The organism is Moraxella marmotae (assembly GCF_042219885.1).
Lineage (GTDB): Bacteria > Pseudomonadota > Gammaproteobacteria > Pseudomonadales > Moraxellaceae > Moraxella > Moraxella marmotae.
In genome coordinates, this window is record NZ_JBHJHR010000002.1 from 2189188 (window position 1) to 2246858 (window position 57671).

Annotated in this window: 44 protein-coding genes, 1 tRNA gene and 2 pseudogenes (1 of these 47 running past the window's edge); 23 read left to right on the forward strand and 24 right to left on the reverse strand. The window is 43.1% G+C overall.

Translation table 11 applies throughout. The features are described from left to right. The 7 genes and pseudogenes from ACFBZI_RS10115 to ACFBZI_RS10145 all read left to right on the forward strand — a co-directional run. On the forward strand, nt 1-556 hold the 3' portion of the coding sequence (locus tag ACFBZI_RS10115) for an HpcH/HpaI aldolase family protein (protein WP_375716205.1). Its footprint begins 230 nt before the window's first position; only the last 556 of its 786 coding nucleotides appear in the window; the start codon falls outside the window, past its left edge; its stop codon occupies nt 554-556. Nucleotides 557-739: 183 nt separating this feature from the next. Further along, nucleotides 740-1354, forward strand: coding sequence for a glutathione S-transferase family protein (locus ACFBZI_RS10120; protein ID WP_165008473.1), 615 nt, complete (start codon nt 740-742; stop codon nt 1352-1354). Nucleotides 1355-1414: 60 nt separating this feature from the next. Next, the gene (locus ACFBZI_RS10125) at nt 1415-2305 is read left to right on the forward strand and encodes a glutathione S-transferase C-terminal domain-containing protein (protein ID WP_375716206.1); all 891 of its coding nucleotides are present in this window, start codon (nt 1415-1417) and stop codon (nt 2303-2305) included. Between the two features lie 109 nt (nt 2306-2414). Next, the gene (locus tag ACFBZI_RS10130) at nt 2415-3203 is read left to right on the forward strand and encodes an SDR family NAD(P)-dependent oxidoreductase (RefSeq protein WP_375716207.1); all 789 of its coding nucleotides are present in this window, start codon (nt 2415-2417) and stop codon (nt 3201-3203) included. Between the two features lie 240 nt (nt 3204-3443). Then, nucleotides 3444-5249 carry a monovalent cation:proton antiporter-2 (CPA2) family protein gene (locus ACFBZI_RS10135; protein WP_375716208.1) on the forward strand — a complete coding sequence of 602 codons (1806 nt, stop codon included), beginning with the start codon at nt 3444-3446 and terminating at the stop codon, nt 5247-5249. A gap of 209 nt (nt 5250-5458) precedes the next feature. Then, a pseudogene (locus tag ACFBZI_RS10140) lies at nt 5459-5614 on the forward strand (IS1595 family transposase); the annotation flags it as partial. 165 nt (nt 5615-5779) lie between these two features. Beyond that, complete coding sequence (locus tag ACFBZI_RS10145; protein ID WP_375716349.1) at nt 5780-5869, forward strand: DUF3732 domain-containing protein; 90 nt, start codon at nt 5780-5782, stop codon at nt 5867-5869. Nucleotides 5870-5980: 111 nt separating this feature from the next. Here ACFBZI_RS10145 and ACFBZI_RS10150 read toward each other — a convergent pair whose 3' ends face one another. Both ACFBZI_RS10150 and ACFBZI_RS10155 read right to left on the reverse strand, forming a co-directional pair. Next, a complete protein-coding gene (locus tag ACFBZI_RS10150; RefSeq protein WP_375716209.1) occupies nt 5981-7345 on the reverse strand; it encodes a Na+/H+ antiporter family protein in 1365 nt (454 codons plus the stop codon). Nucleotides 7346-7508: 163 nt separating this feature from the next. Next, nucleotides 7509-7724 (reverse strand): hypothetical protein, encoded by a 216-nt coding sequence (locus ACFBZI_RS10155; protein ID WP_375716210.1) that lies wholly within the window; start codon nt 7722-7724, stop codon nt 7509-7511. A 24-nt stretch (nt 7725-7748) separates the two neighbouring features. Here ACFBZI_RS10155 and lon point away from each other — a divergent pair, with 24 nt between their 5' ends. Next, nucleotides 7749-10175 (forward strand): endopeptidase La, encoded by a 2427-nt coding sequence (gene lon / locus ACFBZI_RS10160; RefSeq protein ID WP_375716211.1) that lies wholly within the window; start codon nt 7749-7751, stop codon nt 10173-10175. Nucleotides 10176-10275: 100 nt separating this feature from the next. On the opposite strand, the gene ACFBZI_RS10165 is transcribed toward lon, so the two are convergent. From ACFBZI_RS10165 to ACFBZI_RS10175, 3 genes are all read right to left on the reverse strand, one after another. Further along, nucleotides 10276-11739, reverse strand: coding sequence for a surface lipoprotein assembly modifier (locus tag ACFBZI_RS10165; RefSeq protein WP_375716212.1), 1464 nt, complete (start codon nt 11737-11739; stop codon nt 10276-10278). Between the two features lie 149 nt (nt 11740-11888). Continuing rightward, nucleotides 11889-12758 (reverse strand): Slam-dependent surface lipoprotein, encoded by an 870-nt coding sequence (locus ACFBZI_RS10170; protein WP_375716213.1) that lies wholly within the window; start codon nt 12756-12758, stop codon nt 11889-11891. Nucleotides 12759-12901: 143 nt separating this feature from the next. Continuing rightward, the gene (locus tag ACFBZI_RS10175) at nt 12902-15910 is read right to left on the reverse strand and encodes a TonB-dependent receptor domain-containing protein (protein WP_375716214.1); all 3009 of its coding nucleotides are present in this window, start codon (nt 15908-15910) and stop codon (nt 12902-12904) included. On the opposite strand from ACFBZI_RS10175, the gene ACFBZI_RS10180 reads away from it, so the two are divergent. Further along, on the forward strand, nt 15897-16049 hold the full coding sequence (locus ACFBZI_RS10180) for a hypothetical protein (protein WP_375716215.1): 153 nt from the start codon (nt 15897-15899) through the stop codon (nt 16047-16049). The genes ACFBZI_RS10175 and ACFBZI_RS10180 overlap by 14 nt on opposite strands. 250 nt (nt 16050-16299) lie before the next feature. After that, on the forward strand, nt 16300-16911 hold the full coding sequence (locus ACFBZI_RS10185) for an inner membrane-spanning protein YciB (RefSeq protein ID WP_375716350.1): 612 nt from the start codon (nt 16300-16302) through the stop codon (nt 16909-16911). Nucleotides 16912-17042: 131 nt separating this feature from the next. On the opposite strand, the gene ACFBZI_RS10190 is transcribed toward ACFBZI_RS10185, so the two are convergent. The 4 genes from ACFBZI_RS10190 to prfA all read right to left on the reverse strand — a co-directional run bounded on the left by ACFBZI_RS10190 (nt 17043) and on the right by prfA (nt 20603). Next, a complete protein-coding gene (locus tag ACFBZI_RS10190) occupies nt 17043-17444 on the reverse strand; it encodes an ExbD/TolR family protein (RefSeq protein ID WP_375716216.1) in 402 nt (133 codons plus the stop codon). A 9-nt stretch (nt 17445-17453) separates the two neighbouring features. After that, nucleotides 17454-18002 (reverse strand): MotA/TolQ/ExbB proton channel family protein, encoded by a 549-nt coding sequence (locus ACFBZI_RS10195; protein WP_375716217.1) that lies wholly within the window; start codon nt 18000-18002, stop codon nt 17454-17456. 49 nt (nt 18003-18051) lie between these two features. Continuing rightward, entirely contained in the window at nt 18052-19260 is a 1209-nt protein-coding gene (tolA, locus tag ACFBZI_RS10200) for a cell envelope integrity protein TolA (RefSeq protein ID WP_375716218.1), read from the reverse strand. A 260-nt stretch (nt 19261-19520) separates the two neighbouring features. After that, nucleotides 19521-20603: a peptide chain release factor 1 gene (prfA, locus tag ACFBZI_RS10205; protein WP_375716219.1), complete on the reverse strand. Its 1083-nt coding sequence runs from the start codon at nt 20601-20603 to the stop codon at nt 19521-19523. 442 nt (nt 20604-21045) lie between these two features. Here prfA and ACFBZI_RS10210 point away from each other — a divergent pair, with 442 nt between their 5' ends. After that, nucleotides 21046-22296 carry an NRAMP family divalent metal transporter gene (locus tag ACFBZI_RS10210; RefSeq protein ID WP_375716220.1) on the forward strand — a complete coding sequence of 417 codons (1251 nt, stop codon included), beginning with the start codon at nt 21046-21048 and terminating at the stop codon, nt 22294-22296. A gap of 156 nt (nt 22297-22452) precedes the next feature. Here ACFBZI_RS10210 and ACFBZI_RS10215 read toward each other — a convergent pair whose 3' ends face one another. From ACFBZI_RS10215 to ACFBZI_RS10270, 12 genes are all read right to left on the reverse strand, one after another. Beyond that, nucleotides 22453-23751 (reverse strand): S1C family serine protease, encoded by a 1299-nt coding sequence (locus ACFBZI_RS10215; RefSeq protein WP_375716221.1) that lies wholly within the window; start codon nt 23749-23751, stop codon nt 22453-22455. Between the two features lie 297 nt (nt 23752-24048). Then, on the reverse strand, nt 24049-25131 hold the full coding sequence (argC, locus tag ACFBZI_RS10220) for an N-acetyl-gamma-glutamyl-phosphate reductase (RefSeq protein WP_375716222.1): 1083 nt from the start codon (nt 25129-25131) through the stop codon (nt 24049-24051). A gap of 376 nt (nt 25132-25507) precedes the next feature. Then, a complete protein-coding gene (hemE, locus tag ACFBZI_RS10225; RefSeq protein ID WP_375716223.1) occupies nt 25508-26581 on the reverse strand; it encodes a uroporphyrinogen decarboxylase in 1074 nt (357 codons plus the stop codon). Nucleotides 26582-26720: 139 nt separating this feature from the next. Further along, entirely contained in the window at nt 26721-27857 is a 1137-nt protein-coding gene (proB, locus tag ACFBZI_RS10230; RefSeq protein ID WP_375716224.1) for a glutamate 5-kinase, read from the reverse strand. Between the two features lie 7 nt (nt 27858-27864). Further along, entirely contained in the window at nt 27865-29148 is a 1284-nt protein-coding gene (locus tag ACFBZI_RS10235) for a DNA cytosine methyltransferase (protein WP_375716225.1), read from the reverse strand. 8 nt (nt 29149-29156) lie between these two features. Beyond that, nucleotides 29157-30290, reverse strand: coding sequence for a hypothetical protein (locus ACFBZI_RS10240; RefSeq protein ID WP_375716226.1), 1134 nt, complete (start codon nt 30288-30290; stop codon nt 29157-29159). A gap of 15 nt (nt 30291-30305) precedes the next feature. Next, a complete protein-coding gene (gene cgtA / locus ACFBZI_RS10245; protein WP_375716227.1) occupies nt 30306-31520 on the reverse strand; it encodes an Obg family GTPase CgtA in 1215 nt (404 codons plus the stop codon). A 294-nt stretch (nt 31521-31814) separates the two neighbouring features. After that, nucleotides 31815-32711: a mechanosensitive ion channel family protein gene (locus tag ACFBZI_RS10250; RefSeq protein WP_375716351.1), complete on the reverse strand. Its 897-nt coding sequence runs from the start codon at nt 32709-32711 to the stop codon at nt 31815-31817. Between the two features lie 431 nt (nt 32712-33142). Continuing rightward, nucleotides 33143-33997 carry an SDR family oxidoreductase gene (locus tag ACFBZI_RS10255; protein WP_375716228.1) on the reverse strand — a complete coding sequence of 285 codons (855 nt, stop codon included), beginning with the start codon at nt 33995-33997 and terminating at the stop codon, nt 33143-33145. Between the two features lie 130 nt (nt 33998-34127). Then, entirely contained in the window at nt 34128-35108 is a 981-nt protein-coding gene (gene sohB, locus ACFBZI_RS10260; RefSeq protein WP_375716229.1) for a protease SohB, read from the reverse strand. A gap of 76 nt (nt 35109-35184) precedes the next feature. After that, on the reverse strand, nt 35185-37056 hold the full coding sequence (locus ACFBZI_RS10265; RefSeq protein ID WP_375716230.1) for a potassium/proton antiporter: 1872 nt from the start codon (nt 37054-37056) through the stop codon (nt 35185-35187). A 439-nt stretch (nt 37057-37495) separates the two neighbouring features. Then, complete coding sequence (locus ACFBZI_RS10270; RefSeq protein ID WP_375716231.1) at nt 37496-37768, reverse strand: hypothetical protein; 273 nt, start codon at nt 37766-37768, stop codon at nt 37496-37498. A gap of 96 nt (nt 37769-37864) precedes the next feature. Between ACFBZI_RS10270 and aspS the strand changes: the two genes are divergently transcribed. The 5 genes from aspS (at nt 37865) to ACFBZI_RS10295 (ending at nt 42871) form a co-directional block, all read left to right on the forward strand. Next, entirely contained in the window at nt 37865-39661 is a 1797-nt protein-coding gene (gene aspS, locus ACFBZI_RS10275; RefSeq protein ID WP_375716232.1) for an aspartate--tRNA ligase, read from the forward strand. Between the two features lie 6 nt (nt 39662-39667). Then, complete coding sequence (locus ACFBZI_RS10280) at nt 39668-40600, forward strand: lysophospholipid acyltransferase family protein (RefSeq protein ID WP_375716233.1); 933 nt, start codon at nt 39668-39670, stop codon at nt 40598-40600. Then, complete coding sequence (locus ACFBZI_RS10285; RefSeq protein ID WP_375716234.1) at nt 40593-41339, forward strand: glycosyltransferase; 747 nt, start codon at nt 40593-40595, stop codon at nt 41337-41339. The genes ACFBZI_RS10280 and ACFBZI_RS10285 overlap by 8 nt, the downstream gene beginning before the upstream one ends. A 243-nt stretch (nt 41340-41582) precedes the next feature. After that, nucleotides 41583-42494 carry a glutaminase gene (locus ACFBZI_RS10290; RefSeq protein WP_375716235.1) on the forward strand — a complete coding sequence of 304 codons (912 nt, stop codon included), beginning with the start codon at nt 41583-41585 and terminating at the stop codon, nt 42492-42494. A 290-nt stretch (nt 42495-42784) separates the two neighbouring features. Further along, a tRNA-Leu gene (locus ACFBZI_RS10295) sits at nt 42785-42871 on the forward strand. 221 nt (nt 42872-43092) lie between these two features. Here the strand turns inward: ACFBZI_RS10295 and ACFBZI_RS10300 are convergent. After that, a complete protein-coding gene (locus ACFBZI_RS10300) occupies nt 43093-43440 on the reverse strand; it encodes a helix-turn-helix domain-containing protein (protein WP_375716236.1) in 348 nt (115 codons plus the stop codon). Between the two features lie 242 nt (nt 43441-43682). Here ACFBZI_RS10300 and ACFBZI_RS10305 point away from each other — a divergent pair, with 242 nt between their 5' ends. The 7 genes from ACFBZI_RS10305 to nfsB all read left to right on the forward strand — a co-directional run bounded on the left by ACFBZI_RS10305 (nt 43683) and on the right by nfsB (nt 53151). Then, nucleotides 43683-44357, forward strand: coding sequence for a hypothetical protein (locus ACFBZI_RS10305; RefSeq protein ID WP_375716237.1), 675 nt, complete (start codon nt 43683-43685; stop codon nt 44355-44357). Nucleotides 44358-44544: 187 nt separating this feature from the next. Then, a complete protein-coding gene (locus ACFBZI_RS10310; RefSeq protein WP_375716238.1) occupies nt 44545-45099 on the forward strand; it encodes a lecithin retinol acyltransferase family protein in 555 nt (184 codons plus the stop codon). Between the two features lie 12 nt (nt 45100-45111). Further along, nucleotides 45112-47310, forward strand: coding sequence for a hypothetical protein (locus tag ACFBZI_RS10315; RefSeq protein WP_375716239.1), 2199 nt, complete (start codon nt 45112-45114; stop codon nt 47308-47310). A 22-nt stretch (nt 47311-47332) separates the two neighbouring features. Further along, nucleotides 47333-49024: a LeoA/HP0731 family dynamin-like GTPase gene (locus ACFBZI_RS10320; RefSeq protein WP_375716240.1), complete on the forward strand. Its 1692-nt coding sequence runs from the start codon at nt 47333-47335 to the stop codon at nt 49022-49024. 314 nt (nt 49025-49338) lie between these two features. Beyond that, a complete protein-coding gene (gene ppk2 / locus ACFBZI_RS10325) occupies nt 49339-50478 on the forward strand; it encodes a polyphosphate kinase 2 (protein ID WP_375716241.1) in 1140 nt (379 codons plus the stop codon). A gap of 376 nt (nt 50479-50854) precedes the next feature. Continuing rightward, on the forward strand, nt 50855-52408 hold the full coding sequence (gene xseA, locus ACFBZI_RS10330) for an exodeoxyribonuclease VII large subunit (RefSeq protein WP_375716242.1): 1554 nt from the start codon (nt 50855-50857) through the stop codon (nt 52406-52408). 86 nt (nt 52409-52494) lie between these two features. Then, a complete protein-coding gene (nfsB, locus tag ACFBZI_RS10335) occupies nt 52495-53151 on the forward strand; it encodes an oxygen-insensitive NAD(P)H nitroreductase (protein ID WP_375716243.1) in 657 nt (218 codons plus the stop codon). A gap of 241 nt (nt 53152-53392) precedes the next feature. Here the strand turns inward: nfsB and dusB are convergent, their stop codons facing one another. Further along, nucleotides 53393-54424 (reverse strand): tRNA dihydrouridine synthase DusB, encoded by a 1032-nt coding sequence (dusB, locus tag ACFBZI_RS10340; RefSeq protein ID WP_375716244.1) that lies wholly within the window; start codon nt 54422-54424, stop codon nt 53393-53395. Nucleotides 54425-54860: 436 nt separating this feature from the next. Next, nucleotides 54861-54971 (reverse strand): annotated as a pseudogene (locus ACFBZI_RS10345) (IS1595 family transposase); the annotation flags it as partial. Between the last annotated feature and the right edge of the window lie 2700 nt (nt 54972-57671).

Consider the following 57671-nt stretch of genomic DNA (forward strand, 5'->3'; position numbering starts at 1 on the left):
TGTTGCCGAAGCGGGCACTGGCATTTTCAAGCAGTTAATGGATGCTGGCATTCAAAACATTATTGTGCCGAAAGTGGAAAGTGGCGAAGAAGCCGAGCAAATTATGTATTGGGCGAGCTATCCGTCGCGTGGTAGTCGTGGTATGGGAGCTGGTGCGGTGCGTGCTTCACGCTTTGGGCGTTATCCTGATTATCAGCAACGCATTGAAAATGAATCCATGATTATGTTGCAAATTGAAAGCAAAAAAGGCATGGAAAATCTGGATGCGATTGTCAAAACACCAGACGTGGGCGCGATTTTTCTCGGTCCAGTGGATTTAGCCGTAGATATGGGACACGGTTTAAACATTTTTCACCCTGATGTGGTAGAAAAAATGGAATATGCGATTAAACGCATTCAAGAACTCGGCGTCCCTGTCGGCACTATCGCGGTTACGCCAGAGCAAGCCAAACATTATGCCGATATGGGCGTTAGTTTCCTTGCTGTCGGTGCTGATACCGCCTTTTTAACCGCAATGGCGGATAATACTTTGGCAAGCTATAAAGCGGTTTTATAAAACAGTTTTATAAAATAATGCCGTCTGAAAACCCAATTTTCAGACGGCATTATCATTTGCAAATCCCCTTCCCATCCCAAACCCATTTATCAAATTAGGCAATAATCTACGTATTTTAGGCAAAAATTGACTGCTTGTTTTGCCTATAATATCGCCATTAACCCAAACCAAAAGGACAAAACTATGATTACGATTTACTCTCTAAAACAATCTCGCTCACAGCGTATCGTGTGGCTGCTTGAAGAGTTGGGCGTGCCGTATGAAGTGAAAAACTTTGAGCGTGAGCCGATTACTCGTGCTGCACCAGCGATTTTTAAAACCTTGCACCCATTGGGCAAGTCGCCGATTTTGACCGATGGCGATTTGGTGCTGGCGGAAAGCGGTGCGATCGTGGAATACCTGATCAAACGCTACGGCAACGGCAGATTTTTGCCTGCCGAGAATTATGCCGATTACGCCCAGTATAAACAGTGGATACACTACGCCGAAGGCTCAATTATGCCGAATTTTACGCTCAAACTGGTCGCAGGCGACAGCAACAAAGCCGACTATATCAACGGTCAGGTTGCCTTGCACCTTGATTATATTGAGCAATATCTTGCCGATAAAAAATGGTTCTGCGGCGAGCAGCTCACAGGGGCTGATATTATGATGAGTTTTCCGCTACAAGTGGCGATTTTTATGTTGCCAGAGCAAGCCTATCCGAACATCGCTCGTTTTGTCAGCCAAGTGGAACAAAGCGACACTTATCAACGAGCAGAAAGCCGAGTCGGTGCATTAGAGTTGCATAAATTATAACCGTTTCACCGTGATACGGCATTGCTGAAGTTGGCGATGCCGTCCATATAAGGAGAAAAAATGGGTGTTTTGAATAAAGGTCAATGGCAAGGCGACGATGTGCAGTTGGAGCAGGTTGATCAAATCGCACAGCCGTTAATCGCCGAAAAAGACCGCTATCATTTTTATTTTGCCTACGGTTGTCCTTTTGCACACCGTGCGAATTTGGTTCGCCATTATTTGGGGCTGACCGATGTGATTTTGGCGTCCAGCACCGCCCCAATAATGACCGCAGACGGCTTGGCGTTTAACACGGATTTTTACGATACCGCCAACCATTTGCCCTTTTTGCGTGATGTTTATTTAAAAGGCAAAGCCAATTTTTCAGGGCGAGCCAGCGTGCCGTTATTGTGGGATAAGCAAACCCAAAGCATTGCCAGCCATAATTCAGGGGAAATGGCGTGGGAGATTGCCGAGAAATTTGCCAAATTGGGCAATAATCCAGCGGATTTAATTCCGTCTCATTTACGCAATGAGATTGCCAAATTAAACGACTGGCTGGATGTGAAAATTAACCGCAAAGTCTATCAAGTGGGCTATGCCGACACGCCAGAAAAATACCAAAAACAGTTGCAAGAATTGTTCCAAAGCCTAAGCAAGCTGGATCAACGCCTAGCCGAACAACGCTATTTATTTGGCGAGCAGATTACGCTGTCGGATTTTTGGCTGTTCCCAACCTTGATCCGCTTTGAAGCGGTATATGCTGATTTGTTCCGCACAAACTTAAAACCGCTTGCCGAGTTTCAACATCTGTATCGCTATATGTTGGCGTTATACGCCGACCCACGCATTCGTGCAACAGTAGATATAGATTTTACAATGCAATTTTATTATGTGAACAGTGGCGGACTAAGCCCTGACAATGTGCCAAAACCTGTATTGCCTTGGCTAAATACAAACTTATCAAATTAGGCAAGAATTTGCGTGTTTTAGGCAAACAACGGCGAACAATGCTCACTATAATAAGCACACTTAACGCACTTAAGCGTATTGATTAACCATAGCAAACAGAAGGTAAAAAATGAAAGCATTTGAACAACATAAATTACTCGTGGTCGGTGGCTCAAGCGGTATCGGTTTTGAGACTGCCAAAATGGTTGCCGAACAAGGTGGCTCGGTGGTGATTGTCGGCAGCAACCCTGCCAAAGCCGAAACCGCTCGTCAAGACTTGGCAAAAATCGCAGGCGATGACAAAGCCTTTGCTCTAACCGCCGATTTGACCGATTTTGCCAGCGTGGAAAATTTGATCGCCGAGTTAAACCAAAACCACAGCGATATTGATTTGCTGGTCAATTCCGCTGGCGTGTATTTTCCGATCACCTTTTTGGAACACAGCCGTGCCGATTACGATAAATTCTTGGACTTAAACCGTGCAACCTTTTTCATCACTCAAGCGGTGGCGAAAAACTTGGTGGCGAAAAAGCGTGGCGGATCTTTTGTCAATGTAACCGCCGTGCCAGCTCGCCTGCCGATTGATACCGTGCCAGCGTCCGCCTACTCAATGGCGAAAATCGGCTTGGATACTTTGACTAAACACGCTGCCGCCGAACTTGCCGCCCATAATATCCGTGTCAATTCGGTCGCCCCTGCGATGATTGAAACCAAAATTTTTGAAAAATTCGCCAGTGCCGAACAGGTGAACGACACTTTAGAGAGTTTCAAAAATTTCCATCCGCTCGGTCGCAACGGCACGCCACAAGATGTCGCCGAAACCATTGTGTTCTTGTTATCGGACAAAACATCGTGGGTAACAGGGGCAATCTGGGACGTGGACGGCGGTGTAATGGCACAGCGTAAACAAGGGAATTAAGTTCATCGCATAAAATAACGCCGTTTGAAAGTCAGTTTTCAGACGGCGTTTTTGTAGAAGTTTGCAGAAAATTGGCGATTTTTGACCGCTTGCACAAAAAGAGCGGACGGTTTTTTGAAAGTTTTTTAAGCCACAAAACAAGCAAGTTCGTCATTGAAATCCTTTCATAATTTAGGCAAAATGAGCCGTTTTAATCAATCATTTTAGGCAATTTTTGCCTTTATTTTATCGGAGAAAATTATGGCTGCAGAAGGTGCAAGTCAATTAGTCAGCGTGGTAACGCTGTTGGGGGCGGCGGTGGTTGCCGTGCCGATTTTTAAACGCTTAGGCTTGGGGGCTGTGCTGGGCTATTTTGCCGCAGGGCTTGCCATTGGGCCTTTTGGTTTGGGACTGTTTAACGATGCCGAAGCCATTATCCATTTGGCGGAGCTTGGCGTGGTGATGTTCCTGTTTTTGGTTGGACTGGAAATGCAGCCGAAACACTTATGGGGCTTGCGTAAATACATTTTCGGTATGGGCAGTATGCAGATTCTCACCGCCATTGCCGGTTTGACGGCGGTGTCTATGTTGTACGGCTTTTCGTTGCAATTTTCCTTTATCGCTGCGTCAGGCTTTGTGCTGACATCCACGGCGATTGTGATGCAGACCTTGGCGGAACGTGGCGAGATGACCAGCGAGCGGGGACGGCGGATTATTGCGGTGCTGTTGTTTGAAGATTTGCTGATTGTACCGTTGCTGGCGTTGGTGGCGTTTTTAGCCCCTGAAACTGGGCGAGCAAGCGATACCCCGATGTGGCAACATATCGGCACGGCTTTAGGTGCGGTGGCAGCATTGGTGGCAGCTGGCGTTTGGTTGCTCAATCCGCTGTTTCGCATTATCGCCAACACCAAAATCCGTGAGCTGATGACCGCTGTCGCCCTGTTTGTGGTGCTGGGGTCGGCATTGTTAATGGAAGCCAGCGGTTTGTCTATGGCGATGGGGGCGTTTTTGGCTGGCGTGTTGCTGTCTAATTCCAGTTTCCGCCATCAGTTGGAAGTGGATATTGATCCGTTTAAGGGCTTGTTATTGGGCTTGTTTTTCCTTGGCGTGGGTATGAGCCTAAACCTTGCCCACGTTATCAGCAACTGGGTGGTGATTGTGTCCGCCGTGTTTGCGATGATGTTAGTGAAAGGCTTGGTGATTTTCGCCGTGGCTCGTCTGACAGGCTCAAACAATGCCGATGCCCTTGATCGTGCCGTGGTGATGGCTCAAGGGGGCGAGTTCGCCTTTGTGCTGTTCGCCGCTGCCACCGCACAAGGCGTAATCAGTCAAGAAGTCCACGCCAATATGACGGCGATTGTGGTGCTGTCTATGGCATTAACACCGCTGTTTATGATTATCCACAACAAATTTATCGCCCCACGCTTTGCCAACACCAGCGAGCGTGCCGCCGATACCATTGACGAACAAAATGCGATTTTGCTGATTGGCATTGGGCGTTTCGGACAGATTGTCAGCAAACTGCTACGAGCGGCAGGCTTTAACGCCACGATTATTGACAAAAATCCGACCTTGGTGGACGGACTGAAAAAAATCGGACTAAAAAGCTATTATGGCGACGCTTCCCACCCTGATTTGCTCAAAACCGCAGGCGTGCAAAATGCCAAACTGGTGATTATCGCCATTGACGACGTGGCAAAAGCCACCAAAATCGCCCATCACGTCAGAATGGTCAATCCGCACACCAAAATCATCGCCAGAGCCCACGACCGCCACCACGTCTTTGAATTGGCTCAAGCTGGGACGGACGTGCAAGTGCGAGAAACCTTTGATTCCGCCCTACGCACTGGCAAACAAGCCTTGCAGGCACTGGGCATAGAGCGAGATAAAGTCCACGAAATCGGCGATATGTTCTTCGGCATTGACCGCCACAACGTCAAACTGATGGCAGATGTGTACGACCCAAACATCGCCGCCTACCAAAATGACGCAATGAACAAACTCGCCATAGAGCAAGACGAACAAATCGCCCTTGCCGTCCAGCAGATTTTGGCAGAAGAGAAGTAGAAGTAGGTTAAATGGGTAATGCCGTTTGGAAGTGGTTTTCAGACGGCATTTTTTTGTAGAAAATCTGAAAAATCAGACAGCTTGCACAAAAGAGCGGACGGTTTTTTGAAAGTTTTTGTAGATTGGGCTGGCAAGATACCAGCCTAACCCAACATTCATTTAGACACTTAAAATGTTGGGTTACGGCTTTTAGGATCAAGCAAACGACTTTGCACAAATTTGACAGCGTACCCAAAGAGCATTTTGAACTGTATTTAAGGGAGTATAAATGGCGTTTTAGCAATAGCAAGATAAAAGCTCAGATTCCCATTTTAAACCAATTGACAAAAGAGAGTTTGCCCCAGTTATCTAGGACAGCCCCTTAAATAATTATAAGATTTATCATAAATTGGATCAAGCTGATGCCAGAATCAGTAGTATTATGAATAATATTGGCAATACTTTGGGGTTTGAATCAAATTATAAGCCAATTAACTTCAGTTTTCTTTAAAAAACTTTGATTTATATCATCAGTCTGAAAATGAAAAAAAATTTACTTATGTTCAATGGGAAGTGGAGCAAATTGGTTATATTGCCATATTACATTATTTTGGTATTGCACCAATATTTTATTGAATTAGAAAATAATGGATATAACTACTGTACCATACCATCTATATTAACCCAAAATTCATGCTCAAATCCCATTCAAAGCGTGCGACATACAGCTTTGAATGGGATTGAGTATAAAATCACAACACCATCGCCGCAATCCAGCCAAAAATAATCAGCGGAATGTTATAGTGGATAAAAGTGGGAATCACCGAATCACGGATATGGTCGTGCTGACCGTCAGCGTCCAGTCCCATCGTTGGGCCCAAAGTCGAGTCAGATGCTGGCGAACCTGCATCACCCAACACGCCTGCCGTGGCAATCAGTGCCACAGTCGCTGGCACACTAAAGCCCATCGCCATGCACAGCGGCACATAGATGGTAGCAATAATCGGCACGGTCGAAAATGACGAACCGATGCCCAAAGTTACCACCAAACCAACAAGCAACATCAAAAATGCCGCCAGCATCTTATTGTCGCCAAATAACGCCACCGTGCTATCAACCAAGGCATTGACTTGCCCTGTGGCTTTCATCACTTCAGCAAAACCCTGAGCGCAAATCATCACAAAGCCAATCATCGCCATCATTTTGATGCCGTCATTGAATACATCATTGGCATCACGCCACTTGACCACACCAGTTGCCATAAACACCGCAAAGCCCACCAATGAACCAATAAGCAGCGAATCCGTGCTTAGCTGTGCCACAAACGCCAGCACAATCGCCAAAATGGCAATCACAATGTTAATGCTCTTAGGCGGCGTGGTGCTGGCAGCTGCCGAAACGCCTTGGGTATTTAGACTATTTTGTGCATTTAGAGCATTTTGGGCATTGTGATAACTGTCTTGATAATCTCTTGGCTTACGATAGCTGACAAATAATGCCGTCAAAAGCCCCACCAACATACCTGCCGCAGGAATCAGCATCGTTTGCATCATCGAGATATCGCCTGTTACCATGCCGGCGTCGTTGATATTTTTTAGGATAATTTGATTAAGAAAAATATCACCAAAGCCATAAGGCACAAACATATAAGTATTGACCAAACCAAAGGTCAAAATACAAGCAATCGCACGGCGGTCAATCCGCAAGCGATTCATCACCAGTAGCAGCGGCGGCACAATCAGCGGAATAAAGGCAATATGAATCGGCACAATATTTTGCGACATCATTGCCATCACTACCAGCATCACAAACAGCAAATATTTGACTTTGCCCGCCCCTGTGGCACTGTTAATCTTGACAATCAGTTTATCTGCCAGCATCTGCGGCAAGCCAGAATGGGCAATCGCCATCGCAAACGCCCCAAGCATCGCATAAGACAGAGCAATCTGCGCACCATTTTTGATGCCGTCTTGAAACGCATTTAAAGTATCAGTTACAGGCAAACCTGCTGCAATACCGCCCACCAACGCACCAATGACAAGGCTTAGCACCACATGCACACGCATAAGCGATAAGCCCACCATAATCACCACCGCCAATAAAACCGCATTTATCATAAACACCCCAAAAAATCAGTAAACAGACAGACGCCACCAAACCCCAAGCGTCCGCACCTTTTCAATCGCTAAAAAAACCTTGGTATTATACCTTAAAATACTTGGATTTTTTATAAAAATGGTGTAAAAATTTTATAAAAATACTGTAAAAATGAATGATAAATCAATGTATTAACCCCAATATTAATCTAGACAATTCGGCAAAATTTCTCAAATTTCTCATTTCATCAAAATTTAACCACTGCTTGATGGCGGTTGGTAATTGACTTCTATTTGCCAAGTGTTTAACTGAGCATTTTTTTAAAGTTTTAAAGTTTTTTTGGTTTAAAATTAATCCAAAACTTGTAATTTGCCACCGCCGCCACCATAAAATCTGCATCACAAAACCTAAGGAATTATAACGATGAGTACATCTAAGTCCAACACCCTGCCACTGCTTGCGGTGCGTGATGTGGTGGTTTATCCGCACATGCAAATCGCCCTATTTGTCGGCCGTGAGCAGTCAATCAGTGCCATTGAGCTGTCCCAAGAGCATCACGATGGCGATTTGATTGTCGTCTCCCAAAAAGACTCACTCGCCGAAGAAATCGACATCGAAGATTTGTACCAATACGGCACACGCTGCCGCATCGTCAGCACCATGCCGCACGATTCGGACGAAAAATGCCTAAAGGTGCTCATCGAAGGCGTTGAGCGAGTCAAAGTCGGTAGCATCAGCAGTGCTGGCGGTGCAAATGATAGCTTGATGGCAAAATTTACCCCAAGTGCTATCGAGCTTGAGCTTGACCAAGCTGCCATCGAAGCCCAAAAAGCTATCCTACTGGAGATGTTTGGCGAATATGCCGAAGGTGCGTTACGCAATTTCCGTGAAATCATGCGTGTGGCAAGCGATATTGAAAATCTGCTGGAGCTGATGTATTTTGTGGCGACACGCACGCAGCTGCCAATTGAGAAAAAACAAAGTCTGCTGGAGTCTGGCGATGCTGCGGAATATTTCACCACTTTGACCGAATATTTCACACAAACCAAAACCGAACGCAGCATCGAAAACGAGCTACAAGACACCGTGCGTAAGCAGATGGAAAACAATCAGCGAGAGTATTTTCTCAATGAAAAAATGAAAGCCATCAAATCCGAGCTGTCAGACCTAAATAACGGCATCGATGACGAAGACACCGAACTTGAAAATCGCCTAAAAGATGCCGATTTGCCTGATGATGTCCGCAAAAAAGCCGAAAGCGAATTTAAAAAACTCAAAATGATGCCAGCCAGCTCATCAGAAGCGTCTGTGGTGCGTGGCTATGTTGAGTGGATTTTGGACACGCCTTGGAATAAAGCCAGCAAAGTCAGCATCAATCTGGACAAAGCCAAAGAAACTTTAGATAAAGATCATTACGGCTTGGACGACATCAAAGATCGCATCTTAGAATATCTGGCGGTACAATCTCGTGTTAAGCAAATCCGTGGCCCTATCTTGTGCTTGGTTGGCCCACCGGGGGTAGGTAAGACTTCGCTGGGCGAGAGTATCGCTCGTGCCACTGGGCGTAAATTTGTGCGTATGGCATTGGGCGGTGTGCGAGATGAAGCTGAAATCCGTGGCCATCGCCGCACTTATATCGGTGCGATGCCCGGCAAAATCGTGCAATCGCTATCCAAGGTCAAGGTCAAAAATCCGCTGTTTTTGCTTGATGAAATTGACAAAATGGCACAGGATTTCCGTGGCGATCCTGCATCGGCATTATTAGAAGTGCTTGATCCATCACAAAACAAAGCCTTTAATGATCATTATTTGGATCTTGATTTGGATTTGTCGCAAGTGATGTTTATCTGCACCGCCAACAGCATGAACATTCCGCCTGCCTTGCTTGATCGCATGGAAGTAATCCGCTTACCGGGCTATACCGAAGACGAAAAATTGGCGATTGCCAAAAATTATCTGACACCAAAAGCTCTGGAACAAAATGGCCTGCAAACCGATGAATTGCAAATCAGCGATGAAGCAGTAACCAGCATTATCCGCCACTACACTCGTGAAGCAGGCGTGCGTAATTTGGAGCGTGAGATTAATAAAATCAGCCGTAAAGCGGTACGCTCGCAAGTACAAACCTACGGTATCAAACCCAAAAAAGGCGTCAAAGTTGAGCCGCTGCACATTGATGACGCCAATATCGCCGATTATTTGGGCGTTAAGCCGTACGACTACGGACTTGCCGAAAAAGAGCCAGAAATCGGACGCATCACAGGACTGGCGTGGACTTCTGTCGGTGGTGAGCTTTTGACCATCGAGTCGGCAACCATGCAGGGCAAAGGCGAGTTGGTGTTCACTGGCTCACTGGGCGATGTCATGAAAGAGTCTATCCGTGCGGCGATGAGTGTCGTGCGTGCCAATGGCGAACGCTTTGGCATCGATTATGAGAAATTCAAAAACACCGATTTACACATTCATATGCCCGAAGGTGCAACGCCCAAAGACGGCCCATCGGCTGGTATCGCTCTGACCACCGCCATCGTCTCGGCGATGACTGGCATCGCTATCCGTGCTGATGTGGCGATGACTGGCGAAGTAACCTTGCGTGGTAAGGTGCTGCGTATCGGCGGACTCAAAGAAAAACTGCTGGCAGCACATCGTGGCGGCATCAAGCATGTCTTGATTCCAAAATCCAACGAGCGAGATTTGGCAGAAATCCCAGACAATGTCAAAGAAGGCTTAACCATTCAGCCAGTTGAAAATATTGATGAAGTCTTGGCGGTGGCGTTGGTTTCGCCCATCATGCCACTATCGCCCACTGTCAAAGCCAATACAAGCCAAGATAGTGTTGCTATGAGCTGATTGACATTAGTAAAATCTTATTGGTAATACAAACAAAGACCCAATATCGTGATGATGCTGGGTCTTTGTTTTGTTTTTTAAAAGGGGTAGATATTAGAAATTAGAAATGTTTTTGTAGTTTTAATGACACTTCTTGGGCGGAATAATCATAAAACCAGCCAATGTTGGCAGCTTGCTTTTGGTATTTATATCCCAAGACAGGGTGCCAGCCTGCCACCTGATAATTCGGCATGGCATATTGAACCGATAAGCCATATTCTTTGTAATTGGCAATTTTTTCATCGATAAATAAGTTGCTTTGTTGATGCTTGGTTTTTTTGTAATGAGCCAATGCCGTGAGATTGGATTGATTGGCAAAAACATGATACAACCCCAAGCGGCCGCCCCACTGCCGATACGAACTGGATTTATCACGGATATTTTTATGATGATGATTTAACCCATAAAAAACCCAAGTGCCATCGCCAATCTGCTGATTGATGGTTATATATTGACTAAGCAAACTGCCATCATTAAATAATTTGACTCTGTTATCGCTAAAGTGGTTTTTTTGATAATCTTGCTGCAAATTGACAGACATTTTGTCTGTTAAATTGTAACGATATTCAGCACTAAACCCATAACCTTGATACAGTTTATGACTTGCTAGACGGTACTGTTCATAAAATGGTAACAAACTCAAAGTTTGCTTGGCATTTTGGTATTTATATCCGATGCCTATGTATAGCGTCTGCTGACTGTCGGATTTTTCGGTATCATAAGCCGTGCCATACAGCAAGCCTTTGGTGTATATCGCATGATGCCTTGTTGTCCATATATCTTGGCTGATGCTGGCTTGATAATGATAGCCCAAATCCTGCCTTGGTGATTCGGCGGTACGCCGATGCGTGCAAATTGACTCACCGTGGTACATCACACTCTGGTAGCATTCACTTTTGCCTTGTTGATGATTGATGTTGGTATTATATACCATGCCAACAGACGCATAGCCTGACGACTGTCGCTGCTCAATGGCCTGTAAATACACATCCACCACCTGTGCCGTCTGCGGTGGTAGCTGTGGTTTTATCTCATTAAATAATTGCTTTGCTTGTTTGTACTGCTTATCATCAAATAATAAGCGAGCCAATTCCAATTTGCCTCGCAAAAAATCAGCATCCAATGCCAGCATTTGGGAAAAATATGCTTGAGCATCGGCATACCTTTTGGCCTGTTTTGCCAACACGCCTTTGGCAAAAAGCACCACCACTTCACTGTACTCATCTAACTGTTGATATTGATCCAAATAAGTGGCCAGCGATTGCCAATCTCGTTGATTGATGCTAATAAAAATCAGCTGAGTCAGCTGCGCCTCATCAAAAGCTGTCTTGCTGTCTTGTACTGATGACGCTTCATCAAAAAATCTTGCCGATTGCTCTTGGGGCAGTACGGTTTTTTCTTTTGTGTTTTCATCTTGTTGATATTGATTGTTTTTTTGTTGAAATTGCAAATAAAATCGCCCCTCATCATCTTGCGCCAATACAAGATGACTACAAAACAACAGCAACAAACAAGCATATTTCATACCAATCCATCCATCATTATCATCATTAACAAAACAAAAGATTGTTAATACCAATTAACAATCTTTTGTTTTGTTATTATATTTATAATACACCTGTGATTCATAATTTAGCCACAATCAAGCCCAAACAAACCCAAATCGAGCAAAAATTATTTTTTTGAACCACCAAAAGCTGTATCAAATTTGTGATTACCATCAAAAGTTGCAACACCTGCCAACGAAGCTGCATTTGCACCAAAAAATTGCCCCTTAGTCTCGCCTGACACATGGTTATTGGCAATGGCTGTACCATCAAACGCACCGCTGTTGTCGATACCAGCATTAATATTTAGCGTATTGGTAACATTTGCACCACCATTAACGCCACGATTTAGCGTGCCGTTTAGCGTCTTGGCTGAAAAATCGGCGGTGAATGTGCCTGTCAGCAGATTGTTTGGCTGTGCGGTGGTTGCCTTGCCTGTCCAGCCCTGCCATAAGCCATTGACCGAACCATTGTATTGGTTAATACCGACAACTTGATAAGTCGCCTTGCCTGATGTTGGTGTGCTTTGAGCGTCTTTACCCACATAAAACACTGTGCGATCGGCATCGTTGGCATTGGTGCTGCTACCTTGATGCCACTCACCAAAGTAAACATTGTTTGGCAATTCTTGATAAGAAAACTTACCCAGCGGCTTATGATCAGGGATAAATTTTGGCAAGTTCCACTTATTAAAATCAAGCTGCACCACGCCAGCAGCATCCTGTCCACCGATATTGGTTGCAACGCGTGTAAAAGTCTTTTCAGATTTGGCTTTTAAACCACCAAGATCGACGAATTTATTGACCACTGTCGAAGTTGATTGCTTATTAACAACTTGAATGCCAACACCCTCGTTTTTTAAGCCATGTTTATCATCTTGGATAGCACCAACTTGTACTTTTTGAACATTGCTGGATGCACCCACAACATTCGCCATGGCTACTATTGAAACACCCATGATGACGCCAGTTGTTAATGCTGATTTTAATAATCTCATAATTTGTCTCCTTTGATACAGCGATAGGATTGAATTTTTGTAAATGATAATAATTTTGATATTTATTATCATTTACACTATTGATATTATATTAACACTTGCCAAAATGCAAGTTTTATTTCTGCTAAAGTTGTAACTAAATGTTAAAACTTCATATCAACGCCCAGTTTGATTGTGCGGCCAGGGGCTGGCACTGCAGTGCGTGTCAAAGCATCTGGGTGATAGGTGTTGTTTAGATTAGTGCCAATCAATGATAATTTAACATTGGGTTTAATTTGATAATCAGCATAAGCATCAAAAGTGTGATACGCCCCCCAGCCATAAGGATCTAAACCGTTATTTAATCCGCCACCATACACGCCATTGCCATATATTTCTACTTTTTTAGGTTTTGATTGATAAGTGAATCGTGTACCAAGAATCAACTTATCCTCCAGCAGACGAGTACCAAGATTGATTGTCAAGGTGTGTTTTGGTGGTATTAAGCCACGCAGATAACTGTTTGGAAAACCGCCAGTGTAACATTCAGGTACTTGAAATTGACTGTCGAAATTTGTATATACATCATTATATCGGATTGCATGGGCAGCATCTGCATCACAAACCTTATTTTCCAATAAGCGACTATAGCCAATATCTGCAAAAATGCGACCTGCATCCAGCTGTCCTTGAAGTTCTAGACCGCGAGTACTTAAGCGATCATACTGAGTAAAGAAACTTAACGGTTGATTATCGCTGTCTCTATCTAAGATGTTATGAATTTTATTATGGTAATAATTTAATTTTAACTGTGCCGTCTGTACCTTAGGCAACCAATTTGTCAAATCCTGCACCATACCAATTTCAAAATTGCGTGCCTGCTCAGGTTTGAAGCTGCGATTAAAAACCGCTCGCTCATTACCTCGATATAATTTCTCAGAAAAACCCGATGAGTGTTCATAAATAGACGGGAAGCGTGTCATTTGTGCATAGCGTGCATACAAACGGCTATATGGTGTCATCAAATAGCTTATAGAGAATGATGGATCAAAGGCTTTGTCGCGAGTTGTACCAAATGGCTCGTGCTTCTCATCTTCGCTTCTTCGCTTAACCTGTTCAACACCTCCTGATATGACATGTCCATCTCTAGTAGATTTTATGGGGAAATCTTCTTTGTGGAATTTACCATTGCTGTCAGCATACCAATATCGTTCTTCGCCTTTTAAAACTGGATTACCAAATGTTGTACATTGATCACCACCTCGTGTTTTCTGATACCCTCCCCCCAAATAATCAATATAGGCATGGCAATCAAACCAAGTGGTAACAGCCACATCGGTCGCCAAACCCAGTTCTCTCATTTTATCAAAGTCTGCTTTGGTTAATAATTTATCTTCGGTATATACACGACGCCATACAGGATCGGCTCGATAATATTCTTTACTCTTTATTTTTTCATCGGCTTGTTTGTCATTAATACTGTATCTACCCCAACGCCCCCCTGCTGTCAATGTCAATCTATCTGTCGGTTGCCAGTTGAAATTAAACCAAGCATCATACTGATGGCGTTCACCTGATTTTGGTGGGAATATATAACCTGAATCATAGCCATCAATGCATTCGCCTGTTTCACCAATGGTTTGACAAAATCCTGTCTTCCCTGCCAGCTCGCCACTCAGCTTTTCTTTGTGTATATTAGTGCCTACGGTAAGATTTAGTGTTGGATGCAATTCCATGGTGTTTGATAAGTCAACACCAAAATGCTTATTTTTATTGATATGCACAGCACTATTGATAATTTGCTTGCCAAAATCTGGTTCTTCATATCCAATAAGATTTTTGACATTTTCTTTTGCACTTGCAAAATCTTCTACATCAAGTTTACAAGCCGACGGATCTAATTTTGAAGTCTCGTCCGATTTGGTGGCGGCATTAAAGGTTTCAAGACAACCTGGCTTATCCACCAGCTTTAACAGAATTTCAGTAAAGTATTGAGCACCTGTAATTTTTGGTGCTGCAATTGGACCGCCACTACTATTGTTACGGCTGTGTGTATTGCTATACCACACGCCTGATTTAAAATTAACCCACTTGTTATCTTCAGGATTGAATTTATAATCAATACGACCTACATTTTGTTGAATCTTTGCTGGCGTCCATTGAACACCAATATTGGCATTTGGTCCATAATCAAAAATCCGCTTTACAAAATCCGCATAGGTTGATCTTGAGTTCATAATTTCGCCATACTCCAAATCGCTATGGCGGTAACTGACATTAACCTCTTGATTGTTTGGTAAATACCAATTATTTTTTAATAGAAATGATTCGTTTTTATTGGATGTGTTGGGTACTTCATGGTTTGGTGGGGCAAATTCAGCAAAGTGCAATACCTCCCCCTCTTCCTCATTTTTGTTATCAAAGCGAGTTTGATAAATATCACTATTATTTTTGCCTGAAAAATAATTGCCTTGCTGTCGTTTGCTATAAGCCAACATAATGTCTGCCAAATCACTTTTACCAGCGACCGCCAAACGAAAAGCATAATCATCAAAAAACTTGTTTTTGCCACTTGCTTTTAATGGGATATATAGGTTGGGGTTTGCATCTTCAAACATCCACCAGAAATTTTCTGGCGTATCGTAACTTTCACCATAAGGGATATTTGGGTATCGTGGTTTAACTGAATTATTATTCGTTTCATATTTGACATTCACACCCCAGTTTTTGCCTTCTGGGATAACATCTTTGGCATCGATGGTATTTAGCACAATCGCCCCACCGATGGCGTTTGGCATGCCGTGCTTAAGCTCGGTTGCACCTTTATAGGCAGTTACTTCGCTGATGAGATTGGGATCGACATAGGTGCGGTTATTGACCCCCGTATAGCCACGATAAACGGTAAATTCTGACCGTGTGCCATCGACCACCACAGGCACACGACCCTCACCTTGTAGCCCTCGGACATTGGGTGAAATTGCACCGTTATTTCGTGCATCACTGCTATATACGCCAGGAACGCCGCTTAACAAATCGGCTGGGCTAACGCCTTTATAACGCTCGACTTCGTCTTTATCCTTATAAAAATTCACAATATTTTGGTCAAATTGCTGATCCTTGCCTTTTTGATAGCGTGTGGTTTTTTGTGATGTTACCACCATGGTATCAAGCACCACCAAAGGCTTGGCACTGGTATCTTCTTGTTCTGCCTGCTCAGCAAAAGACAGCTGGGCTGAGAATATCGCCACGCTCAAAGCCGACATTTTAAATACATTTTTCACCATTTTATTGTGCATGATGGCAGCACCCTGACGATTACGCATCTTTTCACTCCTATAATTAATGATAGAAATAATAATTACTATCATTTACATTATAATTACATAACTGATACTTTTCAAGCAAAGATTTTGCCACTTTGTTATTTATTCACAAAATCAATGAACAAAATCAGGTAAAATAAACACAACAAACCACCAAAAGCATGATTTTGGCGTGATTTTTTGCCCACATCGGCAGCCAAACAGTGTAAAATAAGGCAAATTTTTATGAAGTATTGATGATGAAAGCTTTATTTGACTATATTCCGCTGATTGTTTTTTTTGTATTGTACAAAACCACCGATCCTGCCGACAGCAACCACCCTTTGTTGCAGTTGATTGGTACGGCTGGCAAGGACAATAACCACATTTTGGTGGCGACGCTGGGGCTTATTGCCACCACCATCGCTGTTTATGGCTATTTATTCATCAGCCAAAAATACCGCCTTGAAAAGCAGCAATGGTTTGTGCTATTGATGACGGTTGTTTTTGGTGGTTTGACTTTGGCGTTGTCCGATGCTTTTTATATCATGCTAAAGGCGGTGCTGATTAACCTTGCCTTTGCTGTTGGCTTTTTGATTTCGCCGTTATTTAGCCAAGACAAAAGCCCGATTGTCAAACGGCTGTTTGTCTCGGTGTTTGACCTGACCGCCAAAGGCTGGCAACGGCTCAATTTGGCTTGGGCTGGACTGTTTTTGTTGATGGCGGCATTGCACACATTTTTTGCCTTTATTTTTGCCAATGGCAAATACTGGGGCGAGTTCACTGCTTTTGGCGATATGATGGTGATGTTTGCTTTTTTGGCGGTGATGCTGTTTTGTTTGCGAAAGCATATCCGCAAAGATGTGGCATGATTGTTAATTTTTATAAATCATCATTAAATTAAAAACAAAACCCAAAAAAAATCCCACAAGCTCACCTGTAGGATTTTTTCAATTATAATTAAACTATAAATAAGTTAATTATAAATGTTAATCTTAAAACTTTATTCGCTGACAAAGGCGATTTTGCTAAGACCTGCTTGGCTTGCCACCGCCAGCACTTGAGCGACCATGTCGTATTTACCTTCTTTATCGGCACGCAGATTGACCTGCGGATTTTGTCCGCCTTGTGTCTGCTGAGTAAATCGCTGAGTTAGCTCATCTAAAGTGATTTTTTCACGATCCCAATAAATCTCGCCAGTCTTATCAATGCTGATTTGTAGCACTTCAGGCGGCATCTCATTGACCGTTGCTGTTGTTTTTGGCAAATCCAGTGGCACGCTGGGATTTAGCACGGTTGCCGTCACCAAAAAAATAATCATCAAAACCAACATGATATCAATGAGCGGAATCAAATTCATCTCATTCATGCCATTGTTGTCTTGGTTGCCAAGCTCAAACGCCATACCGCCCCCTTATTGTGCGACCTTCGCCAAGATTTGATGTGCTGTATCGGTAGCGATGTGTAACGCACGCTTGTTAATGCGTGTTGAAACATTATAAAAAATTACCGAAGGAATCGCCACTGCCAGACCTAGACCTGTCATAATCAAGGCTTCACCCACAGGACCTGCCACCTGTGCCAGACCTGCCTGACCTGTTACGCCAATGCTGTGCAAGGCATGAAAAATCCCCCAAACCGTACCAAACAAGCCAATGAACGGTGCAATTGACGCTGTCGTACCCAGCACTGGCAAGCCTTTTTCAAGCTCGTAGCGATGGCGAGCGATTTGTTGGAGCAGTTTTTGTTCAGTAACCATTTTTCGCTGGTCAAATGCCAGTTCACTAACTTTGGCAATATCAACCTGTGTCGCCAAATCATCGGCAATCGTTGTCGCTTGGCGGCGAGAGTTTAGCACACGCACGATACCGACCACCCACGACACCACCGACAATGCCAATAAGATAAAAAATAGTGTCTTGCTGACTGCGTCGGTATGCGACCAATAAATTGTAAAATCCATAACTTCACCTTAGTTTTTCAATATAATTTAAATTTGATTAAATAATAAATTAACGACCGTAAGTACACGCTTCATCTTTGAGCAGATTTATCTGCAATGAGAAAATGGCATTGCCCACACGAGTTACGCCGTTTTCGGTAAATGGGTGCAGACGAGCAACACCGACTCGACGAATGGTGAGCCTGTCCAAATCACGATCGCCTGTGCTGCCACTGAGTTTGACATTGGAAATTTTGCCTTGGGCGTCCACTCTAAAGCTGACTTGAACGACGGTATGGATATTTGCTTTTGCCGAACAAAAATCACCGGTTTTTGGTCCGTTTTTCCAGCTGGCATTGGTAACATCGCCCAAATTACCTTCGACAATGCTGGTGCCAGTACCGCCAGCTTTGCCGCCATGTTTACCATTGGGACTGCCGCCATCTTTGCCACCGTCCTTACCACCAGCGACGCCATTTGCCTTACCACCGTCTTTGCCATTGGCATGATTGCCGTTTTTGCCGTTGCCATTTTCGGCAGCTTGCCTGGCTTTTTCTTTAGCTTCACGATCGGCTCGCTCTTTGGCTTCACGGTCAGCCTTTTCTTTGGCAAGTCGTTCTTGTTCTTTGGCTTCACGATCGGCTTTTTCTTTGGCGAGTCGCTCTTGCTCTTTAGCAAGTCGTTCCTGCTCAGCTTTTGCTCGTTCTTGGGCAGCACGCTCGGCCTGCTCTTTGACGATGCGATCTTGTTCGGCCTTTTGTCGCTCCAGCTCTTTTTCTCGCTCAGCTTGTTCTTGTAGCTGTTTTTGGTGTGCCGCCCAAACTTCTTGCTGACGCTGCTGCTCTAGTATTTGCTGAATGTCTGGTTTGGGTTCAGGTTTTGGCGTTTCAGGAACAGGCTTGGGTTCAGGCTCAAGCATAGGCTCAGGTGTGGGTTCAATCACAGGCTCAGGCTGAATAACAGGCTTAGGCGTTACTGTCGGCTCAGGCTGGCTGACAGGATCTTTTGGAGTGGATTTGCTCGGTGCTGGCGGTGCAGCGGCTGGTGCTGGCGCAGGTGCTGGTGCTGCGACCGAATCCATCGGCTTGGGCGGCTCTGGTGATTCCAGATTGTTTAAGACGATTGGCTCAAGTTTTACCAGCTCAATCTCAATCGGCGGTGTATTGTCTGGTATCACCACAGGACTCATCTGCATATTGACCAAGCCAATTCCCACCAAGCTATGCAATGCCGCTGTGATTGACAATGCCAACGCCTTGATTTTTTTAGAATTATCCACGCCTTCACCCATAAAAAATGCCAAAATTGGCTCAACAGTATTATAAGTTTTAAAATATAAATAATAACGATAACGATTATCAATGGCTATATTATGGACGATTTATCGACAAATTTCAATCATCAAATGATTATTTTTCTAAAAATTTGACGCATTATCAGAGTAAATCATAAAAGCCAATCAAACGGTAAATCATTATCAATCACCAATGTATAAAAAAGCACCCAAACGCTTGGGTGCTTGATAAATCACCGCTTGGTTTAGATTTCGCCGCCGACGCTTGCCATCAGATCTGCCTGATGCTCACGCAATAAGCCGTCAAGCAATTCGGTCAAATCCCCTTCCATGATGGCATCAAGTTTATATAAAGTCAGATTGATGCGGTGGTCGGTCATTCGCCCTTGGGGGAAATTGTAAGTGCGAATCCGCTCAGAACGGTCGCCACTACCCACCAGATTGCGGCGTAAATCACTGGTGGCGTCAAGCTGTGCTTGGACTTTGGCTTGCAAAATGCGTGCCACCAGCATTTTCATGGCTTTTTCTTTGTTGGCGTGCTGGCTGCGTTCTTGTTGGCATTCGGCGACCACACCAGTTGGGATATGCGTGATACGCACCGCAGAGTCGGTGGTATTGACATGCTGACCGCCTGCACCGCTTGAGCGATAGGTGTCAATGCGTAAATCGGCAGGGTTAATCTGCACCGTGTCATCAATCTCAACTTCAGGCATCACCGCCACCGTACAAGCCGATGTATGTACTCGCCCCTGTGATTCAGTGGCTGGCACACGCTGCACACGGTGCGCACCGCTTTCAAACTTCAGTCTACCATACACACCCATGCCAGACACACGGCTGATGATTTCTTTATAGCCGCCATGCTCGCCTTCGTTGGCAGACAGCACTTCCACTTGCCAGCCTTGGGATTGGGCGTATTTTTGGTACATGCGGAACAAATCACCCGAAAAAATCGCCGCTTCATCGCCGCCTGTGCCAGCACGGATTTCCAAAAATGCCGTCGCCTTGTCGTTGGGATCTTTTGGCAGCATCATCACATTGAGCAAATCTTCAAGCTCGCCAATCGTCGCCTTGGCAGCGTCAATCTCTTCGGCTGCCATCTCTTTCATATCAGGATCTGCCAAAAGCTCGTGAGCGGTCGCCAAGTCCGATTCGGCTTGCAAAAACTTCGTCCAAGCAGCGGCAATCTCGGACAAATCGCTATGCTCCACGGACAATTCACGGAATTTTTTGCTGTCGCTGATGGTCTCAGGATCGGACAATAAGGCGGTCACTTCTTCAAAGCGATCAACCATCTGATCTAAACGGTGGCGTAAGGATTCTTTCATAATGCTTATCAATCACAATCAAATGCCCCTATTTTGCCATATTTTTGCTTTTTTTGCATTAATTTTGCCCCAAAATTGCCCAGATTTACGGCAATTTACCCAAATTTGTCTAGTAAATTGTTTGACAAACTGCTCACCGCTCAATTTTTGGTTTTAGTTATAATACCCATTCCTGAAATTTTGTATTATTTTACTGATGAATGTGCTAAGGTATGGTTATTTATCGAACACCATCAAGCAATTGTGGTTATTGACTAAGTTTGGCTGATTGCGGTCAAATTCATCGCTTTGCTTGGCAGGTTTATTGCTAAGTTTAACTTATTTATTTTGGTTATTAACTTTGATTATCGGTTTTAAATCTGGGTTTAAATTGTAATTTAAATTTCAATCACTGGTTTTAAATCACTGGTTTTTAATCATCAGTTTTAAGGAGCTTGACTCTATGAATGATACGGCAGCAAACGCTGACAAAAAATTAACATGGCAATCATTTGGGCCGGGGATTTTGATGGCATCGGCTGCCATTGGTGGCTCGCACTTGGTGGCATCAACTCAAGCTGGGGCGTTGTACGGCTGGCAATTGGCGATTATGATTATCCTTGCCAATTTGGCAAAATATCCTTTTTATCGCTTTGGAACCGAATACGCCTACCGCACTGGCGACAGTTTAGTGGCAGGTTATGCCAAAATTTCACGCCTGTATTTGTGGGCATTTTTTATCCTGTGCATCATCTCAGGGGTGATTAGTACAGGGGCAGTTGCTCTGCTGTGTGCGGTGATTTTGGGGCAAATGCTGCCATGGGAGCTAAACACACTGGCACTGTCTGGCATCGTGATGGTAACATCTTGGCTGCTGTTGTTTGCCGGTCATTATAAGCTGCTTGATGGCTTGACTAAGTGGATTATCGTGTCTTTGACGGTGGCGACTGTGGCAGCGGTCTTTATCGCCGCTGGCAAACCTTCGGCGATTTCTGCTGATTTTATCCCAGCATCACCGTGGAATTTGGCGGCGTTGGGCTTTATCATCGCTTTGATGGGTTGGATGCCTGCACCGCTTGAGTTTTCTGCCATCACTTCAGTTTGGACAGCCAAAAAAATTCACGCCGAAAAAACCAGCTATTTTCAGGGCATGGTTGATTTTAATGTCGGCTATCTGACTTCGGCAATTTTGGCGTTATTTTTTCTGGCGTTGGGCGTATTTGTCCAATATGGCACAGGTCAAGAGATTGCCATGCAAGGCGGTGCTTATGTGCCACAACTGATACAGATGTACACCGAAACCATCGGCAGCTGGTCAAAAATGCTGGTCGCCGCCATCGCCTTTTTGTGCATGTATGGCACGGTCATCACCTGTGCTGACGGCTACGGTCGCACCAATGCCGAGAGTTTATCACTGATTTTGACAGGCAGCACCGCCGATACCGAAAAATATGTCAGCAGATGGACGGCCTTTACCATCGTCGCAGGCTACGGTTTGATTGCCTTTTTCTTGGGACAAATGGCGGCATTATTAAAATTTGCCATGATTTCGGCATTTGTTACCGCACCGATTTTTGCTTATCTGAACTATTCATTAATCAAAAAACACGGCAAAATCAGCCCTGCAATGAAATGGTACACTTTGGCTTGTATTGCCTTTTTGCTTGGCTTTACTGTGTTGTTTTTGTTGCAGTTTTTTGGTTTGATTGGTTAAATTATTCAATTGTCTAATTATTTAAATCAATTAAATCATAAAAAAACACCAAATCAGTCAATGCTTTGGTGTTTTTTATTGTCCAATTTTTAACTTTTTAACTTTTCAATAAATTGAAAATTTCAATCCATTCAATGATTGGTTATCAGTCACGGTTTAACGCTGCATCTGGCGTAGCTGCTCGATTTGCTCCAATAGATACCGCAATGTTTGTTCATCAGGCGATGCTGTGCCGCTTGTTTCGCCTTGATTTTGAGCAGTGGCATTGGGGCGTTCGGACAGTACCACGGGCAATTTGAGCGATTGACCTTGGCGGCTGATGTCCAGCGTTAAGGTTGTGCCGGGGGATTTTTGCACCACCATGCCGATTAAGCTGTTGCTGTCTTTGATGGGCGTGCCATCGACGGCATTGATGACATCGCCTGCTTGCACGCCTGCCTTGGCTGCTGGGCCGTGTTGCCAAACTTTTGCCACCATCACGCCTGTATGGCTCTCAACACGAGTGGGGTCGTCCGCCATCGCCGCCATCTCGATGCCCAGCCAGCCACGACTGACTCGACCTGTGGCGATGAGATCTTGCATGACTTTTTTGACAATCTGTGTTGGAATGGCAAAACCGATACCGATTGAGCCACCAGTGCGAGAATAAATCGCCGTGTTGATGCCGATTAATGCACCATTGGCATCGACCAACGCCCCACCAGAGTTGCCGGGGTTGATCGCTGCATCGGTCTGGATAAAGTCTTCAAAACTACTCACGCCAAAGCCTGCACGCCCTGTGGCAGAGATGATGCCTTGGGTAACGGTTTGACCGACGCCAAAGGGATTGCCGATTGCCAAAGCCACATCACCAACCAAGATTGGTTCGGCACGAAACGCCATCGGCACCAGATTGTCCAGCTCAACCTTTATCACCGCCAAGTCACTTTCTTTATCACTGCCGACAATGCTGGCTCGTGCCTTACGCCCATCGTTTAGAGCGACCACGATTTCATCTGCCGCTTCGATGACATGAGCATTGGTGATGATGTAGCCATCTTTTGACACCACCACGCCAGAGCCTAGACTGTTGCCCTGATGCGATGTACCGCCGCCATAATACCGCTCCAAAAACTGCTGCAACACTGGGTCGTTTGAGTAGGTTTGAGTGATGTTTTGTGTGGTGTAGATATTGACCACAGAGCCTGCTGCACGGCTGACCGCATCATGATAAGACGCAATCGGTGCTGGCGTGTCAGGGTGAGTTTTGTTTTTGTCATCTGCCATGGTCGGCTGCCAAGTGTCATCGGTGCTGGCAGTAGCGGCAGGCAACTCTTGGGGCGTGGGTTTGGTAACAAGGCTTGGATTGAGTAATAAATAACCAATCACCAAAGCAAATGCCGCCAGCAATATCCAAACCAAAATCACTAAAAAACTGATGCCAGACTGGCGTTGAAAACGAGAATTTTTCTGCATATTTATCCCCATAAGCCAACAAAGTCAATTGTCAATCGCTTAACCACAATCAAAAACAATTTGTGCAAAACGCAATTTTACAAAATGCAATTTGGCACAATGCCATGTATGCCAAACGCAATTTGTGCAAAAGCATTGTAGCACAAAAATATTACTCATTTATTAGAGTGCTGTTTTATAATGCTATAAAAAATTCACCCAAAGCAACAAAGCGGTTTGGGTGAATTTTTAATTTGCTATTGATTATTCATCATTTATTATTAAATAAGTTAATAATAAACAAATATTGGCTATCCATCAAGGCATTACCGCCACCAGCTCAAGCCCTGTGGTTTCAGGCAAATCAAACAAAATGTTCATATTTTGCACCGCTTGCCCTGCCGCCCCTTTGACCAAATTGTCCTGCACCACCAAAATGGTTAGCATGTCATCGTCTTGATGGACACTGATGCGTAATTTGTTTGACGCCTTGACCGAGCGTGTCTCAGGAAGTATGCCTGTTGGCAGTACATCAATAAAATATTCATCACGATATGCCGATTCAAATTGTCCCTGCCAATCCACCAAAGCCCCCTGCTGGCTCAAAGGCACATGAATCGTGCTAAACATACCCCGAATCATCGGCACCAAATGCGGCACAAAGCGGATTTTTTGGGCAAATTTGGCGGACAAAATCTCATTCACCCCTTGGCAAATCTCTGGTGTGTGGCGATGCCCTGCCACTCCGTACGCACTAAAATTATCTGCCGTCTCGGCATAGCTGATGGCAAGTTTGCCCTGCCGCCCTGCCCCTGAAATGCCAGATTTGGCATCGATGATAATCCGCCCTGACACCAAAGGCTCGCCCTGTGCATTTTCGGCATCAATCACAGGTTTTAGCCCCAAGATTGCCGTCGTCGGATAGCAGCCGGGGTTGGCAATCACTGCTGCGGTGGCGATTTTTTGGCGATTGACTTCTGGCAAGCCATATATGGCATTAGCCAGCACATCGGCACAACTGTGTGCCATGCCGTACCATCGTTCAAAGTCGCCCAATGATTGCAAGCGAAAATCCGCCCCCAAATCAATCACCTTCACCCCTTGGGCAATCAACGCTGGCGTGTGCGTCATCGCCACACCATGCGGCGTGGCAAAAAAGACCACATCGCATTCTGCTGCCATCTGAGCCATCACCGCATCTGTCATGTCGCTAAACACCACATCACAGACGCCACGCAAACTTGGGAATATCTCATGCACCGCTCGCCCAGCTTCACTTCTGGAAGTCAAATAGCAGATATTTGCCTGTGGGTGACGGCTTAAAATTCTCAATAACTCAACGCCAGTGTAGCCTGTACCGCCGACAATGCCAATGTTAATTGCTTGCTTTTGACCGCTCATCAATCGCCCCTTTGTTTGTTCATTTATCCAAATCATCAATTACGATAATTTACATAATAAAAATCATTATAAATACCACGCAGAAAAACTCACAAAATGTGTAGCATGTGCGAAATGCAAAAAATTTATAAAACACACAAATCACCCTGCCATCTTAGCCCAAAGATTGTCAAAATGCAAATGTCTAACATTTATCTGCGGTTTGTTATCGATAAAATCATGTCATTGGCAAAATGTTGCCAACAAAACGGTAGTTTATAATAATCAATCAATTTAAAATTCGGTAAAAAATCTGCCTGTGATAAAAAATCCGCCTAAAGCCGATACCTTTGGGCGGATTGCTTTTGGCCATCAGTTCATTTTATCAGTGAATTTATCAAATCTGATATTCATGCACCGCATCAATAAAGGCTTTGGCGTGATCAGGATTTGACCACTGGGTGATGCCATGACCAAAGTTTGCCACATAGCCTGTCTTATCCAGCACATAAGCATCATCAAGCATTCGCTTGACTTCGGCACGGATAGCGTCAGGTGTGCCATAAATGGTTGCAGGGTCTAGGTTGCCTTGTAGGGCTTTTTTGACATTTAGGGCGTGCAGAGTGTGGCGAGCCTTATCCAGTGGCATCGTCCAATCCAGACCCAAAGCGTCCGCTTGGCTGTCAGCTTGAATATCCAACCACAAACCGCCGCCCTTGGTAAATAGCACCACAGGCACATCAGGGTGGATTTGCTTAAGTCTTGCAGTGATTTCACGATTATAAGCGTGGCTAAATTCGGCAAATTGACGATGCCCCAACGCCCCGCCCCAGCTGTCAAAAATCTGCACCAACTGAGCACCAGCACGAATTTGGGCGTCCAGATAATCCACCACCGCATCGCTAATCTTGGCAAGCAAAGCATGCAGCAGCTCAGGCGTGGCGTACATCATCTGCTTGGTGTGGCGAAACTCACGGCTTGAGCCACCTTCCACCATATAAGTCGCCAAAGTCCACGGACTGCCCGAAAAGCCAAACAGCGGCACTTGACCGTTCAAAGCGGTGCGGATACTGGTAACTGCCTTCATCACATAATCCAGCGATGACGCCATGTCAATCTTTGGCAAGGCGGCAATGTCGGCTTCTGTGCGGACGGTTTTTTGTAATTTTGGGCCTTCACCTTCGGCAAAATACAAGCCCAAATCAAACGCATCAGGAATGGTCAAAATATCGCTGAACAAAATCGCCGCATCAAGCTCAAAGCGTCTGAGTGGCTGCAAAGTTACTTCGGTTGCTCTGTCCGTGTCTTTGCACAAGCTCAAAAAATCCCCTGCTTCGGCACGCACTTGTTTATACTCTGGCAAATACCGCCCTGCTTGACGCATCATCCACACAGGGGTCGTATCCACAGGCTCAAAACGCATGGCACGCAATAGGCGATCATTTTTTAGGGGAGTAAATTGTACTGTCATAAGGTTCTCTGTTGTGCTGTTTGGGTTTGGTTAATTTGGTTAAGTTTTTAATTTAATTACAATTTTTATTTGACCAGTTTGATTTAAAATTTAGCAAATTAAAACTGATTAATATGAACAAACATTTAATGAATAAATTTTATAAAACTGCCATATCATCACAATGCACGATGACGGTTTTGCCATCGCTATTGCCTTGTAGAATTTGGGAGATTTGATCAGAATTTTTGCGGATAATTTGCTTGGCGTGCTGTGATGAAAAACTGGCTTGACCCACCGCTAGGCGAGTTTTGTTAGTATCGACAATTTCCACCACATCACCTTCATCAAAATCGCCATAAACTTCGGTAACACCAATGGGCAAAAGGCTTTTGTGGTCTTTGGTGATGGCAAGTTTTGCCCCATCATCAACCACCAAAGTCCCTGCCATGCGAATGTGAGCGGCAAGCCATTGTTTTTTGGCGATTAATTTGTCTTGGCTGTCGGTCGTCAGTCGTGTGCCGATACGCTCACCCATCGCCAAGCGGATAATCACATCATCAACTTTACCATTGGCAATCACCGTTTGGCATTGGCTCATCGCCGCCAGTCGTGCGGCACGGATTTTGGTCAACATACCGCCACTGCCCCATTTGCCGCCATCGCCTGCCACATCAAACAAATAATCCGCCATCGCTCGCTCTTGACTGATGAGCTTGGCATTGGCGTTGGTGCTAGGATTGTCATCAAAAACGCCATCTTGGTCGGTCAAAATGATGTACAAATCGGCGTGTATCATCGCTGCCGCCATCGCCCCAAGGCTGTCATTATCGCCAAATTTTATCTCATCAAAACTGATGGTGTCATTTTCGTTAATCACAGGAACGACACGCCAATCCATCAGCTGGGCGATGGTCTGTGAGATATTCAGATAACGCAAGCGATGGGATAAATCATCGTGGGTCAGCAGCACCTGCGATGACTGCACGCCTTTTTGGATCAGTGCCTGCCACCAAGTCTCAATCAGCCCCATCTGCCCAATAGACGCACACGCCTGCAATGCTTCAAGTTTTTTGGGGCGTTCGGCAAGATTCATGCGTACCACCCCTTCGGCAACGGCACCGCTTGACACCAATACCACTTCCAAGCCCTGTGCGTGCAAAGTGGCGATTTGTCTTGCCCATTCATAAATGGCGGTGCGATCAAGCCCACGGCCGTTATTGGTCAGTAGTGATGAGCCGATTTTGACGACGATGCGTTTCGGCTTGCTTGATTGGGTTAAATTTTGGGCAGTCATATTTTTTTCATTCTTTCGATTGATTTTGATTTAAGTTATCCAAAAATTTCACACACTCACCAGCAATTGCCTTAGCCAAAGGTGGCGGTACAGCATTACCGACATGTTCACAGCGTTTGGAATGGCTACCAATAAATTTGTAATCAAGCGGAAAACCTGTAATTACTGCCGCTTCACGCACCGTAATGCTACGATGTTCGGTTGGATGGACAGGAAAATTACTATGTCCAGGCACAAGTGTTGGGGCTAATAAATCCATAGACAATCGCATGGTGTTACCACGAGAATAAAAACTGCTAATTTTTAATTCATCAGGAATTTCATGCATCGTTTCTTGGATATTAGAACCTGCTTTGATGTACTTAAATCGCTCAACCGTTTTTGGAGAATGATTCATCGGCTGATTATCAATGTCAGTTTTATCATCGTAATCAATTTGCGACAATGCTTGTCCGATATTAATTGGGGTCAAAAACTCCATATTTTCAATATTATCAAAATCCAATTTGGTTAATATCTCGCTGGAGTGATATTTGGGTATTGGAAATGTAAAATTATTAGGTAAGTCTTTACGCACCGCCACAACAATAATACGCTCTCGCTTGGTTGATGCACCATACCAGGCAGTATTTAAAATTTTATGAGAGACATGATAGCCAATCTTATCATAAATCTGATATAGATCATCCAATACCGAAATTAAATAATTATTTTCCTGTAATGTTTTTAACAATTGCTCTTTTTGCTTTCTTAATTCTACACCTTTTTGTTCAAATTCAGCAGTAATTTTATTTTTTTTACGAAGTTCAGCCTTTTGACCTTTGTAATTTTCTAGAGCTTGCCAAACGCTATCCACTGCATCCTTGATGGATTGCGGAGTATTTTGCGATAGCACTTTACCATTTGAAAACGCTTTGACATTTTCAATAATGCTAATTTTTGGCATAACAGCTTCAACAAGTTTTAATTGTTGGTGGTAAAAATAGTTACGCTCATCATTAGGCGAACGCTCACCTGCCAAACTAAAACCCTTGCAAACAATACCGCCGAACATTACATCCAGTTCACCTTGTTTTAATTTGATATTGCCTAATAAGTTGTCAATATCCACATCGAGTACACTCTTACAATCCACAAAAGCCGTCTCTTTAACTTCTGGATTATTTAATAACAAAGTATCGATACAATCTTTATTATCATCATTGACATAAACAGATTTAAAACCCTGTTGTTTAAATCCAATATGCGAGCCACCAGCCCCTACAAATGTTTCAAAAATGGTATAACTCATAAAATCACTTATAAAATTGCATTTAAATTATCGATATATTGGTTAGCTTTTGAGTATTTTTGAATTTCTTTTAATAAAAACTCATTATTCAATCCCAAAGGGTTAAAATTCATAGTACGCTTTTTGTCTCTAGGGGCAAAATCAATAAAACCAAAATCATCTCTTAGAATATTAAGCCAAGATGATAGATATCTTGTCTTTGATTGAGTAAAAAATAAAATCTCTTTGCCCCCATGCATATCCAAAAAATCTTGCTTGATCTGCGTTAGGGTATTGCTCAATCTTTGTGGATTTTTGGTAAAATAATCCATTAAAATATCAGCATAAGGCTTAACATAAGATTGATACATCATAACCAAAAATTCATGCACTGACATCATGCCAAATTCAGTACCTGCCTTTGTTGGCATATTATTGCTATCAATAAAACCAAAGGATGATAGACTAATCCAAACATTCCGCCAATTTTGATTATTGATGGAATTGGTTTTTTGCATTTGCAATTCAATCTCTTTGCGATTGACGATATTTACGCCCTTTAACTTTAAAAAGCATAAATATCTAAGGAGCATATAAATCTCAAACAATCTCGTATCTCTGACATAATACTGAGAAATACTTGTTAAATTGTTTTTACTTGCTTCTTTTAATTTATCCAACTCATCTTTTGAAATTTCACGAACTGCTTTATTTATGTCGTTAATTTCAATAATTTTGGTTGTTTTTGGATATTTAAATAAAGCAACATTAAAATTTTTATTTTTAAAAATAGATGATGGAATTAGAAATATGCTAGCAAATTTTGTGTGGAATTCGTAATTTTTTGATGAAATGTTATTCTCATAAAAATACTCATACTGCAATACCTGACCAATGCCACGCACATAGTCGGTAACGCCAATATCTCCTGCTTTCACTTCAATTAAAGCATGAATTTTATCATCATAAACCAATGTAAAATCAGCGATAATACCATTAATATATCTATCTTCATGGATAAGTGTAAGCCTAGTTAGATCCATTGGCAATTCCAATGTTGATAATAAATCCAACTTAATATTTTCATTTTGCAAAACCAAATCATGAAAATATTTTTCACGAACATTGTCTTGTTTTAATACCGCTTGGTCAACTGCATTCATTACTCATCCTTAAACTTAATACGGTGCGTACTCCACTGCCACATCATAATCATCTTCGTTAAAGTCATCATCGTCATCGTCCATGCGGCCTTCACGCTGGGCTTTACGCATCGCACGGTAGGCTTCTTTTTGAATTTCGGTGTTATGACGCACTTCTTCTTCAAGTCGAGCAAAGCGTGCCGCCTGCTCTTCGGCAAATATCGGATCTTCAGCTTCGCGCTCACGCTCATCTTCGATTGCCTGCATCAAGTGATGCTTGACCGCTTCGACGCCATCGCCAGTCAGTGTCGATGTCCGAAACACCATGCCTGTCCAGCCCAAGCGTGCGACAATGTCCGTGCAGATGGCATTTTGGTCTTCTTCGGCGATTTGGTCAAGTTTATTTAACACCAAAATCTGCGGCAACTGCGACAATTCGTGCGAAAATTTCGCCAATTCATTTAGGATAATTTGGGCGTTTGCCACAGGGTCTGAGCCATCAATCGGTTGTACATCAACAATGTGTAACAGGCGGCGTGTGCGTGCCACATGCTTTAAAAAGCGAATGCCAAGCCCTGCCCCATCGGACGCACCTTCGATTAACCCCGGAATATCCGCCATCACAAACGACTGATGCGTGCCGACATCGACCACGCCAAGGTTTGGCACGAGCGTGGTAAACGGATAATCAGCAACTTTTGGACGAGCGGCGGACACTTGGCGGATAAAGGTGGATTTGCCAGCATTTGGCAAACCAATCAAGCCGACATCGGCGACCACTTTTAGCTCAAGTTTGATGTTTTTGGCTTCACCAGGAAAGCCCGGCGTTGCCTTGCGGGGAGCTTGGTTGGTACTGGATTTAAAGCGAGTATTGCCAAAGCCACCATCACCGCCCTTAGCGATTAGGATTTTTTGTCCTTTTTCAGTCAAATCGCCAATCACCACATCAAGGTCGGTATCGATAATGGTTGTACCGATCGGCACTGCCAAATACACATCGTCCGCCCCTTTGCCTGAGCAGTTTTTGCTGCCGCCATTTTCGCCACGGCGTGCTTCAAATTTGCGGGTGTAGCGATAATCCACGAGCGTATTGGTGTTATCGTCAGCGACGGCATACACATCACCACCTTTGCCACCATCACCGCCATCTGGGCCGCCTTTTGGCACGAACTTCTCACGGCGAAAACTCACAATGCCGTTACCACCATCGCCAGCTTTGACGCTAATCACAGCTTCATCAATAAAACGCATATTTTTTGCTCAAATTTTGCTTAGTTGGCTGGTATTTTAACATATTTATCATAACTTTGCTTAAACAAAAAAACACACCACGGCTATGATGTGTTTTTGGGTGTTGGGTGGTTAGTAGGCACAAAATTGCACAGAGCCAGCGATGTGGTATTGTAATGGTAATTTGTACAATCTTGTCAGTGCCTTTATTCAAAATATTGTCTTATAATAAATTTTTAGCCAGTATTGAATTGGGGTGATTAAGTCAGGCAATACATTTAATTTACTCATCAATAAATTGATTAATCATTAAAATTAATCAGCGAATTTATCTTTTGATGATTGATCGGCAACAGCTTTGGCTTGTAGCAGTTTTGCCAATTTGTCCATATCCAAACCTTCAATCTGAATCGTGCGATTGGGGAATGGGATATTAATACCTGCGTCATCAAGGGCATATTTGACCGCTTCGAGCAAATCAGTCTGCACGCCGTACCAATGCTCATTATCTGCCCAGACACGCAGCAGCAGATTGACCGAGCTGTCCGCCAAAGCCGTTACCACCACCGATGGCTCAGGATCTGCCAGTACATGTGGGTGTGCCTTGGCAGTCGCCACCAATACCGCTCTGGCTTCACGGATATCCGCTTCGTAGCCGATGCCGACTTCGATATCGACACGACGAGTGGGTAGCGATGTATAATTGGTGCTGGCAGAAGTCATGATGTCGCCATTGGGAATGATGATTTCGTGGTTGTTGGTGGTGCGAATGCGTGTATTGACCAAAGTGATGTCCAGCACCGTGCCAGTTTTACCGCCGACTTCCACATAATCGCCACGCCCAAAGGGACGAAAAATCACAATCAGCACCCCTGCCGCCAAGTTGGACAGCTGATCTTTGAGCGATACACCGATGGCGACACCAGCAGCACCCAACACCGCCACAAATGAGTTGGTATTCACGCCCAGTTTGTTCAGCGATGCCAAAATCACCGCCACCAGCATGATGCCATACAGCAAATTACCCAAAAAGTTTGCCGCCGTATTGTCCAAATGGCTGCGTGCCATGATGCGTTTTGCCAAGCCAACCAAGCGGTTGCCAATCCATTTGCCGACAAAGAAAATCAGCAATGCCAACAGCAAGCGACCCGACAAATCAATTGCCATCTGCGTCAGTGTTGCCACATCGATTGAAATGCCCAAAAACTGCAAAGTGTCATTTGCCCCATGCTCCAAAGTGGTCTTGGTCAATTTGGCAGCTTCGGCAGCCACATCTTTGGCAGCTTCGGCGGCGTTTTGGGCTTCTGTTGCCGCTTCGGTTACTGCTTGGATAGCTGGGTGTTCATCGCCACTGGCGGCGTTTTGACTCATCATTCTCCCCTTTATTAAATTTGATGGTTCATTTAATTAAAGTCAAATTATCGGCGAAAAAATCGACTGGCGATTGATGCAATTACCACCAAATACCAATATCATCAAGCATCAAGTACCAAACGATTTTTATAATTCTTTAAGCAAGATTTTTAAATCAGATTTTTAAGTAATTTTTTAAAATCAGATTTTTAAAATAAAACTTTAAAATCAAACTTGACCTAATGCCAAAGGCTTGCATACACAAGCCTTTTTTTTAAAATTAAATCAGTTTAGATAAATTTGGTAATCAATTTTAGCGGCAAATATTTCATACCCAGTCCAATCGGCAGCCACGGCCACGCAGGCACATACGCCTCGCTGACTTTGGCCTCAATCGCCTTGACAATCACATCTGCCCCTTCGTCCTCTTCGACCTCAAACGGCAAATATTTGGCACCGATATTCAAATCAGTACGCACATAGCCTGGATAGATGGTTGAGATAGTAATCGGCAATTTTTCTTTGATCATATCGGCACGGATACCTTCAGCAAGCCTTGCCAAACCTGCCTTGGCGGCGGCATAAGTGGTCAAATGCCGTGGCAAACCACGTACCGCCGACATGCTTGAGATGACCACCAACTGACCGCTATTTTGGGTACGGAAAATCTGCATCGCAGCTTCACACTGGGCAATGGCAGAGATAAAATTGGTCTCGGCAGTGGCACGGTTGATGTTAAACCTGCCATGACCAATCACACGGCTGTCACCCACGCCCGCATTAACGATGATTTTATCAATCTTGCCAAGCTCACTGGCAAACGATGAAAACACTTCAAAAACTTGATCATAATCGGTAACATCAAGCCGCTTGGTATGCACCTTGATACCATAATCGCCTTCAAGTTCTGATTTTAAGGCGTCCAGACGCTCCAATCGACGCGCACAAATCGCCAAATCATAACCCAAAAAGGCAAATTTGCGTGCCATCATCGCACCCAATCCAGAGCTTGCCCCTGTAATCAGCACGACTTTACCAGCACCTGTGCCACGAATGTCGTTTAAGTCTTTGATTTTATTGAAACGATTGGCAATCACACGCCCAAATTTGTCGGCTTTACCAAACCATTCTTCAAGTTTTTTCATGAATTTATCCAAAATGGCAAAACCGCCATTTTAACGCAAGTTATCCAAAATTCCCAGTATAAATTGACAAACGACCCAGTCATCATTGCCATTTTGCCGTTAAATATACAGATTTTGCCAGCATATCACATCAACGAGCCAAACGCTGAGCAATTTGGGTCAATGCTCGCTCGGCGGCATCAAACGCTTGATGGACGCTGGCACCGACTTGATCGGCAATTCCCAGTTTTTCGGCCAAAGTTGGCTTGCTGCGTGAGTGCAAAGCATATACAGGCTGCGTCGCCAATTTGTCCAATAAATAAGCGTCCGATGTTCCGATTTGGTCAATCAGACCCAACGCTTTAGCATCTTCGCCAAACCAAACTTCTCCTGTGGCGATTTTGGCAATGTCCAATTTTGGGCGGTTTTTGGCGACAAATGCCTTAAACAGCTCATGAATGCGGTTAATGTCCGCTTGGTGCTTGGCACGGTCTTCGTCCGTATTTTCGCCAAATAAAGTTACCGTGCGTTTGTACTCGCCTGCGGTGAATTGCTCAAATTGTACATCGTGTTTTTTGAGCAATTCATGAAAATTTGGCAACTGGCTGACCACACCCACCGAACCAAGCACCGCAAAATCGCTGGCAATGATGGTGTCAGCCACGCACGCCATCATATAGCCACCACTGGCGGCGATTTTATCCACGCAGATGGTCAATTTTAGCCCAGCTTCACCAATTCGCATCAGCTGCGATGCCGCCAAGCCATAAGCATTGACCTGACCGCCGCCGCTTTCAAGCCGCAACACCACTTCATCGCCACGATTGGCAACGCTGATAATCGTGCTAATCTCTTCACGCAAATGTGCCACGGCACTCGCCTTAATATCACCATCAAAATCAAGCACATAGACCGCTGCTGTCTGCTCTGATTTTTCTGCCGACTGCTTTTTTGGTGTGTCTTGAGTGTCGTTTTTGAGTGCTTTTAAGGCGTTACACAGTTTGTCTTTTAACTGGTGCGTGGCGTCATCTTGATGCTTTTTGACGGCATCAAAGTGCTTTTTGGCACGAGTTTGGGCATCGTTAAGATGGATAATTTGTAATTCAACTGGTTTTTTGGAAAAATGCAACATAACAACCCTTAATCTTTGATAAATTTAACAATTTAATAACTTTTAATAAAACCACTACAAATGATAAGCCGACACATCAACTGGCTGGCTGATTTTTGGTTTTGTTTTTTAGACCGATACCACGCAGGCGACCTTTATTATCCACATCACGGACAATCAACGACCAAGTGTCGTTTAGGTACACTTCATCACCCTTGACAGGTTCGGTCTTAAAATGCCCCATCATGTATTCTTCGACCGTTTGGTTTTTGGCTTCGGTCAATTTGTGTACCAATTTTTCGTCCACGCCTGCCAAACTGCCAGCAACTGGCGGCACGGTAAAGACATCTAAGGCACTACTAACAGGGCGTACCAATCGTCTGTTTGGCGTATTTCTTGCCAAAGAACGCTTTGCCAGATTATAAAACGGCAAATCGGCAATGCGAGCATGCGGCGACAATAGCCAATCGCCATAAAACTCGCTGTTTTTTTGGTATTGCGTGGCTGAATTATTAAAAATCTTGGCAACGCTTGGGGCGACATCACTGCTCATCGCATACCAAACGACATCACCGACTTTTAAGATGGTATCTTCGTTTACCGTAACCAATTTGTCATTTCTGACCAAGGCAAACATAGAAATGTCATCAAGGTCAAATTTGGTAGAAATGCTCTGTGGGTGGCGACCGATGGCAAACGCCCCTTGTCGCACTTCAAATTCGTACAAGGTGATATTTGCCTGATCACCCACCCAAATCTCATGCTCTGCTTTAGGATCGTTATTGGTCGGAACCCAAACACGAAACAGCCGAGACATCAAAGGAATGCTCGCCCCTTGGGTAAGCAATGATAAAATCACCACACCAAAAGTGATATTAAACGCCAAATCAGCACCTGATACTTGCATGGTTACAGGAATGATGGCAAGGGTAATCGGCACTGCCCCACGCAGCCCCACCCACGAGATAAACCCAATCTCACGAGTGGCAAAACCAAATGGCAAAAGCGAGCTAAACACCGCAAAGGGGCGAGCAACAAACAACAAGAAAATAAAAATCAGCAGTGAATAATGCCACACTTGCAAAATGCTAGACGGCTGCACCAACAAGCCCAGCACTACAAACAGCACCGCTTGCGACAGCCAAGCAAAACTGTCCATCACACGCAGCACATGCTCTGTGGCACGCACTTTGGTATTGCCGATAACCACGCCTGCCAGATACACCGCCAAAAAGCCTGAGCCGCCCAATAAATTAGTCAAGCCAAACACCACCATGCCTGCCGACATGATCAAAATGGCATACATACCGTCCGCCAAATGCACCTTTGGCAACAGCCGAGACAACGCCCAGCCTGACAGCATACCCAGCACCAAACCAATGCCAATCTGACTGATCAGCATCACAACAATATCGCCAATGCCCTGACTGGCTGGGTCAAGATTTAGGGCAATCATCGCCGTAACCAACAAAATCGCCAACGGATCGTTTGCCCCTGATTCGATTTCTAGGGTTGCCTGCACACGGTCATTGAGCTTGACGCCACCATTACGCAATAAAGAAAATACCGCCGCTGCGTCCGTACTGCCAACAATCGCCGCCATCAAGACGCCCAGCCGCCAATCCACATCTAAAAGCCAAGTGGCAAATAGCCCCAACGCCAGCACAGTCGCCAGCACGCCCCAGCTTGCCAAGGTAATCGCAGGCTTTAGCCCCACACGAAACGAATTGAACGAAGTTCGCAAACCACCATCAAGCAAAATGCACGCCAACGCCGCCTGTCCGATAAAGTTTGCCAAATTATACTCTGCAAACTCAATGCCCAAAATGCCTTCTTCGCCTGCCAGCATGCCCACGCCCAAAAAAAACAACAGCAAAGGCACACCCAAGCGTGCAGACAGTGTACTGGTCATGATGCTAATAAAAATCAGCAACGAAGCGACCACATATAAAATATTTAAGGTATCCATGAGTTTACAATTCCAAAAACGCCAAAGCCAGCAACCATTTGAGCAGCCTTTGACAACAACCACAACAATGCCGTGTACTTTTATAATTTATTGATGTACATTTTAGCAATGATAAATTTGACCATAAAACACAGCCACCCATTCATGGCTGCATGTTTACAACCACTTAACTGCTTGGCTTTATCATTGCAAATAACGCAATAAAATTACAAAATAATTTTAATTTTTCAAATCATTTTTGCCAAATTATCGCCACAAAAAACTCATCGGCAAAACTTTATAAATCCTACCACAGCCAACCACGATATACCACCCAAAAACTGCAAAAAATTCCAATTTTTTCAAGATATTTTGCAAATGATAAACTTTGTAAAATATCATCAACATTTGAGTAGCATCTTGGCAGTATTTTGTCTGATTTTTTGCTGATGCTGCCGTTTCATCTTTGGTGGATTTTGTTAGGCTTTTTTGATTGGTTTTTAATTGATTTCTGGTTAATTTTTAACCCATTTGCTGGTTGATTTTTTCTGTGCAAAAAGCCCAAACAAAAATAAACCAATTTATCATCAACGCCAGCTGCCAAAGCCTGCGATAAAATCCGCCAAAAATTTGCCATCATTGTGCAAAAAATTATGCAAAAAACCACAATTTTTATCGCTGCAATACTTGCATGAAAAGCAATTAAAAGGCATAATGTAGGGTTTAAACCCATGACTTTTTTATAAGTTTTTTATTAAGTTTTGTGCCACCAAAATGGGTGCAGCACCGCTTATTTATAAACAATTATCAATGATTTAAGGCAAAATCTATGATGCGTAGCACATATTGCGGTCTTGTGACCGAAGAGCTGATTGACCAAACCATCACCATCGCAGGCTGGGTGCATCGTCGCCGTGACCATGGCGGTGTTATCTTTTTGGATATGCGTGATCGTGAAGGCTTACTACAAGTGGTTATTGACCCTGACACGCCAGAAGCATTTGCCACTGCTGATGCTGCACGCTCGGAATATTTGCTAAAAATTACTGGTCGTGTGCGTCGTCGCTATGCAGGCACCGAAAACCCAAATATGACCAGCGGTCAAGTTGAGCTGCTTGGCAAAGAAATTGAACTGCTTGCCAAAGCCGACACCCCACCATTCCCACTCAATGACGACAACATCACCGTCTCAGAAGAGCTGCGTCTAAAATACCGTTTCTTGGACATGCGTCGCCCAGAAATGCAAGAACGCATGAAATTCCGTGCCAAAGCCACTTCGACGATTCGCCGTTATTTGGACGATCATGGCTTTTTAGATGTCGAAACGCCAATTTTGACTCGTGCCACACCAGAAGGTGCGCGTGATTATTTGGTGCCATCACGCACCAAGCCGGGTAATTTCTTTGCTTTGCCACAGTCGCCACAGCTATTTAAGCAGCTATTAATGGTGGCAGGCTTTGACCGTTATTACCAAATCGCCAAGTGTTTCCGTGATGAAGATTTGCGTGCTGACCGCCAGCCTGAATTTACCCAAGTGGATATCGAAACTTCGTTCCTATCTGACGAAGAAATCATGGACATTGCCGAAGGTTTGACCAAAGATTTGTTCAAAACCATGCTGGACATTGAATTTGATGCTTTCCCACGCATGACTTATGCCGATGCGATGCGTGATTATGCTTCTGATAAGCCAGATTTGCGTATTCCACTAAAATTGGTCGATGTTGCCGATTTAATGCAAGCCGTTGAATTTAAAGTATTTTCAGCCCCTGCTCAAGACCCAAAAGGTCGTGTGGTTGCCCTGCGTATCCCAAATGGTGCTGAGATGAGCCGCAAGCAAATTGACGACTACACCAAATTTGTCGGCATCTATGGTGCCAAAGGCTTGGCGTATATCAAAGTCAATGACGCTAGCAACATCAATAACGGTGTGGATAAAGAATCAGGCCTACAATCACCAATCATCAAAAACATGACCGATGAAGTGTTGGTTGAGCTTATCAAACGCACACAAGCCCAAACTGGCGACATCATTTTCTTTGGTGCTGATAAGACCAAAGTCGTCAATGATGCCATGGGGGCGTTGCGTGTCAAAATCGGTACAGACCTAAACCTATTCACTTGTGAGTGGGCACCGCTGTGGGTTGTGGATTTCCCAATGTTTGAAGAGACTGACGATGGCAAATGGACTTCGGTTCACCACCCATTCACTCGTCCAAAAGGCTCTGTCGAAGAGCTGAAACAAAGCCCAGAAACCGCCCTATCTATCGCTTATGATATGGTACTAAACGGCACTGAAATCGGCGGTGGCTCACTGCGTATTAACACCGTTGAGATGCAAGAAGCGGTATTTGATGCCCTTGGTATCTCAAAAGAAGAAGCCGAGCTGAAATTTAAGTTCCTAATGGATGCTTTACGCTTTGGTGCACCACCGCATGGTGGTTTGGCGTTTGGCTTGGATCGCTTGATTATGCTGATGGTCGGTGCAACTTCGATCCGTGATGTCATCGCTTTCCCAAAAACCAAAACCGCTGAATGCCCATTGACCGAAGCCCCTGCCGAAGTGGACAATCGCCAATTGCGTGAGCTTGGCATTCGTGTCCGTGAAAAAGAAAAGGCAGAATAATCACCCATGTTTTTGGGAATGTTAAAACACCTTCCGCTGCCAATCCTGCATGGATTGGCGGCTTTTGTGGCTTTTATCGTTCATCATTTTAACTTAAGCATGGCACGCAGCATTTATGCCAATTTGATTTTAGTCAAGCCCAAAATGCCTGATGACGAACGCAAACGCTTGGCTAAGATTATCCTAAAAAATCAGCTGACCAGTACGCTAGACAGTGTCAAATGCTGGGCGATGCCGCCAGAATGGTCAGTTGAGCAAATTACCAAAGTGCATCACTTTGATGTCCTACAAGATGCTTTACGCTGCCCCAATGGTATGCTTGCCATCGTGCCACATATTGGCACTTGGGAGATGATGAATGCTTGGCTAAATACCTTTGGCACGCCCACCATCATGTATAAGCCAATGAAGCATGCCGATATCGATGCCTTTGTGCTACAAGCTCGCACTCGGCTCAATGCCACACTGGTACCGACCGATACCACTGGCGTCAAAGCGATTTTTAAGACGCTCAAAGATGGCGGCTTTAGCATTGTCTTGCCTGACCATGTGCCAGATCCGTCAGGTGGCGTGGTTGTACCGTTTTTTGGTATCGAGACGATGACCAGCACACTCACTCCTAAGCTTGCTGCCAAAACGCACTGTGCTTTGGTTGGTCTTAGCTGCATCAAGCGTGAAGATGGTAAAGGCTTTGAAGTATTTTGTTATTCGCTGGACGATCCCAAGCTGTATGACAAAAATGCCCAAATCGCCACCACCGCTCTAAACCGTGCCATGGAGCGTATGATTTGCCAGCATTTTAGTCATTATATGTGGGGTTATCGCCGATTTAAACACACGCCACTGGCGGATAACCCATATCTGCTGGACTTGGCAGCACTCAAATCCCTAGCCGATAAACTGCACGAACACACCAATTCAAGGGAGCATCATGACTGACACCAATTACATCATCTGCATGAAATGGGGTAATAAATATTCTGCAGAATATGTCAATCGACTCTATAACATGGTCGCTCGCAATTTGACCCTACCTTTTACCATGGTTTGCTTGACCGATGACAGCACTGACATCAGACCAGAAGTCATCTGCCACCCTATCCCAACACTAAACCTGCCTGACGGTATTCCTGAGCGTGGCTGGAAAAAACTCACCACTTTTAAGCCAGATTTATACGGACTAAAAGGCACGGCACTGTTTTTGGATATTGATATTGTGATTATTGACAATATCAATGCTCTATTTACCCAGCCGACGGCACACGATGACAGCGTGCTGATTATCCGAGATTGGAAAAAACCTTGGCGTATGGTGGGCAACAGCTCAGTGTATCGGTTTAAGGTTGGCTACAATAATTATCCAAATTTACTGCAATATTTTGAAGACAATTTTGAGCAGATTCGCAGTGAAGTCCGCCACGAACAGGCGTTTTTGTCCAATTATTTACGCCAGCACCATCATTTGGAATACTGGGACAGCAGCTGGTGCGTCAGTTTCAAATACCACTGCCTACACAAAATCCCTTTGGCATATTTTTTACCACCCAAAAAACCCGCCAATGCCAAAATTGTCATTTTTCATGGCGAAATCAACCCCCCTGATGCCATCACTGGCGGCGGCGGCAAATGGTATCGCCATGTACTGCCTAGCGAATGGATTAAGGACGCTTGGCGATAACTTAGCTGTCAATTAATTAGTTGCTTATTAATCAAGCACTTGGATATTTGCCATCAACGCTGTTTTATCAGCAGCGTTGATATTTTTATCCATATCACTTGGGTAAATTTTCATATTGAATAAAATATTTAATAAAATTTGGATTAATACTGATATTTAAAATACCTATGCTCAGAGCAACTGATTATTTTAAATAAATTGGTATATATTAATTTATCAAACGACTGACAAACTGGATAAATTATGAATCAACAAATCATCAAAAACATCTACCAGCAAATTTTAAACGAGAAAAATCAAGGTTCGTTGGCTACCTACATTCCTGAACTTGCCAATATTTCGCCCGATAAATTTGGGGTTGCTTTTTTGGAATTGAATCAACCAATCATCGGCGTGGGCGATTATCAAGAGAAGTTTTCCATTCAAAGTATCGTCAAAGTGCTGTCGCTGTGCCTTGCTTATCGCCATCTACAAAGCGACATTTGGCAGCGAGTGAATGTTGAGCCATCTGGCACATCGTTCAATTCCTTGGTGCAGCTAGAAGCGGACAAAGGCATTCCCCGCAATCCTTTTATCAACGCAGGGGCGATTGTGGTGTGCGATATTTTGCTGTCGATTTTGGACAATCCCCTTGAAGATTTTTTGGCGTTTATTCGTGAAATCAGCCACAACCCACAGATTAATTATTCATCAAAAGTGGCGCAATCAGAAAAATCGGTCGGCTACCGCAATTTTGCTCTTTGTTATTACATCAAATCTTTTGGCAACATCAAAAATGATCCGATTGAAGTGCTGGATTTTTATTTTCACATCTGCTCCATCGAAATGACCTGCCAAGAGTTGGCTTATGCCTTTTCATTCCTAGCCAATGACGGCATTACCCTGCACGATGGCTGCCAAATTCTTACCAAAAGCCAAACCAAACGCACCAATGCAATTATGCAAACCTGCGGTTTTTACGATGAGTCTGGCGAGTTTTCCTTCCGTGTTGGACTGCCCGGTAAAAGTGGCGTCGGCGGTGGCATTGTGGCGGTCATGCCAAACCATTATAGCATTGCCGTCTGGAGTCCATGCCTAAACAGCAAGGGCAATTCTTATCGTGGCATGAAATTTTTAGAAGAATTTACCACACAAACCAAAATTTCTGTTTTTTAAATGTTGCGATTTTGGATTTTGGCAAACAACCACCAAAGCCAGCAAAACACAGTTGGGCAAATTGTCCAAACTTGGTCGTGTGAGCGATGGTATTTGGTTTATTGGCGGACTATTTTAGCTAATTTTTGTACAAAACATCATCATTTTGGTCAAAATTTTAAAAATTTGCCAAAAAATTCGAAAATAATGTAAAAAACGCAAAAAATTTCAAATTTTTTACAAAAAATCGTTGACATGCCAAAAAATATCTGTATAATACGCACACATAGCCAGTAAGGCTAACCATACAAGCCAGTGTGGTGAAATTGGTAGACACGACGGATTCAAAATCCGTTGCCCTTAAAAGCGTGTCGGTTCGAGTCCGACCACTGGTACCATCTAAGCGTTCGTTAAAGTTCGCTGAAGTTCAAAAACCCTTAAAGTTCAAGGCTTTAAGGGTTTTTTATTGTCTTTGGTTTTTCGCTGGCGTTCGTTAAAGTTCGTTGAAATCCGCAGATAATAACAGTACAATTGACAGTATATTCAAGATATACCGTTATTTTAATGTGATGATAAAATTTGATAAAATCCTTTTATTATTCACCACCCCACAAACAAATCACCCCTGAGATTTCCACGCCACCAGCCGCTCAATAATCGCAATCAGCTCTGCCCTGTCGCTCGGCTCCAGCTGTGCCAAAAGATTCATCACATGGCGTGCTTCGTCATTGATGGTTGGATTGGCATCGGTCAAAAAATCTGTCGTCTCACAATCAAACAGCATCGCAAATTCAGACAATCGCTTGATGGTCGGCATGATTCCCCCACGCTCCATTTTTGAAATCGCATCATCACTCACACCGATACTCTCCGCCACCTGTGCTTGCGTCAGTCCCACCGCTTGACGCTTGGCGGCAATCGCTCTACCGATGGCACGACTTAACTGATTGTCTGTTCTTTTGGTCATAATCTCTCCACGCTACCCTTCTAGTTTAGAGATTAAATGCTTGAAGTACAGATTATTAAAGTCGTATAATAGTATTTAAAGTATTGGTAATTGCTGATATAATGCACCAAAGTGATAGTTTAGCACGGTAAATGGCGATTTTTGTCGCCCAAAAAATTGCTGCGACACGATTTGACACTGGCACTTAACAACCCAAAGTCGTTTTGATAAAGTAAAGGAAAATTGATAGCAAGGAAAAATCCGTGAGCAATACGCCCAAATCCATCGTCAGCAGACAATGGCGAATTATTGAATTTTTGATCAAACAAGACCACTATGTCAGTGCCGAAGACATCAAGCAATATTTGGACACGCAAGGCATCAGCGTAGAATTACGCACGGTGCAGCGTGATTTAAACAACTTAAAGCAAAATTTCCCGCTTGAGTGCCGAGATGATGATAAGCCCTATGGCTGGCGGTGGGCAAGGCTACAAAATGGCAAACAGCATGAGCTGACCTTTGTGCAGGCACTTGCCTTTCGCCTGATTGAGACGCAGCTGCAAGAACATCTGCCAAACGAACTTTTTGCCCAGCTTGAGCCACTATTTATCAAGGCTCGGTTTATTTTGACCAATGAATATTGGACACCCAAAAGCCAAGAAACCTTGTTAAACACCTTAATCGGCAATCTGCCACGGCCAGTGAATGATCGCACACGCTCTGTCGTGCCACAGCCAATGAGTATCGCTCGACTGCTTGGTATCAAAAAAGCCCAAACAATGCCCAGATCGACCATCGTCGCTCAGCTGCTACACATGATGCCAGACAATCCAGAGCATCAAAGTGATGATAACACCCAAATTATCAGCCAGACACATCACTGTCTTAAACAGTTTGGCTTTGATGAGCTTGCCGATGCGATAATTGATCAATCTTAATTAAATTAATCTTAAAAACATGACGAAATCTTGGAGTTTTTATGTCAAATCTTAATTCAAACAACAAATGTCTATACTGCTATAAATTAAATGCATAGCTAGTAAAATTATTAAAGTTATAGAGAATAATATGAATAATACTACAAGTATCTAGAAATAATTTTTAGCAATACAAAGAGATAACGAAATGCATCTAAAAAATCAAATTCAATCAGATTATTATGACTGCAGCGGACGTGTCATAAAAACAGGCGATCATTTAGCCTCAGAAAGGGTGCAAGGTACTTACCATCACCACGGCATTTATATCGGTAACGGCAAAGTTATTCATTACGCCGGTTTTTCAGACGGCTTCAAAGCAGACAAAGTTTGTCAAACTACTATAGAAAAATTTTCAAACGGTAATGGCTGTGAAATCATTCCCCATTACTCCCCAAAATACGATAGGGAAACAGTCGTTAGCCGCGCCCAAAGCCGCTTGGGAGAAGATGAATACAACCTGTTAACCAATAATTGCGAACATTTTGTCAATTGGTGCATTTATGGGAAAAGTGAAAGCCGACAAGTAAAACAGGCAATTGACGCGGCCATCAGATGGTATGTCGACAGCACAAATGACAATCTGTCCATCAAACAAACTATCGATTTGGCGGTTCAAAAGACAAAACAGCCGATAAACAATACTTCCGTTTCCATCTTGGCTGATTTTACCAATCACTTATATACCCGCTACTTCAAATAAGGAAATCCGTAAATGAATGAATTATCTAACTCTATTTATGAACGAATTCAAAATCAGATTGATTCTGTATTAGACAAACTTTCACAAAGCTATGAAGACAAACTTTCTGAAAATATTACTAATGCGATTGATGATTTGAATAAGCTGAAAAGCAAAATTCAAACAGAATATGATGAATTGAAACGGTTGAGTGAATGGAAAAAATTCAGCATTGCATTCTATGGAGAAACCAATGCCGGAAAATCCACTTTGATTGAAGCATTGCGCTTATATTTTAAAGAACCCACCAAATTGGAAAGTCAGCGGAAGTTTAAAGAGTTTGCTCAAAACTATGGTCTGACCGAAGAAGATTTCGAGAAAGTTCGCCAAACCATTTTACAAAGTGAACAAGCCATCAAAGAAATCAGTAAAAATATTCAAACCATCAATCAAAAATATATCGGCGACATCAGCCATAGTGAAACAGAAATCCGGCGTTTAGAGGAACTGCTGCAAGAACTGAAAGCCAAGCAACCATGGTGGAAACACTTTTGGTTAATTTTAACTTTTTCAAGACTCCCAGAGGAAAAATCTTTATTAATTGAAAAAAGAAATTTAGCTAGATTGCAAGCGAGTCAGAAAAATGAACTTGCTGATATTGAGGAAAAATTAGAACAAATCACCCAAGAAAAAAATCATGCAGAATCCGAAGAGAAACGCTTGAAAGAACAAGTCGAAGAATTAAGGCAATTTTCAGACGGCCAAATCATCGGCGACGGTCGCTCAGACTTTACCCGAGATAATACGTCCTTTGATTTTAATTTTAACGGTGCCGAATTTACATTGATTGATGTACCGGGTATCGAAGGCGATGAGCATATTGTTAAAAAGCCTATTGAAGAGGCTGTCAAAAAAGCACATGCCGTCTTTTATGTAACCCGCACACCAAAACCGCCGCAAACCAATGAGGGCGATAAAGGCCGTATCAAAGGAACATTGGAAAAAATTGAAGAACATTTAGGCCCTCAAACCGAAGTTTGGACAATCTACAATCCCAGCGCTAAGAATCCGAGAGTTTTAGAGAAACCCTTGTTGAATGAGGATGACAAAAAAGGTCTGCAAGCATTAAATGAAAAACTGAAAGAAAAACTGGCTGATAAATACCAAAGTCATTTGGTTGTAAGCGCCAAACCGTCTTATTTGGCATTGAGCGAATGTATCGTTCCCGGCAGCAAAGAATCCAGAGAAAAGAAAAAATTCTTTGAGGCTTTGGGAAATAAGGAAACCATTTTGGAGAAGAGCGGTTTATACAGTTTTGTTAATACTTTATCTTCTGACATTCTGCAAAATTATAAAGAGAAGATTCAACGTTCAAATCTGAATAAAGCCCGTCAGGTTTTGGACGATTCTTTGGAAAAATTATCAATTGCTCGGGAAACATTTAAAACAAGTGAACAAGAAATTAATCGGGAGATCAAAAACGTTCAAAATCAAATAAAAGTATTGTTTGAACAATTCTCCGGAAGCCTTGATTCGGGAAACAGTAAAATTCTTCGGGAATTTCAAAAGAATACCCAGAACATTATGTACGCAGAAATCGACAGAGACATCAGCAATGACTATTTTAAATCAGAGTTAAAAGAAACCATACAAAACCAAGCGCAAAAAATTGAGACCCAAATCGCCGATCTAATCAAAAAAGAAGCGGATAACTTTGGAAATGGTGTCATTAGCGTCGTTGAACGGGCAAGTACACATTTACAAAATATTATGGCTCATCATAATCATTCGTTAGAAATACATGATTTTAATATGGAACTGAAGATTGATAATGGGGTAAGTATTCTTGACTTAGTCGGCAGTGGTTTTGGTTTAGTTACCGGCATATACTTTTTAGCATCCAACCCTGTTGGTTGGTCAATTGCTTTTGTCGGTGGAGTTGTTGCTACACTTGGCGCGTTGGTCGGTGTGGCAAAATCAGTACGTGGATTTTTCGATTCTGATTACAAAAAATCCCAGCAACGCAAAAATACAGAAAAGGCCATCCGTGATGTCAGTGAGAAACTGAAGGAAAAAACCACAGAAATCTTACAGCAGATGAAAGACGAAATGAATAAACATGTTCAAACCGTCTTATCCGAAGTTGAAACGCCCAGCCGACAACTTGCTGAGTTAAATCAATTTTTGGATAACGCTTATTTTGAATTGACTTCAATTCAAAAAACCATCTAACCAACCCTAAAAGGAAAATATCATGTCAAATACCGTTACCGTTTTTCAAGCACAGCATGAAAAAACCCTGCAAACTTTAACCAAGCTGGAAAAATTTCTCCAACAAGGGGAAGCCTTCGGCTTAGTACCGGATCAACATTTGCTGGAAAAATTAAAAGTTGCTGCTGATAATGTTCGTGTGTTAAAAGTTGCCCTAATCGGAGGATTTTCCGAAGGTAAAACTTCCATCGCTTCTGCTTGGCTTGAGCGTTTGGATAAAAACATGAACATCAGCCAACAAGAATCCTCTAACGCTGTAGCAATTTACAATATCGATGACCAAATTGAATTAATTGATACTCCGGGATTGTTCGGTTTTAAAGAGCAGCAAAATGATGCCGGTCAAATTGAAAAATATAAAGAAACCACGAAAAAATATGTGAGTGAAGCACATCTGGTTCTGTATGTTATGAATTCGACCAACCCCATCAAAGAAAGCCATCAAGACGATTTGAAATGGTTATTTAGAGATTTAAATCTGTTGCCGCGCACTATTTTTGTTTTAAGCCGTTTTGACGAAGTTGCCGATATTGAGGACGATTGGGATTACCGTGAAAACCTCAAGATCAAAACAGAAAATGTGATAAGCCGTCTGAAAACCATGATTTCTTTAACTGATGAAGAAGCCACAGAGATTAAAGTTGTCGGCGTTTCAGCCAATCCTTTTGGAGAAGGCGCATCTTACTGGCTGGAAAACCTTGATGAATTCAAGAAAATTTCCCGTATTCACACATTGCAGGAAGCTACAAAAGAAACCATTGAGAAAAATGGCGGCAGTACGCCGATTGTTCTGGAAGCACAAAAAAGCATGATTCAAGATGTATTGAATAAACAGTTGCCGATTGTTGCAGAAGCTCAAGAAAACTTAACGCACGAGCTGACCAAACTTAATGATGTTGCCCAGCATTTGAAAGGCGAATTGTCGGCACTTGAAACCAAGATTATAAATGTTAAAAATAATTTAAAAAGCTTTGTTTTAGATAAATTTACTGGCTTAATCAAACAAGCAAAAGGAACAGATATAGTAACTTTTCCAGAATTTTTTGAAACAGAAATTGGAAAAGATGGCATTTGCTTGAATACACTAGTTGAACAAGAATTCAGCCGTCAGTGCCAAACGATTTCTATTTCATTAGACCAAATCAGCCTAGACTTCAACAATGAAATGTCTCATTTTGAATCTTCAGTCAGTTCAACAATCGTCAGCAAAGGTTTTGGCTTCTTAAGTAAGCAAAAACTCAACAATACCCATATTTTGACAGTTCGGGACGGTTTGGTTTCCGCCGGTAAAATGGTCGGTATGGATTTGGGGAAATATTTAAAATTCAAACCGTGGGGGGCTGCAAACCTAGCAACCAAAGTAAATGCTGCCGTAGCTGTTGCAGGTCTGGCTATAGAAGCATGGGACAGCTGGAAAAAAGTCGAGGAGGAAAGGAAATTTAAAGAGATGATCGCTGATATTGTCTCAACTTTAGAAGAACAGCGTGCAGGATTGCTGGATTCTTTGAATGATTCTAATTTTGTTGCTTCTCTCTTCCCTTCATACGTCGAATTAAAAGATAAGATTGAAGAAATCGAAAAAGCCAACCAACAGACGGCCCAACGCAAAGAGCAATTTGACAAATGGCAGCAAGAAGGGAAAATTATTGAAGGAGAATATCGAGTTATTTCATAATACCACCTAATTCTTGCAAATTATTCTATTGGAACCGAATTTTCATTCATTATGCATTGTTAATTTTGGTTTCAATAGAATATAAAGTTTTTGGTTTTTGGTTTATAGTTAATTAATACAAAACTCCCAACAGATGATTATAAAGTACCGTCAACTTCTTGCATTTTTATTAAATCAATTACTTGAAAATACACTCATCTCACCCCATTTCACCACCAAACCATCGCTTAGCAGTTGATTAGATTGCCTTAACATGGTACTATACAAACAGTAAGGTTTTTGTTGTTTTTTTCACTTTTATTAAAGGAGTTTTTATGACCACTAGCCCAAAGCCAACCAAAACAACCACGGCAAAACCCGCTGTTTCGGCGGCAACCAAAAAAACAACAACGCCAGCCAAAGCTCCAGTAGCAACAGCCAAACCCAGCACTAGCCAAACTATGGCAAAAACCGTCAGCCAATTAGAAGACTTGCTAGAACACGCCACCCCTGAAGAGCTGGCGGAGTTTGGTCAAACGCTCAAAGAATACCTACCTGCTGCTCAGATTGTCAGCCAAGTCCGCACCGAAAAATCCAAAGACACCCAATTATCGGACAACTGGCGTGAAGGCGGCTACCCTTATAAACACCGCCTAAGCCGCAAAAATTACGAAGCTCAAAAATACAAACTACAAATCGAGCTACTTAAGTTACAACACCACATCAAAGCCACTGGTCAAAAACTGGTGATCATCTTTGAAGGTCGTGATGCTGCTGGTAAAGGCGGTACAATCAAGCGTTTTATGGAGCATCTAAATCCCCGTGGAGCGCGTGTGGTCGCCCTTGAAAAACCAACCGACCAAGAGCGTGGTCAGTGGTACTTCCAGCGTTATGTGCAGCATTTGCCAACTTCAGGCGAAATTGTGCTGTTTGACCGCTCATGGTACAACCGTGCGGTGGTTGAGCGTGTGATGGGCTTTTGTAGCGATGACGAATATCGCACCTTTATGCGTCAAGTGCCTGAATTTGAAAAACATTTGGTCGAGTCAGGCATTCATCTGGTGAAATTCTGGTTCTCAGTTAGCCGTGAAGAGCAGCGTGCCCGCTTTGCCAGCCGTGAAAACGATCCACTAAAACAATGGAAATTGTCGCCAGTGGATAAAGCATCATTGAACAAATGGGACGATTACACTTTGGCAAAAGAAGCGATGTTCTTTAACACCGACACCGCTGAAGCTCCATGGATTGTCATCAAATCCGACTGCAAAAAACGCGCCCGCCTAAACGCCATGCGTTATGTGCTAAACAAAATGGCCTACGAAAACAAAGACTCTGCCCAAATCGGCAACATTGATCCGCTGATTGTCGGTCGTGCGGGGGCATTGTACGAAATGGACGAACGCACCGATTTGGCAGTAACTTCTGCCAAAATGCTGCGTGATGCCCAAAAAAGCAGCAAAACCACCAAAAAATAACTGCTATTTTATTTGTTAATTGACTAAATTGATTAAATTTTAGACAAATTGATAAATAAGCAATCATTGCCCTAAGTATTCCTTGGGGCAATTTTTTTTCTTATCATCTTTCGGCTTTTTCTATTGATTTGCGGTTTTTGATTTTATGATCAAAATCATTCATGTGTTTAAATTTTATCATTAACCATCATCCAAAAGACCGTTGTCAAAAAAAAAGCATTATTAAAAATAAAAAGACGATTTGCCCTGACTTGATTTGCCAAGCGTTCGGTGCTTTGCTAAAATGGGCATTTATGATTGATTTTGATGACTGATTTTATCATTCATTTGTATGATTAATTTTTATTATTAATTACCAGTAAATTTAGCCAATATTATGCCAAAAAATACCATCGTCGAGCGTGCCGCTGCACTGGGTTTGTCCACCAGCGATGAACAAGCCATCATGGATAAGCACCGTAAAATCGCCGAAGCCTATGAGCGTGAACACAAGCAAGCTGATGACTTGACCGATGCCAATGCATCGCTTGCAGGGGTGCAGCTGTCTTTGTCGGATTATTTGGCGGCGGTCAAACTGGTGGTTGATGACAGTTTTGATCATGAAGTTTGGGTACGCACGCAAATCCGTGCCATCAACACCAAGGGCGGTCATTATTATTTTGAACTTGCCGAGACTGACGATGACGATAACATTACCGCCAGTTGCCGTGCGACGCTTTGGCGATTTCGTGCCAAGTCAGTTTTGGCAAAATTCACCGCTCATACAGGGCAAAGTCTGCAAGCAGGCAGTAGCGTTTTGATCAAATGCTCCGCCAGCTTTCACCCACAATACGGCTTTAGCCTAAACATCAGTGACATCGATCCAAATTACACCTTAGGCGAGCTGGCGGCAGCTTATCAGGCCATGAAAAAACGCCTTGATGATGAAGGGTTATTAAGTTTAAATAAAAATAAACCCATGCCTTTTGATATCCGTCATGTGGTGGTTATCTCACCAGAACAGGCGGCAGGTTTGGGCGATTTTCGTGCCGAAGCCGACAGATTGATGACGGCAAAGGCCTGCCAATTTTATTATCATCACGCCACTTTTCAGGGTAATCACGCCCCTGATGAGATTCGCACCGCCATCAGCACAGGTTTGAGCGATTTTATCGCCAATTATGGTCATTTGCCTGATTTGTTGGTCATCATTCGTGGCGGTGGTGCGGTCGGTGATTTGGCATATCTGAACAACTACGAACTGGCGGCACTGATTGCCGAATGCCCTGTGCCTGTCTGGGTTGGCGTCGGTCATGAGCGTGATAAGGTGATACTTGATGAAGTCGCCCACAGCAGCTTTGACACGCCATCAAAAGTGGTGCTGGGCATCGAGACGCATTTGGGCAAAATCACTCGCCAAGCGGCAGCAGTGATGGATACGATTGGCAAACTTGCCAAAACCAGACTGAGCCACGCCAATCAAAACAGCAGGCGGCAGCTGGAGCGGATTTATAGCAGCAGCAACCACACCATCGCCCTAGCCAAGCGAGATAACCTGTATCAAATCAAGCACTTACAAAGCAATGCCAAATACCGCTATCAGCAGCAAAGACAACAAAACACCGCCCTATTAAAGCACACCCAAGCGATAAGCCAAAGCCGATTGACCGAGCTAAAAAAACGCAGCAAATACCATCTTGATTGCCATCGGCAGCTATTTAATTATTTAGATAATTTAAAAAATAACTGCCGATATTTGCAGAGCATGATTTTGGTACAGCACCCCAAACGCACACTCAGTCAAGGCTATGCCATCATTTATAATGGCGACGATAACGACAAACACGCCATCGGTCTTGCCAAAAATTTGTACAGCCAGCAGCATATCCAAATCAAACTACAAGACGGCACAGCGACAGCCGTTATCCAAGCGGTCAGCCTTGATGAATGATGGTGGCTGCTAAGTTTTGCCAAGTGATGATGAATTTTTAAGATGGATTTTTAAATAAATTTTAATATTAGTATTTAGGAATATTTATGAACAATGCCCTGCACTACGCTCAAACACGCTACACTTGTAAAGCCTACGATCCCAACCGCAAGATTGGCGATGATAATTTGACCGCCCTGCTTGAGATGCTACGCCTAGCACCGTCATCGATTAATATTCAGCCGTGGCAGTTTTTGGTGACGGATAAGAGCGAAACCAAAACGCTCATCAGCCAAGCCACCACTGGCAACGATGCCCACAATGCCCCAAAAATTCTCAATGCGTCACACATCATTGTCCTTTGCACACGCACCGATGTGGACAATCAGCACCTGATGAGCGTCCTAGAAAGCGAAAAAGCCGCTGGGCGTTTTGCCAGCGACGAGATTATGCAGGCACGCCTTGAACTTTGCCAACATTATATTTTACAAATGGCAAGTGATAATCAAAAGCTGATACACTGGGCAGAAAATCAGACCTTTATCGCACTGGGGCATCTGCTGCTGTCCGCCAGTTTGCTTGGTATTGATGCCACACCCATCGGCGGCTATGATGCAGCTGTCTTGGACGCATCACTGGGTTTGGCGGATAAAGGTTTAAAAAGCTCGGTGCTGGTTGCCCTAGGTTATGCCGCCGATAATGACAATAACCGCCGCTTGCCCAAGGCACGCTTGGATATGGCACAGGTTATTAAATTTATCTAATAAGTTTAATATTATAAATTTTATAAATTGCTGGCACTGGTTTTGATTGATAGCCAAACCGCCTGTCAATTGATAGCTTTGGCAACCTTGATAAAATCCATTTAAAATTTACCAAGTCTTTAAACGGATTATTTGAGAAATTATTTAAATAATCTACTTAAATAAACTGTTTAAATGATATTTTTAAATCGCTATCGGATTGATGATTGGCTAAAATCAGCGGCTATCAATCAACAATTTATCACTGCTCAACTTGCTCAATGCTGTCTTTTAGGAATTGATCAACCGCTTGATATTGCTCGTGCGTGGTCTCACAGCCGTACATCGCTTCTCGAAAGGCGTTGGAATTTGGCAAGCCGCCTGTGTACCAAGCAATGTGCTTGCGTGCAATGCGGCAGCCTGAATATTCGCCATAAAAGCGGTACAGCTCGTCTAAGTGATACAGGACGATTTGGCGTAGCTCGGCGACTGTTGGTGGCTCTGGCAGCTCACCTGTCTGGGAAAAATGGGCAATGTCTCGAAAAATCCACGGCTTGCCTTGGGCGGCTCGTCCAATCATCACCGCATCCGCCCCTGTCATCGCCTGCACTTGCAAAGCCTTTTGGGGGCTGTCAATATCGCCATTGACAATCACAGGAATGCCCAGCTCAGCCTTGACCGCAGCGATTAGCTCATAACGAGCCTGCCCTGTATAAAAATCTTCACGAGTCCGCCCATGAATGGCAATCGCCGCAATGCCTGCTTCTTGGGCGATTTTGGCGATACGCAAGATATTTTCTTGCCCATTGGCAAAGCCCAGGCGAGTCTTGAGCGTTACAGGCACATCGACTGCCGCCACCGCACTGTCCAATAGCCGCTTGACCAAATCTTCATCTTGCAACAAAGCAGAGCCAGCGAGTTTTTTGCATACTTTTTTGGCAGGGCAGCCCATGTTAATATCGACAATCTGAGCACCGTTTGCCACTTGAAATTGGGCAGCCTGTGCCAATTTCTCAGGCTCTGCTCCAGCAATCTGTGCCGAAATGGGAGCAATTTCCCCTTCAAAATTGGCACGGTATAAGGATTTTTTGCGAGCGTATAACGCCGTGTCAGCAATAATCATCTCACTGACTGCATGCCCTGCCCCAAACGATTTGCACAGGCGGCGAAAAGGATTGTCGGTAACGCCTGCCATCGGAGCTACCCACAATCGATTCTCAACCTGCAAACCGCCAATGGACAAGGGTTTGAGCAAAAGATGTTGATTGTTTAAGGGGTTTTGTGGTTGTGTCATGGTGCATATTTTCCGCATATCGCTGCATATTATCGCATATTTTGCACGATATATGGGACAAATTTGGGGTAAAATCAAGGGTTGTTATACCATTGATTTTGCAATTATAAGCACTTTGGGATCGTAAATACCGCCGTTGGGGTATCGGTCAGACCAGTTTTCTAATATTAAGTATAAATAACTTTATTTTTTAACATAAACCAAATAACTTTACCTTGTATTTTTAGGATAGTTGTAAGTTTATTACAATGGAATCACTTTTTTAAATTCACATTATTCCAAAAATCATTTATGTATTCATAATAATATTTATTCCTATCTTGAGTAAAACAACCAATTCCTTACATCAATATTTCATTGTCTTTGATGTAGATGTTGGTAGTATTCCATCACAAGGCATATCTTGTGATGGAATAAAGTTGCATAAATTATACTAAATTTTAAGCAAATCATTGGCTGTTCTAGCAGTAACTTCTGCAACAAAAAAAAATCCAAGCAGCTTTATTTGAAAAGTTTTTTTACTTAATTTACAACGAGCCATCTTCATATTTGTGGTATGGCATGGTTGCCAACCTACATCGCTATCAAATTTATATTTAAAAATATATTTTAAAACTAATTAATTATAAAATAATAATATTGGCAAAATGAGCTTTTCATGGTATAATACCAATTATCGACCACATATGTCGCTTGGAAGTGTATCCAAAACCTTGGCGTGAGCAACAGTTATCAACCATATAGGTTGCTTGAAAGTTAAAATCTTGATAAGATAACCGTGAGTTTTATTATCCGCCACACAGGCGGTTTAGAAGTATCTTTAATCACTTAAGGTAATCGCAATCATTATCTGCCATATAGGTAGTTAAAAAGTAGTTATCAGTTTCTGGTTAATAGCTACGGAAATAATTATTGTACCAGTGTATAAAAATCCTGCTTTTTTTGTGGCAGGATTTTTTTTGTATTACATAAAATTAAAAGGAAGGTTGCCAGGTTTGTTTCACCAACCATACTCAACTAGAGACCTTGCTTGACAAGGTCACCTATTTATTTACTCACTCGCCAGACATTGCCAAGAAAAATATATTGCAATACTTAACATTAACACTGGTATAATTACACATAGGTTAATATCATATTAATCTATGGAGCAGCTGTACATTTGTCAATAATAAAGAATTTGTCATGCGTACAAAAACATTACGACAAGCACTGCTGTCAGCCAGCAATTATCAACCAACAAGAAAGATTACTCCACCCACTCTTGAAAAAAAAACCCATTCAATTTCAAATTAAAGCTGGTGGAAATCACCAAAACTGAGCTTATAGGCTTGGGCTACAAAACCTTTACCTGGTCTAAGATGATGTCAGAAAGCTGTATTCAGTGTTGCAATAGTAGCAAACCTTAATACCAGCACCTGATGGATTGTCGCTGTTCTTTAATGCGGGCGATAAACACTCCGTTTGGGTAGGTTTTAAGCGTTGTGTTGTTATGCCAACTGTTGAGCAGATAAAAACACCAATCTGTTTGTCAGCTTTAGACAAGTTAAAGAAAGCGTTAAAATCACTTCTGTGTTGTTTATCACTTAGTGATTTGGCATGACAATTTACGAGTAGCTGATTAATGACCCAACACTAGTAGAATGGTTTGTCAAAAATAATAAATGGCACATTTTACAGGGTCAAGAATAATGCCTCCACCCACTATTGTTATCAAAATCAACTGTTTTTTTGTAGCTCAACAAGGTTTTGAATATGTGTGGTTCTTTTTGTTGATTTTTCCCACCCGAGCATCAAGAATATTATGCAACATCCATGTAGTGTTGGGTTTCTTGGGTGTTTTTGGACGACGATAAGGTGCTTACAACGACTGCAGCAACCTAATCTTCTTTTATCTCAAGTGATTACACATAAACCACTGACAGGCTTGACGTCTGCACAAACCAATCCTTTACATCCTTAACCAAATGAAATTTATCCACCCATAGGGATGAATAGTCGTTTGGTTTAAAGGACTTTCAACCCCAATAATAAAATCACAAATGGTTTGTTCGCCCATTTGTGACAAAGCGGGGTGTTCTTTACCACGAGCCAACCTTCATTACCATAACACAGTTTAAACACGCCCCCGATACTATGGATCAAAAGCAATTTTAATACTTTCGCTTGGTAGCAGTCTGAACAAATCTAGGCCATTCATTTTGTTTTTTTTTCTTATCTGAAAGTTTTTCCATGTTTATTCCAGTGGTTGTGTTGATGTTCTAGGCGATAAAGTATGACTTTTTAACAGGGCCTTTGCTCAACTTTCCCACTTTTATTATTTCTAAAATTTCGCATTCTTCACAAAGAGGACTTAATACATCCTTTATCATCATTTACCATCTTTTCGGACAACTCAACAGGAGTGCATAAAACACTGGTTTGTTAAAGCTTGGCACAGCAACTACTTCATCGCTCCCATCGAGTCTTTTTAAACTCGCCAATGTTGGCAATTTAGTTTAAATAAACAAGTTTTGTCATAAAATTTCCTTATTTATTAAAGTGATGCACCACCCCACCTGGGGTGCAAGAGCTCTTTTTAGAGAATATCTAACATCTCATCATGTGTAGTATTGCGAGCACTACAAACCGCTCTCTTATTCCAAGACCCACTCCTATTTTGAACCACTAGGCTTATCGCCACAGTGCAAGTAGTTTAAGTTATAAACCACTCATTGACTTCACTAACAGATAACTTGCATGCTTGTTGCATTTATACTTCAACTGTTGTTTAAGTTCAAGCCAGCCCAGCAGGCTAATTTAACCAAAACGAGTGTTTGGTTTGGATTGCAATTTGTTCACAACGACTAGAGTATTGCCCTTTGTTGGCTGTATAGTAAATTTGTAGTTTCTATCCCACCTTAAGTTCTCAATCTTAAACATAAAGATTTTTATCTCCAGAGCTATAATGGTGTGTTGGCTGGATGATGCTTGAACCACACAAATCTCTATCTATAAACCCACCAGGTACGGTGAAGAAAAAAAACAATATTTCTTGACTTTTTTGTACTTGAAATAGCAGCCAGAAGCGCTACCAATCTGCTTAGCATTCACCCAATTCAGTAGCTTTATTCTATTCTAAGATACATCTTGTGATAGAATACGGTCTCAACCTTCTTAAAACCAAAGAATGCTTCGATGACGAGATAGAGCTCCATATTGAGTAATTTTAAATATTTTAGAATTAACAATTTAAAAAATTTGTAGA

Coding starts and splice junctions, on each gene's coding strand:
- ACFBZI_RS10120 (WP_165008473.1), top strand. CDS start 740: ATGATTACGATTTACTCTCTAAAACAATCTCGCTCACAGCGTATCGTG.
- ACFBZI_RS10125 (WP_375716206.1), top strand. CDS start 1,415: ATGGGTGTTTTGAATAAAGGTCAATGGCAAGGCGACGATGTGCAGTTG.
- ACFBZI_RS10130 (WP_375716207.1), top strand. CDS start 2,415: ATGAAAGCATTTGAACAACATAAATTACTCGTGGTCGGTGGCTCAAGC.
- ACFBZI_RS10135 (WP_375716208.1), top strand. CDS start 3,444: ATGGCTGCAGAAGGTGCAAGTCAATTAGTCAGCGTGGTAACGCTGTTG.
- ACFBZI_RS10150 (WP_375716209.1), bottom strand. CDS start 7,345: ATGATAAATGCGGTTTTATTGGCGGTGGTGATTATGGTGGGCTTATCG.
- ACFBZI_RS10155 (WP_375716210.1), bottom strand. CDS start 7,724: ATGCAGATTTTATGGTGGCGGCGGTGGCAAATTACAAGTTTTGGATTA.
- lon (WP_375716211.1), top strand. CDS start 7,749: ATGAGTACATCTAAGTCCAACACCCTGCCACTGCTTGCGGTGCGTGAT.
- ACFBZI_RS10165 (WP_375716212.1), bottom strand. CDS start 11,739: ATGAAATATGCTTGTTTGTTGCTGTTGTTTTGTAGTCATCTTGTATTG.
- ACFBZI_RS10170 (WP_375716213.1), bottom strand. CDS start 12,758: ATGAGATTATTAAAATCAGCATTAACAACTGGCGTCATCATGGGTGTT.
- ACFBZI_RS10180 (WP_375716215.1), top strand. CDS start 15,897: ATGGTATCAAGCACCACCAAAGGCTTGGCACTGGTATCTTCTTGTTCT.
- ACFBZI_RS10185 (WP_375716350.1), top strand. CDS start 16,300: ATGAAAGCTTTATTTGACTATATTCCGCTGATTGTTTTTTTTGTATTG.
- ACFBZI_RS10190 (WP_375716216.1), bottom strand. CDS start 17,444: ATGGCGTTTGAGCTTGGCAACCAAGACAACAATGGCATGAATGAGATG.
- ACFBZI_RS10195 (WP_375716217.1), bottom strand. CDS start 18,002: ATGGATTTTACAATTTATTGGTCGCATACCGACGCAGTCAGCAAGACA.
- prfA (WP_375716219.1), bottom strand. CDS start 20,603: ATGAAAGAATCCTTACGCCACCGTTTAGATCAGATGGTTGATCGCTTT.
- ACFBZI_RS10210 (WP_375716220.1), top strand. CDS start 21,046: ATGAATGATACGGCAGCAAACGCTGACAAAAAATTAACATGGCAATCA.
- ACFBZI_RS10215 (WP_375716221.1), bottom strand. CDS start 23,751: ATGCAGAAAAATTCTCGTTTTCAACGCCAGTCTGGCATCAGTTTTTTA.
- argC (WP_375716222.1), bottom strand. CDS start 25,131: ATGAGCGGTCAAAAGCAAGCAATTAACATTGGCATTGTCGGCGGTACA.
- hemE (WP_375716223.1), bottom strand. CDS start 26,581: ATGACAGTACAATTTACTCCCCTAAAAAATGATCGCCTATTGCGTGCC.
- proB (WP_375716224.1), bottom strand. CDS start 27,857: ATGACTGCCCAAAATTTAACCCAATCAAGCAAGCCGAAACGCATCGTC.
- ACFBZI_RS10235 (WP_375716225.1), bottom strand. CDS start 29,148: ATGAGTTATACCATTTTTGAAACATTTGTAGGGGCTGGTGGCTCGCAT.
- ACFBZI_RS10240 (WP_375716226.1), bottom strand. CDS start 30,290: ATGAATGCAGTTGACCAAGCGGTATTAAAACAAGACAATGTTCGTGAA.
- cgtA (WP_375716227.1), bottom strand. CDS start 31,520: ATGCGTTTTATTGATGAAGCTGTGATTAGCGTCAAAGCTGGCGATGGT.
- ACFBZI_RS10255 (WP_375716228.1), bottom strand. CDS start 33,997: ATGAAAAAACTTGAAGAATGGTTTGGTAAAGCCGACAAATTTGGGCGT.
- sohB (WP_375716229.1), bottom strand. CDS start 35,108: ATGTTGCATTTTTCCAAAAAACCAGTTGAATTACAAATTATCCATCTT.
- ACFBZI_RS10265 (WP_375716230.1), bottom strand. CDS start 37,056: ATGGATACCTTAAATATTTTATATGTGGTCGCTTCGTTGCTGATTTTT.
- ACFBZI_RS10270 (WP_375716231.1), bottom strand. CDS start 37,768: ATGGGTTTAAACCCTACATTATGCCTTTTAATTGCTTTTCATGCAAGT.
- aspS (WP_375716232.1), top strand. CDS start 37,865: ATGATGCGTAGCACATATTGCGGTCTTGTGACCGAAGAGCTGATTGAC.
- ACFBZI_RS10280 (WP_375716233.1), top strand. CDS start 39,668: ATGTTTTTGGGAATGTTAAAACACCTTCCGCTGCCAATCCTGCATGGA.
- ACFBZI_RS10285 (WP_375716234.1), top strand. CDS start 40,593: ATGACTGACACCAATTACATCATCTGCATGAAATGGGGTAATAAATAT.
- ACFBZI_RS10290 (WP_375716235.1), top strand. CDS start 41,583: ATGAATCAACAAATCATCAAAAACATCTACCAGCAAATTTTAAACGAG.
- ACFBZI_RS10300 (WP_375716236.1), bottom strand. CDS start 43,440: ATGACCAAAAGAACAGACAATCAGTTAAGTCGTGCCATCGGTAGAGCG.
- ACFBZI_RS10310 (WP_375716238.1), top strand. CDS start 44,545: ATGCATCTAAAAAATCAAATTCAATCAGATTATTATGACTGCAGCGGA.
- ACFBZI_RS10315 (WP_375716239.1), top strand. CDS start 45,112: ATGAATGAATTATCTAACTCTATTTATGAACGAATTCAAAATCAGATT.
- ACFBZI_RS10320 (WP_375716240.1), top strand. CDS start 47,333: ATGTCAAATACCGTTACCGTTTTTCAAGCACAGCATGAAAAAACCCTG.
- ppk2 (WP_375716241.1), top strand. CDS start 49,339: ATGACCACTAGCCCAAAGCCAACCAAAACAACCACGGCAAAACCCGCT.
- xseA (WP_375716242.1), top strand. CDS start 50,855: ATGCCAAAAAATACCATCGTCGAGCGTGCCGCTGCACTGGGTTTGTCC.
- nfsB (WP_375716243.1), top strand. CDS start 52,495: ATGAACAATGCCCTGCACTACGCTCAAACACGCTACACTTGTAAAGCC.
- dusB (WP_375716244.1), bottom strand. CDS start 54,424: ATGACACAACCACAAAACCCCTTAAACAATCAACATCTTTTGCTCAAA.